Below are 43,100 nucleotides of genomic sequence, written 5' to 3' on the forward strand. Positions count from 1 at the left end.
ATCCGATGATTGATGTTAACCTGACGGCGGCCTTTGAACTAAGCTATGAAGCTGCAAAAATTATGATTCCGCAAAACAGCGGTAAAATTATTAATATCTGCTCTTTGTTCTCTTATCTTGGCGGTCAGTGGTCACCAGCCTATTCGGCTACCAAACATGCACTGGCTGGTTTTACCAAAGCATATTGCGATGAATTGGGGCAATATAATATTCAGGTTAACGGTATCGCACCGGGATATTATGCGACAGATATTACGCTGGCCACCCGCAGTAACCCGGAAACCAACCAGCGGGTATTGGATCATATCCCGGCGAATCGTTGGGGAGATACTCAGGATTTAATGGGGGCAGCGATATTCCTCGCCAGTCAGGCGTCTAATTATGTTAACGGTCATTTACTGGTTGTCGACGGCGGTTATTTAGTTCGTTAAATCTTGTCGATAGTTTCTGTTTTATTCATTATTCTGTTAATTATCAGGAAGGAATGACTATGTCTTTATCTCGCGAAGCGATCGTTGACCAGTTAAAAGAAATTGTTGGACCCGATCGCGTAATTACCGATGAAACGGTATTAAAGAAAAACAGTATTGACCGCTTTCGTAAATATGCTGATATCCATGGCGTCTTTACGCTGCCGTTACCGGCTGCGGTTGTTAAGTTAGGCTCGACCGACCAGGTTTCTAACGTGCTGGCCTTTATGAACCAGCATAAGATCAATGGCGTTCCGCGTACCGGTGCCTCTGCGACGGAAGGGGGGCTGGAAACTGTGGTTGAGAATTCCGTGGTGCTGGACGGCGCCGGAATGAACCAAATCCTGAATATTGATATCGAGAATATGCAGGCGACCGCACAATGTGGTGTACCGCTGGAAGTGCTGGAAAATGCGCTGCGGGCTAAGGGCTACACCACCGGACACTCGCCGCAGTCTAAACCTCTGGCGCAGATGGGCGGCCTGGTGGCAACCCGCAGCATTGGTCAATTTTCCACGCTCTACGGCGCAATTGAAGATATGGTTGTCGGCCTCGAGGCCGTACTGGCGGACGGCACCGTCACCCGCATCAAAAACGTCCCCCGCCGCGCAGCCGGCCCGGACATTCGCCACATCATTATCGGCAACGAAGGTGCACTGTGCTATATCACTGAAGTAACAGTGAAAATATTCAAGTTTACCCCGGAAAACAACCTCTACTACGGCTACGTTCTGGACGATATGAAGGTTGGCTTTGAGATTCTGCGTGAAGTGATGGTGGAAGGCTATCGTCCTTCAATTGCACGACTGTATGACGCCGAGGATGGCACCCAGCACTTCACCCATTTTGCTGATGGCAAATGCGTGCTGATTTTTATGGCTGAGGGCAACCCGCGGCTGGCGAAAGCCACCGGGGAAGGCATTGCGGAAGTTGTGGCACGCTATCCGCAGTGCCAGCGAGTGGACAGTAAGCTGATTGAAAACTGGTTTAATCACCTGAACTGGGGGCCGGAAAAAGTGGCTGCCGAACGTGTGCAGATCCTGAAAACCGGTAATATGGGCTTCACTACTGAGGTTTCAGGCTGCTGGAGCTGCATCTATGAGATCTATGAAAGCGTAATCAATCGTATTCGTACCGAGTTCCCGCATGCGGATGATATCACCATGCTGGGCGGTCATTCCTCCCACAGTTATATCAATGGTACCAACATGTACTTTGTGTATGACTACAACGTGGTGAACTGTAAGCCTGAAGAGGAAATTGATAAGTACCATAACCCGCTCAACAAGATTATCTGCGAGGAGACGATTCGCCTCGGCGGTTCTATGGTGCATCACCACGGCATTGGCAAGCATCGCGTTCACTGGAGCAAGCTGGAACATGGCAGCGCGTGGGCTTTGCTGGAAGGACTGAAGAAGCAGTTTGATCCGAACGGAATTATGAATACGGGCACGATCTACCCGATTGAGAAGTAGTTATTTATACGGCTTCTCAAATGAGGAGCCGTAATTTTACCGGACTATGAAGGGGTAGAAATGAACACTTCACCGGTGCGAATGGATGATTTACCGCTAAACGGCTTTCACTGCCGTATTGCCGCGCTGACTTTTGGCGCACATCTTGTTGATGGCTATGTCCTTGGTGTCATCGGTTACGCCATTATTCAGCTCACTCCCGCTATGCATCTGACGCCTTTTATGGCTGGTATGATCGGCGGCGCGGCGCTGTTAGGCCTTTTTATCGGCAGCCTGATTCTGGGATGGATTTCGGATCACTATGGTCGACAAAAAATTTTCAACTTCAGCTTTGTACTGATCACCGTCGCCTCATTTCTTCAGTTTTTTGCCACCACACCCGAGCAGTTGATTGGCTTGCGGATCCTGATAGGGATAGGGCTGGGCGGAGATTACTCTGTGGGGCACACGCTGCTGGCCGAGTTTTCACCGCGCCGACACCGTGGGATTCTGCTCGGTGCATTTAGCGTGGTATGGACAGTGGGTTACGTACTGGCAAGTATTGCTGGCCATCATTTTATTAGCGAAAACCCGGATGCCTGGCGTTGGCTGCTGGCATCGTCTGCTTTACCTGCGCTATTGATTACGCTGCTGCGCTGGGGAACGCCAGAGTCGCCGCGCTGGCTGATGCGTCAGGGGAGGTTCGCTGAAGCTCATGCCGTGGTGCACCGCTGTTTTGGTATGCACGTACAACTGGGCGATGAGGTAACGAAAGAGACGAATAAACATATCAGAACCCTGTTCTCATCACGCTACTGGCGGCGCACGGCTTTTAATAGCATCTTCTTTGTTTGCCTGGTTATCCCTTGGTTCGTTATCTACACCTGGCTACCGACGATTGCCGAAACCATTGGTCTTGAAGACGCGTTAACTGCCAGCCTGTTGCTGAATGCGCTGCTGATCGTGGGCGCGCTGCTGGGTCTTGTATTAACACATCTGCTGGCCCATCGCCATTTTCTGCTCGGCAGCTTTTTGCTGCTGGCGACGACATTAATCGTGATGGCCTGCTTACCGCCTGGCAGTCACTGGACGCTGCTGCTTTTTGTCTTATTCAGCACCACGATTTCGGCGGTCAGTAATCTGGTGGGGATTTTACCGGCGGAAAGCTTTCCCACCGACATTCGTTCGCTGGGGGTGGGATTCGCCACCGCTATGAGCCGACTCGGCGCAGCAATCAGCACCGGTTTGCTGCCATGGACTCTGGCGCAATGGGGGATGACGGTCACGCTACTGCTATTAGCTGGCGTATTGCTGATCGGCTTCGTGGTGACCTGGCTATGGGCACCGGAGACCAAAGCGTTGCCGCTGGTGGCAGCCGGAAGCGGCGACCAAAGACAAGGAGGTACAAATGAACATTCTGTTGGCGTTTAAGCCCGAGCCCGACGCCAGCATGCTGGCAGAAAAGGACTGGCAGGCCGCCACGCTGAGTACCTGCGGGCCGGATGTTTCGCTATTGCGCAACGCTATCGGTGCTGATGAACAGGCCGCTGCCGCGCAGCTATTGGCCCAGCGTGGTGCGGGCTGTGAGATGACCCTGACCGCATTAAGCATTGGTGATGAGAGGGCACTTCACTGGCTGCGTTATTTTGCCGCGTTAGGTTTTGAGCAGTCGGTGTTGCTGGAGACAGCGGCGGATCTGCGCTTTGCGCCAGAGTTCATTGCCCGGCAGATTGCCGACTGGCAGGGCAGACACGGTACTGAACTGATTGTCACCGGCTGTCAGAGCAGCGAGGGGCAGAATGGGCAAACACCATTTTTGCTGGCGGAAATGCTTAACTGGCCCTGTTTCATCCAGGTCGAACGCTTTACCCTTGAGCCACCTTTCATTGTCGTCGAACAGCGAACGATATCCGGTATCCGCCGTTGCCGGGTGCGGCTCCCGGCAGTGATTGCAGTCAGACAATGTGGTGAAGTGGCGCTTCCTGTACCGGGAATGCGTCAGCGTCTGGCCGCGGCAAAAGCGGAGATTGTGCGCCAGCCCGTGTCCTGCGATGAAATCCCCAACGTTCAGTGCCAGAAGCTGACGCGACCGACGCAGCGGCGCTGCGCCATGATAATCGACGGTGCGACGGCGCAGGAAAAAGCCCTGCTATTGTGGAACGACTATTTGCGCAAGAGGATGCTGCCATGAAGATCGCGCTGATTACGCAAAGTGGCGAATGTGCGGCAATCGCCAACTGGATTGCAGAAAACGGACTTTCTAACATGGAACTGGAGCGCTGGACCCTCGAGCCGCCGCCGGATGTTGCAGAGCAGGTGCTGGATGCGCTGGCGGCGCAGTGGTTGCTGACGCCGGCCGATATCCTTATCTTTCCTGCCGGGCCGCTGGGGGATGAGCTTGCGACGCGACTGGCCTGGCGACTGCATGGCGGCAGTCTTTGCCAGGTACAGACGCTGGAGGCGCAGCAGAGGTTGGTTAACAAATCTCATTGGGGAAATGCGCTGACGGCAACATTGCACGTTACCGCGCGTCCCTTATGTATTTCTCTGACGCGCGAGCCCGAATTGAGCGCGTCGGGAAAGGATCTGCCTGCGATGGCGGAATACCGGATTGTACCTACACTTGCTCCAGACTGGCTGGAGAGCGTGGAAAGCATTGAGCGCGTCACTGCTCATCCTTTGTTACAGGCCGGGCACGTGCTGGTGGTCGGGCAGGGAAGAAGTGACGTCAGTGCCGATAAAATTACCGCGCTGGGTCAGGCGCTTGGCGCTGAAGTGGGATACAGCCGTGCGCGGGTGATGAATGGTGGCTTTGACGCTGAGCGCGTGATTGGTATCTCGGGCCATCTGCTTGCGCCGGAAGTCTGCATTGTTGCTGGAGCCTCCGGTGCGGCGGCGTTAATGGCCGGAGTTCGTCAGAGCCGGTTTGTGGTGGCGATAAACAGCGATGCTGGCGCGCCTGTCTTTTCGCAGGCAGACGTCGGGATTGTGGATGACTGGCTGCCGGTACTGGAGACGCTGGCACAACTGCAATAATGTCTGGTAGTGCTGCGCTTTGTAGGCCGGATAAGGCGTTCACGCCGCCATCCGGCATCTCGGGCTAATTCAGCTTTTTGGCTAACGTCCAGACGTCGGTGTTGGTGGTAGAAAGTGCCGCCACACCGGCCTTCATCGCATTACGCGCATCCTCTTCATCGCAGACCAACCCGCCAGCTATCAGCGGCTGGCGTATTTTTTCTGTCACCCATCCCAGCACTTTCGGCATACAGCCTGGCAGGATCTCAATACAGTCCGGGTTCGACTGTGCAACCTGCTTATCAATGTTGTGAAAAGAGATCGAGTCGACGATAAACAGGCGATGGATACAGAAAAAGCCCTCCGCCCGCGCCGCTTTCAGCATCGATGCTTTGGTACTGATAATGCCATCCGCCTCGGTGACCAGCTTCAGAAACTGGATAACAACCTCTTTATTCGACGCCCCCTCCAGCAGATCCACGTGGATAAAGGCGTATTTACCGGCATTTTTAATTTTCTTCACGATATTGCTGATCGTGCAGATATTACCGTACAGAACAGAGATGAACTGGCATTCGGAATCGATGGCTAATTGCAGGCTGGCGTTGTCTTTCACGGCGGCAATCACCGGATTCTGGCGAAGCAGGTGTAACAGGGGCATAGAATATCCTTGAAAATTAGCCAAATCGGTAAGTGATGCCAAACCCGGATGCGGGATAGCGCCACTGTTGCAGCGTGGTTTCATCGCACAGCAGTCGACAGGTACCACACTCCAGGCAGCCGCGAAAGTCGATTTTAAGTTCGCCTTCCGCCGCGAGGGAAAAGAGCCCGGCAGGGCAGGAGGCGATCAGCCGTTGTGCCGTTTCGTTATCGACTCTGGTCGCCGGTACAATATGTGAAATGTCGGCGGGACGCCAGGCGTTGCGGGTTACAGACATCGTAAGCTCCTGATAATATCGCCTGCCAGATGGCGCAGGCCGTGACGACGAAACTGACGCCAGACTATCTGGCGCAGCGGCGCTACCGGGCGGTAGCCCTGATGCCAGAGCTCTCGGGAGACAGACTCCATCAGTTCCGGCCACTGGCGATACCATCCGGGGCGTTCCAGCAATGCAGGAACATCCCTGTAGCGTTGCAAAACTGCCCACAGCAGGCTGTGCTGGACGTCCTGATGGTAGGCCGGAAACAGGTTTTGCGGCCCATGCTTCTGGCAGGCATTAATCAATGTTTGCGCGGCTGCCTGAGCGCCGATCAGCGCCATATCCATGCCGCGTACGGAGAAACCGGTATTCACACAACTGCGTAGTGCATCACCGACGAGCAGCCAGCCTTCTCCAGCGAATTGTACTGGCAGGCTGTGTAAGCCGCCTTCCGGAACCAGATGTGCGCCATACTCCAGCGGTTCGCAGCCTCTGAGCAGCGGATGCAACGCAGGATGTATCTTGAGTCGCTCCAGTAGTTCAGACGCAAGGGTAGTGCTTTGCGCCACCGAGGAAAGCGGGCAAACTACACCGAAAGAGAGCGTCTCTTGATTGGTATAGAGAAATGCACCGCCGGGCAGTTCACCGCAAATATCGCCGCTGAACAGCATTGCCGCGCCTTCGTCTTTGGACAGGCGGAAACGTTCTTCAAGTAACGATTTATCCAGCGCCAGCGTCTCTTTAATCCCTAACGCCATCGAGGTGGTTGAGGGGCGCGGCAGGAAGCCATAGCGTTCCGCCAGCACGCTGTTCGCTCCTTCAGCCAGCACCACATAGCGGGCGCGCAACGTCTCATTATCGGCAATTACGCCGCACACTCTGCCATCTTCAAGATGCAGCGCATCAACCGTCACACCGGTAATCAACTGCACGCCTTCGGCTTCAGCCTGCGCGACGAACCACGGGTCGAAGCGGGCGCGCAGCAGACTCCATGAGTCACCGTCGGGTTGCAAACTGGAATACGTTGTTGCGCCATCACGCGTTAATAGCGAGATATTTTCCTGGGTAATTCTACGTTCAAGCGGGGCCGAGTGTTGGAAGTGGGGGAGAAGTTCGCTGAGCGCATGAGTATACAGACGCCCACCGGAAAGGTTTTTACTGCCGGGAAGTTCGCCGCGTTCAAGAAGCAGAACTGAAAGCCCTGCGCGTGCGCAACGTAAAGCACAAGCGGTGCCTGCTATCCCTGCACCGATGATAATGATATCGAAATCGTCTGACATGTTGTGCTCCAGATATCCAGAGCACATAACCCTAACAGAGTGTCAGTTAAGGAAAATTGACCGTTGCCACAGACGTTACAATCACTCGCCGCGGTACACGCAGCCTGCTGTGCAGGTTTCTTTCACCATTACAGCACTTAGCAGAGGGACCACAGGTTTAATCTGATCCCAAATCCATTTGGCCAGCACTTCACTGGTTGGATTTTCTAAGCCAGGAATATCGTTCAAATAGTAGTGATCGAGTCTGTCGTAAGTCGGCTTAAACGCGGCTTTTAACTCAGCAAAATCCATGATCCAACCGGTATGCGGATCGACTTCACCGGTAATTTCAAGACGCACCATAAATGAGTGACCATGCAGGCGGCCACACTTATGCCCTTCCGGTACGTGCGGCAGGCGGTGAGCGGCTTCGAAGGTGAAATCTTTAAACAAGGTGGTGGACATTATTTACTCTCAAGAATGCGAAAAACCGCCGTAGGGTACCGTAAAGCACAATTTTTATCATTAGTTAAAAGGGCGCTAAGCATCAGAACGTCATATTTATGCTGTTAATGTTTAATAACTATTTATATATCATATAGTTATTAAATCGTTTTTGTCGTTAATGACTATAACTAAAACAGGTTAGTCCATTTGGTTATTTGTTATTTCTATCCCTTCTTTAATTGTTACTATCCCCGCCGTTAACCTTATCTTCAGTTTGGGTTTTATTGCTGAAATCCGCTTTGCTTACTGGAACATGACAACGCATGACGACACAGGCCCCACCTTCCGCTCTGCTACCGCTAAACCCGGAGCAACTGGCACGCCTTCAGGCAGCCACGACCGATTTCACTCCCGCACAGCTTGCGTGGGTTTCTGGCTATTTTTGGGGCGTGCTGAATCAGCAGCCTGGTAGCAATGCAGCGGCGCTTGCGCCTGTCGCTGAAATACCAGGCATTACGCTTATCTCCGCCTCGCAAACCGGTAATGCGCGTCGTGTGGCGGAAGCCCTGCGCGATGATCTGATCGCTGCGAAGCTCAACGTCACTCTGATCAACGCTGGCGACTATAAATTCAAACAAATCGCCAATGAAAAACTGCTGATCGTGGTGGCGTCGACGCAAGGGGAAGGTGAACCGGCGGAAGAAGCCGTGGCGTTGCATAAATTCCTGTTCTCGAAAAAAGCGCCAAAGCTCGATAACACCGCTTTTGCCGTGTTTGGTCTTGGCGACACCTCCTATGAGTTTTTCTGTCAGTCAGGAAAAGACTTCGATGCGAAACTGGCTGAGCTGGGCGGTGAACGTCTGCTCGATCGTGTAGATGCCGACGTCGAATATCAGGCCGCCGCCGCGCAGTGGCGTGCCCGTTTGGTTGATGTCCTGAAAGCACGTGCGCCTGCGGTACCGTCTGTGCAAGTTGCCGCGAGCGGTGCGGTAAATGAAGTACACACCAGTCCGTACACCAAAGAAGCGCCGCTGACGGCGTCGCTTGCGGTGAATCAGAAAATTACCGGCCGTGACTCTGAAAAAGACGTACGCCATATTGAAATTGATTTAGGCGATTCCGGCCTGCGTTATCAGCCGGGCGATGCATTGGGCGTCTGGTATCAGAATGACCCGGATCTGGTTAAAGAACTGGTTGAACTGCTGTGGCTGAAAGGTGATGAGCCGGTGACGGTTGAAGGCAAAACCTTGTCGCTCGCTGAAGCGTTGCAGTGGCATTTCGAGCTGACGGTGAATACCGGCAATATCGTGGAGAACTATGCCACCTTAACCCGCAGCGAAACATTGCTGCCGTTAGTGGGTGACAAAGCACAGTTGCAGCATTATGCCGCCACCACGCCTATCGTCGATATGGTGCGCTTTTCCCCGGCGCAACTGGATGCTCAGGCGTTAGTTGATCTTCTGCGTCCGTTGACGCCGCGTTTGTACTCCATTGCCTCTTCTCAGGCGGAAGTGGAAAGCGAAGTGCACGTCACCGTGGGTGTGGTGCGTTATGAGATAGAAGGTCGCGCCCGTGCTGGTGGTGCTTCCAGTTTCCTCGCCGACCGCGTGGAAGAAGAAGGTGAAGTTCGCGTGTTCATTGAACACAACGACAATTTCCGCCTGCCGTCAAACCCGCAGACGCCGGTGATTATGATTGGCCCGGGTACGGGAATTGCACCGTTCCGTGCCTTTATGCAGCAGCGTGCGGCTGATGGAGCCGAAGGCAAAAACTGGCTGTTTTTCGGTAACCCGCACTTTACCGAAGATTTCCTGTATCAGGTGGAATGGCAGCGTTACGTCAAAGAGGGCGTACTGAGCCGTATCGATCTCGCCTGGTCCCGCGATCAAAAAGAAAAAGTCTACGTACAAGATAAACTGCGCCAACAGGGCGCGGAACTGTGGCGCTGGATTAACGACGGTGCCCACATTTATGTCTGCGGCGACGCCAATCGTATGGCGAAAGACGTTGAGCAGGCGTTGTTGGAAGTGATTGCCGAATTCGGTGGTATGGATATCGAAGCGGCGGATGAATTTTTAAGTGAGCTGCGCATTGAGCGCCGTTATCAGCGAGATGTCTACTAATGAGCGAAAAACATCCAGGACCATTGGTGGTCGAAGGCAAACTGTCCGACGCTGAGCGTATGAAGCTGGAAAGCAACTATCTGCGCGGTACCATTGCCGAAGATTTAAACGACGGCCTGACCGGCGGGTTTAAAGGCGACAACTTCCTGCTGATCCGTTTTCACGGTATGTACCAGCAGGACGACCGCGATATCCGCGCTGAACGTGCCGAGCAAAAGCTGGAGCCGCGTCACGCGATGCTGCTGCGCTGTCGTCTGCCGGGTGGAGTGATCACCACCAAACAGTGGCAGGCGATCGACAAGTTCGCCCATGACAACACTATTTACGGCAGCATTCGTCTGACCAACCGTCAGACCTTCCAGTTTCACGGCATTCTGAAGAAGAACGTTAAACCGGTACACCAGATGCTGCACTCCGTCGGCCTGGACGCACTGGCGACCGCCAACGATATGAACCGTAACGTGCTGTGTACCTCCAACCCGTATGAATCTGAGCTGCACGCCGAAGCCTACGAGTGGGCGAAAAAGATCTCCGAACATCTGCTGCCGCGCACCCGCGCCTATGCAGAGATCTGGCTTGATCAGGAAAAAGTTGCGACCACTGACGAGGAGCCGATCCTCGGTCAAACCTATCTGCCGCGTAAGTTTAAAACCACGGTGGTGATCCCACCGCAGAACGACATCGATCTGCATGCCAACGACATGAACTTCGTGGCGATTGCGGAAAACGGCAAGCTGGTGGGCTTTAACCTGCTGGTGGGCGGCGGTTTGTCCATTGAGCATGGCAATAAGAAAACTTACGCCCGGACGGCAAGCGAATTTGGTTATCTGCCGCTTGAGCATACACTGGCCGTGGCGGAAGCGGTGGTGACGACTCAGCGTGACTGGGGTAACCGTACCGATCGTAAAAACGCCAAAACCAAATACACGCTGGAACGCGTAGGCGTTGAGACCTTTAAAGCTGAAGTTGAGCGCCGCGCGGGGATCAAGTTTGAGCCTATCCGCCCGTACGAGTTCACCGGTCGCGGCGATCGTATCGGCTGGGTGAAAGGGATCGACAATAAATGGCATCTGACGCTGTTTATTGAAAACGGCCGTATCCTGGATTATCCGGGCCGTCCATTGAAAACCGGTCTGCTTGAGATCGCGAAGATCCACAAAGGTGAGTTCCGTATTACCGCGAACCAGAACCTGATCATTGCAGGTGTTCCTGAGAGTGAAAAGGCGAAGATCGAGAAGATTGCGCAGAAGAGTGGCTTAATGAATGCGGTCACTCCGCAGCGTGAAAACTCGATGGCCTGCGTGTCGTTCCCAACCTGTCCGCTGGCGATGGCGGAGGCCGAGCGCTTCCTGCCAGCGTTTATCGACAACATCGACACGCTGATGGCGAAGCACAGCCTGAGTGATGAAAATATTGTCATGCGTGTGACTGGCTGCCCGAACGGTTGCGGCCGCGCGATGCTGGCGGAAGTTGGTCTGGTGGGGAAAGCGCCCGGGCGTTACAACCTCCATTTAGGGGGCAACCGTATTGGAACTCGCATTCCCCGGATGTTTAAAGAGAACATCACCGAGCCGGAAATTCTGGCATCGCTGGATGAACTGATTGGGCGCTGGGCGAAAGAGCGCGAAGCGGGTGAAGGCTTCGGTGACTTTACGGTGCGTGCGGGCATTATTCGCCCGGTGCTCGATCCTGCCCGGGATTTCTGGGAATAATGTGAAATTGACTTATCGGGTCTGCTGAATCGGCAGACCTGATAAGCGCAGCGCCATCAGGCAAGGCAAACAGTGAGGAACTTATGTCCAAACTCGATCTCAACGCGTTGAACGAACTGCCGAAAGTTGAACGCGTTATGGCGTTGGCGCAAACCAACGACCAACTGGAAAAATTGAGCGCCGAGGATCGCGTGGCGTGGGCGCTGGAAAACCTGCCTGGCGAATATGTACTGTCATCAAGTTTTGGTATTCAGGCGGCAGTGAGCCTGCACCTGGTAAATCAGGTTCGCCCGGATATCCCGGTGATCCTCACCGATACCGGTTATCTGTTCCCGGAAACCTACCAGTTTATTGACGAGTTAACGGACAAGCTCAAGCTTAATCTGCAAGTCTACCGGGCGAAGGAAAGTGCGGCCTGGCAGGAAGCGCGCTATGGCAAACTGTGGGAGCAGGGCGTTGAGGGCATTGAAAAATACAATGACATCAACAAAGTCGAGCCGATGAACCGGGCGCTACAGGAGCTCGACGCGCAGACCTGGTTTGCCGGTCTGCGCCGTGAGCAATCGGGCAGTCGTGCGCATTTACCGGTGCTGGCTATTCAGCGTGGTGTGTTTAAAGTTCTGCCGATCATCGACTGGGACAACCGTACGGTTTACCAGTATCTGCAAAAGCATGGTCTGAAGTACCATCCACTGTGGGATCAGGGCTATCTGTCAGTCGGCGATACCCATACCACCCGCAAATGGGAGCCGGGAATGGCGGAAGAAGAGACGCGGTTTTTTGGGCTGAAAAGAGAGTGCGGGCTGCACGAAGGCTAACTGTTAAAAGCCCGGTAACGTTTACTTATTACCGGGCTTCTTCTTCAGGATTTACCTGCTTTCGCCAGTTCTTTTACCAGCGGCAGCATAATGCGTACTACGTCGCGGCTACGGCGCTCTATCCGGCCCGGTAAGGCTTTATCGATATGCTGCTGGTTATCCAGTCGCACATCATGCCAGCTGTTGCCAGACGGGAACGAGGCGCTTTTGGCGCGCTGTTGGTAGCCATCTTTCTTGCCCAGGTTCCAGTTGGTCGCTTCAACGGAGAGCACAGCAATACCCGCGTCGTCGAAGACCTCCGCATCGTTACAACATCCTGTTCCCTTCGGATAGTCTTTGTTCAGGCCTGGATTGGTGCTGGCTACAATGCCGCGACTATGCGCGATAGCCAGTGCCCGGTCGCGCGTCAGTTTTCGCACCGCTTCCGGGGTTTTCTTACCGCTGTTGAAATAGAGCTTATCACCGACAATCAGGTTATCGAGGTTGATAACCAGCAGCGTGTTTTTCTTCTCGGCGGCGCTCATTCGCTTCAGGATGTTCTCCGCGCCCAGTTTGCCTTCTTCCTCGCCGCTGGTGGCGATAAATCGGATGCCGTACTGCGTCGGCACGTCTTTGAGTTTTTCCGCCAGTTCCAGCATCACGCCAACACCTGCAGCGTTGTCGTCGATCCCTTGCAGGGTTAATCCACCCAGATTGGCATCTGAATCGGCATCGCTTTGTGCGGCGTAGGTGTCGAGGTGCGCCATAATAATAATCTGCTGCGGCGCTTTGCCTTCATGTGCTGCAATAACGGTGCTTCCCGTTACGTTATGCCAGTTTTTACGGTTATTTTTGGCGGTATAAACATAACGGCTATTAAACGTCCGAATATCACTGCTGTAGCCCATCTGCTGAAATTGCTGACGTATATAATCAGCGGATAACATTTCAGCCGGAGATCCCGTCACGCGGCCCGGGAAAAACGTTGCGATATATCGAGCCTGGGTATTTGCGATATCGCCAGGTTTGGAGGATGTTGCCTGTGCAGGAAGGATAAAACACGCGCCGAGCGCCATGGCAGCAATAAGGTGGCGCGTTGCGGAAAACATAATGAGTCCTTAAATACCAAGCAGAAATTTTCAGCCGCTAGTATGAAACTGTGATCGAGGTAAAACAATTTCATTTGCTCCTAAATGCCCGAAATCCGGTAGCTTAAGCACTTTTTGATATTTGCTTTTCCGGATCGTTATTCCTTTGAGGAACTACTCATTCCAATTCGTAATTTCATTCGCCCTCTTGCCCTCCCTATAGTCAGGTTATCTGAGCATCGTTAGCAAAATAACGGCATTACATAGGAACGGTTATGGATCAAAAACGACTTACCCACCTGCGGCAACTGGAAGCGGAAAGCATCCATATCATTCGTGAGGTGGCCGCCGAGTTTTCTAATCCGGTGATGATGTATTCCATCGGCAAAGATTCCAGCGTAATGCTGCATCTGGCGCGTAAAGCGTTTTATCCTGGCACGCTGCCGTTCCCATTACTGCACGTTGATACCGGTTGGAAATTCAGCGAAATGTACGAGTTTCGTGACCGTACGGCGAAAGCCTACGGCTGCGAACTGCTGGTGCATAAAAACCCGGAAGGGGTGGCGATGGGCATCAACCCGTTCGTCCACGGCAGCGCCAAGCATACCGACATTATGAAAACCGAAGGGCTGAAGCAGGCGCTCAATAAATACGGTTTTGATGCCGCGTTTGGCGGTGCTCGTCGTGACGAAGAGAAATCACGTGCCAAAGAGCGTATTTACTCTTTCCGCGATCGTTTTCATCGCTGGGATCCTAAAAATCAGCGCCCGGAGCTGTGGCACAACTACAACGGACAAATTAACAAAGGCGAAAGTATTCGCGTCTTCCCGCTCTCCAACTGGACCGAACAGGATATCTGGCAGTACATCTGGCTGGAAAATATCGACATCGTGCCACTGTACCTGGCGGCGGAGCGTCCGGTGCTTGAACGCGATGGCATGTTGATGATGATTGATGACGACAGAATCGATCTGCAACCCGGGGAAGTGATTAAAAAACGCATGGTACGTTTCCGTACGCTCGGTTGCTGGCCACTGACAGGCGCGGTGGAGTCGAATGCGCAGACGCTGCCGGAAATTATCGAAGAGATGCTGGTCTCAACCACCAGTGAACGTCAGGGCCGCGTGATTGACCGCGACCAGGCGGGCTCCATGGAGCTGAAGAAACGTCAGGGGTATTTCTAAGGAGCCGCCATGAATACGACACTTGCACAACAAATTGCTAATGAAGGCGGCGTTGAAGCCTGGATGGTTGCCCAGCAACACAAAAGTCTGCTGCGCTTTTTAACCTGCGGTAGCGTGGATGACGGGAAAAGCACCCTGATTGGTCGCCTGCTGCACGACACGCGTCAGATTTATGAAGACCAGCTTTCATCGCTGCACAATGACAGTAAACGTCACGGCACTCAGGGCGAAAAGCTTGATCTGGCGTTATTGGTTGACGGCTTGCAGGCCGAGCGCGAGCAGGGCATCACCATCGACGTGGCTTACCGTTATTTCTCTACCGAGAAGCGTAAATTTATTATTGCGGACACTCCCGGGCATGAACAGTACACCCGTAACATGGCGACCGGTGCGTCGACCTGCGACCTGGCGATCCTATTGATCGATGCGCGTAAAGGTGTGCTGGATCAGACTCGTCGTCACAGCTTTATCTCCACGTTGCTTGGGATCAAACACCTGGTGGTGGCGATCAACAAAATGGATCTGGTGGACTTTAGCGAAGAGACATTTAATCGCATTCGCGAAGACTATCTTACTTTTGCTGAACAACTTCCGGGTAACCTGGATATCCGGTTTGTGCCGCTCTCTGCGCTGGAAGGCGATAACGTGGCTTCGCAAAGCGCCAGTATGCCGTGGTACAGCGGTCCGACGCTGCTGGAAGTGCTGGAAACCGTTGAGATCCAGCGCAGTATTGATACTCAGCCGATGCGCTTCCCGGTGCAGTATGTGAACCGACCGAATCTGGATTTTCGTGGTTATGCCGGAACGCTGGCTTCCGGTAGCGTGAAGGTCGGGCAGCGCGTCAAAGTTCTGCCGTCCGGCGTTGAGTCGAGCGTAGCGCGGATCGTGACCTTTGATGGCGATTTACAGGAAGCGCATGCAGGTGAAGCGATCACCCTGGTGCTAAAAGATGAGATCGATATCAGCCGGGGCGACCTGTTACTTGATGCCGGTGAAACGCTGCCGACAGTACAAAGCGCTGCCATTGATGTGGTGTGGATGGCGGAACAACCGTTGTCGCCAGGGCAGAGCTACGACATAAAAATCGCAGGCAAGAAGACCCGCGCACGCGTTGATAGCGTGCAATATCAGGTCGATATAAACAACCTGACCCAACGTGACGTTGAAGCGCTACCGCTGAACGGCATCGGTCTGGTTAATCTGACTTTTGATGAACCGCTGGTGCTGGATACCTATCAGCAGAACCCGGTGACGGGCGGGCTGATAATTATTGACCGCCTGACCAACGTTACCGTTGGCGCGGGACTGGTGCGTGAGCCACTTGTTCAGGAGCACGCCGCGGCTTCCCAGTTCAGCGCGTTTGAGCTGGAGCTTAATGCACTGGTGCGTCGCCACTTCCCACACTGGGGTGCGCGCGATCTGCTGGGAGGAAAATAATGGCGCTGCATGACGAAAACGTCGTCTGGCATGCCCATCCTGTTACACCGCAACAGCGGGAACAACGCCACGGTCATCGTGGTGTTGTGCTGTGGTTTACCGGGCTGTCAGGCTCCGGTAAATCCACGGTAGCAGGGGCGCTTGAAGAAGCGTTGCATAAGCTGGGGGTGAGTACTTATCTCTTGGATGGCGATAACGTGCGTCACGGTCTGTGCAGCGATCTTGGATTTAGTGATGCCGATCGTAAGGAGAATATTCGCCGGGTTGGTGAAGTGGCTAACCTGATGGTGGATGCGGGGCTTGTGGTGTTGACCGCCTTTATCTCACCGCATCGCGCTGAGCGCAAAATGGTTCGTGAGCGGGTTGGCGAAGGGCGTTTTATTGAAGTTTTTGTCGATACGCCATTAGCAACGTGTGAAGCACGCGATCCAAAAGGGCTGTATAAAAAAGCGCGGGCGGGTGAGTTACGCAATTTCACCGGAATTGATTCGGTATACGAAGCGCCTGAATCGCCAGAGATTCATCTTGATGGTGAACAATTGGTAACAAATTTGGTACCCCAATTATTAGACCTGCTGAGGCAGGAAGATATTATCAGATCCTGAGACACCCGAGCTCACATGCCCGGTCAGTCACGGTCACAGGATTAGATATGCGTAACAGCCATAACATTACTATTACAGAGTCAGATACCTTCGCCGCCGACGACGAAACCACCTGGTCACTACCGGGGGCCGTGGTCGGTTTTATCGCGTGGTTGTTGGCGCTGGGATTCCCGTGTCTGATGTATGGCCCTAATACACTGTTTTTCTTCATTTATACCTGGCCCTTTTTCCTCGCGTTGCTGCCCGTGGCGATTGTCGCGGGTATTGCCTTACACTCGCTATTGAAGGGAAGGTTGCTGCTGAGCATTACCTGTACCCTGCTGGTGGTTGGGGCGATGTTTGGCGCCCTATTTTTATGGTTATTGGGTTAGGCAAACGCTTTTTTTTAACAATCGCCGACGTTGTTCACTCTCTGGTCATAATTCAAACCGTAACCAACAATGAGATTATGTTCTCCTTACACGGGGTATACGTAACAACGGGCAAATGTGGTACATTTGCCCGCGTTGTCGCGGCATTCCCGACCGTTGATGTAAAGTTGTCTGCGGAAGTTATGGGATATTAATGCCGTTTTTCAGGGGGCAGGATGGGTAAACTAACGCTGCTGTTGCTGGCTTTATTAGTTTGGCTGCAGTATTCGCTGTGGTTCGGTAAGAACGGCATACATGACTATAGTCGCGTCAACGATGATGTTGCTGCGCAGCAAGCTACAAACGCGAAACTTAAAGCGCGTAACGATCAGCTCTTTGCCGAAATTGACGATCTCAATGGCGGACAAGAGGCTATTGAGGAGCGTGCGCGCAACGAACTCAGTATGACTAAGCCGGGCGAAACTTTTTATCGTCTGGTGCCTGACGCGTCTAAACGCGCTCAGACTGCAGGGCAAAACAATCGATAAACCGTCCAGGGATTTAACATGGCAGCCACTTTATTGGACGTTTGCGCCGTGGTGCCGGCTGCCGGGTTTGGCCGCCGAATGCAAACAGAGTGTCCTAAGCAGTACCTCTCTATTGGCAATAAAACCATTCTTGAACACTCGGTTGATGCGCTGCTGGCTCATCCCCGGGTGACGCGAGTCGTCATCGCTATCAGCCCAGGCGACAGTCGCTTTGCCCAACTTCCACTTGCTGCGCACCCGCAAATTACGGTGGTGGATGGCGGCAACGAGCGTGCCGATTCTGTCCTTGCCGGTTTGCAAGCCGCAGGGGAGGCCCGTTGGGTGCTGGTGCATGACGCCGCGCGTCCGTGCCTGCACCAGGATGATTTGGCCCGTTTGCTGGCAATTAGCGAGTGCAGCCGTACCGGCGGGATCCTTGCCGCACCGGTACGTGACACAATGAAGCGCGCGGAGCCGGGGCGAACAGACATCGCCCATACGGTCGATCGTACCGATTTATGGCATGCGTTGACGCCGCAGTTTTTCCCGCGCGAGTTATTGCACGATTGCCTGACGCGTGCACTCAACGAAGGTGCAACTATTACAGACGAAGCTTCGGCGCTGGAATATTGCGGCTTTCATCCGCAGCTGGTCGAAGGGCGTGCTGACAACATCAAAGTCACCCGCCCGGAAGATCTGGCGCTGGCGGAATTTTATCTGACCCGAACTATCTAGATACATCATCCTTCAGGCTGCCTGGAGGACGCTGTGTATATCAGGAGAAGGCATAATGCGAATTGGACACGGTTTCGACGTACACGCTTTTGGAGGAGTTGGCCCAATTATCATTGGTGGTGTGCGCATCCCGTATGAAAAAGGATTGCTGGCGCATTCTGATGGTGACGTGGCGTTACACGCGTTAACCGATGCTCTGCTGGGCGCGGCTGCGCTGGGGGATATCGGTAAGCTATTCCCGGACACCGACCCAGCCTTTAAAGGTGCAGATAGTCGTGAATTATTGCGTGAAGCCTGGCGGCGTATTCAGGCCAAAGGCTATACGCTTGGTAATGTGGATGTGACAATTATTGCCCAGGCGCCGAAGATGCTGCCGCACATTCCACAAATGCGAGTGTTTATTGCCGAAGACCTCGGCTGCCATATGGATGATGTTAACGTGAAAGCGACCACCACGGAAAAACTCGGTTTTACCGGGCGTGGGGAAGGGATTGCCTGTGAAGCGGTGGCGTTACTCATTAAGGCAACGAAATGACTGCGTTTGAAGATCTGACGTATCTCCATGGCAAACCACAAGGCCATGGCGTTCTGAAAGCGAATCCGGAAGACTTTGTCGTCGTCGAAGATTTAGGCTTCGAACCCGATGGCGAAGGCGAGCACATTTTGGTGCGTATCCTGAAAAACGGTTGTAACACCCGTTTTGTGGCTGACGCGCTGGCGAAATTCCTGAAAATTCATGCCCGCGAAGTGAGCTTTGCTGGTCAGAAAGACAAGCATGCGGTCACGGAACAGTGGCTGTGTGCGCGTGTGCCGGGCAATGCGATGCCTGATTTAAGCAAATTTGAGCTTGAAGGCTGTAAAGTGCTGGAGTACGCACGCCACAAGCGTAAGCTGCGTTTAGGGGCGCTGAAAGGCAACGAATTTACGCTGGTGCTGCGTGAAGTGAGCGAGCGAAATGATGTTGAAGCGCGTTTGCAGGCAATTAACGAGCGCGGCGTTCCGAACTATTTTGGCGCTCAGCGTTTTGGTATCGGCGGCAGCAACCTGCAAGGGGCGCTGCGCTGGGCGCAAAGCGATGCGCCGGTGCGCGATCGCAATAAACGCAGTTTTTGGTTGTCGGCGGCCCGTAGCGCGTTGTTTAATCAGATAGTCAGTGAACGCCTGAAAAAAACAGACTTTAATCAAGTTGTTGACGGCGATGCGCTACAATTATCGGGGCGCGGAAGCTGGTTTGTCGCCGCACAGGAAGAACAAACTGAATTACAGCGTCGCGTCGATGAGAAAGAATTGATGATTACAGCGGCATTACCGGGCAGCGGTGAGTGGGGAACTCAACGCGACGCGCTGGCGTTTGAAGCAGCCGCTGTTGCTGATGAAACCGCGCTGCAGTCTCTGTTATTGCGCGAGAAAGTCGACGCGTCGCGTCGCGCTATGTTGCTGTATCCACAACAATTAAGCTGGAACTGGTGGGATGACGTAACCGTTGAGTTACGTTTCTGGCTACCGGCAGGTAGCTTCGCCACCAGTGTTGTAAGGGAACTTATTAACACAATGGGTGATTATGCGTATATTGCTGAGTAACGATGATGGGGTTCACGCACCCGGTATACAAACGCTGGCGAAAGCGCTGCGTGAGTTTGCTGACGTACAGGTGGTTGCCCCGGATCGTAACCGCAGTGGCGCGTCCAACTCGCTGACGCTGGAATCCTCACTTCGCACGTTCACCTATGATAACGGTGATATCGCCGTACAAATGGGTACACCTACCGATTGCGTCTATCTGGGCGTTAACGCATTAATGCGTCCGCGTCCGGACATTGTCGTGTCTGGTATTAACGCAGGTCCTAATCTCGGCGATGATGTTATCTATTCCGGTACCGTTGCGGCGGCGATGGAAGGTCGTCACCTGGGCTTCCCTGCGCTGGCTGTCTCACTTGATGGGCATAAACACTACGATACTGCTGCCGCAGTAACCTGCCGTATCTTACGGGCGCTGAGTCGTGAACCGCTGCGCACCGGGCGCATTTTGAATATCAACGTGCCGGATTTACCGCTGGATCAGATTAAAGGTATCCGCGTCACCCGCTGCGGTAGTCGCCATCCTGCGGATCAGGTGATACCACAGCAGGACCCGCGCGGTAATACGCTGTACTGGATCGGGCCACCGGGCGAAAAGTGCGACGCCGGACCGGATACTGATTTTGCCGCCGTCGATGAAGGCTATGTTTCCATCACGCCGCTGCATGTCGATTTAACCGCATACGGCGCGCATGAAGTTGTTTCTGACTGGTTAGACAGCGTGGGAGCCGACACGCAATGGTAAGCAGACGCGTACACACTCTTCTTGAACAATTACGTGCGCAGGGCATCAGAGATGAGCTTGTTCTCGATGCACTTGCCGCCGTGCCGCGTGAAAAATTCATTGATGAGGCGTTTGAACATAAGGCCTGGGACAATATTGCCCTGCCGATTGGTCAGGGGCAGACGATTTCGCAGCCCTATATGGTTGCACGGATGACCGAGCTGCTGGAGTTAACGCCACAGTCCCGGGTGCTGGAAATTGGTACCGGCTCTGGCTACCAAACGGCGATTCTGGCGCACCTTGTGCACCATGTGTGCTCTGTTGAGCGCATTAAAGGTTTGCAGTGGCAGGCGCGTCGTCGACTTAAACAGCTTGATTTACATAATGTTTCTACCCGTCATGGTGATGGATGGCAAGGCTGGCAAGCGCGAGCCCCGTTTGACGCTATCATTGTTACGGCAGCGCCGCCTGAGATCCCAACCGCATTGATGATGCAGTTGGATGAAGGCGGCATTCTCGTCTTACCCGTGGGTGACGAGCACCAGTTTCTGAAACGGGTGCGTCGTCGGGGAGGCGAATTTATTATCGATACCGTGGAGGCCGTACGCTTCGTTCCCTTAGTAAAAGGGGAGCTTGCGTAGATACAGGCTCTGAATACCTGGAGTTTTCCTGGATATTCTGGAATTAGTAAGCGTATCGTGGTCACGTTTCCAGTGCCCAGTCCGATGCCTTGCACGGTGATTACGTCACTGGTTTTAACCAAATTTTCCTGGGGGATAAATGAGCGCGGGAAGCCACAAATTTACCGTTCGCCGCATTGCGGCATTGTCACTGGTTTCATTATGGCTGGCAGGTTGTTCAAATACCTCGAATCCACCTGCACCGGTCAGTTCCGTTGATGGCGGTGCATCAACGAACACCAATTCCGGTATGCTGATTACGCCTCCACCAAAAATGGGCTCGACGTCGACAGTACAGCAAACGCCGCAGATCCAGCCGGTGCAGCGTCCGATCACACAGTCAACACAGATCCAGCCTGTTGCGGAACAACCTGTGCAGATGGAAAACGGTCGTATTGTGTACAACCGTAAGTATGGGAACATTCCGAAAGGTAGCTATACGGGCGGCAGTACCTATACTGTTAAGAAAGGCGATACCCTTTTCTATATTGCCTGGATTACCGGGAACGATTTCCGTGATCTCGCACAACGCAATAACGTTCCGGCCCCGTATGGCCTGAATGTCGGTCAAACTCTGCAAGTGGGCAATGCGTCTGGCGCACCGATTACCGGTGGAAATGCCATCACCCAGGCGGATGCAGCACAGCAAGGAGTTGTGACCAACCCTGCACAAAATTCCACCGTTGCTGTTGCTTCGAAACCAACAATTACGTATTCTGAGGATTCAGGTGAACAAAGTGCTAATAAAATGTTGCCGAACAACAAGCCTGCTGGGACTGTGGTCACAGCGCCTGTAACGGCTCCGGCAGTTAGCGCAACCGAATCAACTGCAAGCTCAACGTCAACCAGCTCGCCAATCTCTACCTGGCGCTGGCCGACCGAGGGCAAAGTGATCGAAAACTTTGCGGCTACCGAAGGTGGCAATAAAGGGATCGACATTGCAGGCAGCAAGGGACAGGCTATTGTCGCGACCGCAGATGGACGCGTCGTCTATGCCGGTAACGCGCTGCGTGGTTACGGTAATCTTATTATCATCAAACATAACGATGATTACCTGAGTGCCTACGCCCATAACGATACAATGCTGGTCCGGGAACAACAAGAAATCAAGGCGGGGCAGAAAATAGCTACCATGGGTAGTACCGGAACCAGTTCAACACGCTTGCATTTTGAAATTCGTTACAAGGGGAAATCCGTAAACCCGCTGCGTTATTTACCGCAGCGATAATTCGGCGGAACCAGGCTTTCACGTGCTAGTTCCGTTAGGGATCACGGGTAGGAGCCACCTTTATGAGTCAGAATACGCTGAAAGTTCATGATTTAAATGAAGATGCGGAATTTGATGAGAACGGAGTAGAGGCTTTTGATGAAAAAGCCTTGAGTGAAGAGGAACCCAGTGATAACGACCTGGCTGAAGAAGAGCTGTTATCGCAGGGGGCCACACAGCGTGTGTTGGACGCGACTCAGCTTTACCTTGGTGAGATTGGTTATTCACCACTGTTAACAGCCGAAGAAGAAGTTTATTTTGCGCGTCGCGCACTGCGTGGGGATGTCGCATCCCGCCGTCGCATGATTGAAAGTAACCTGCGTCTGGTGGTGAAAATTGCTCGTCGTTATGGCAATCGTGGTCTGGCATTGCTGGACCTGATTGAAGAGGGCAATCTGGGACTGATCCGTGCAGTCGAGAAGTTTGACCCGGAACGCGGGTTCCGCTTCTCAACATACGCAACCTGGTGGATCCGCCAGACGATCGAACGGGCGATTATGAACCAAACCCGTACGATCCGACTGCCAATTCACATTGTAAAAGAGCTGAACGTCTATCTGCGTACCGCGCGTGAGTTGTCGCATAAACTGGACCACGAACCGAGCGCAGAAGAGATTGCTGAACAACTGGACAAACCGGTTGATGACGTCAGCCGTATGCTCCGACTCAACGAGCGTATTACCTCGGTAGACACCCCGCTGGGTGGCGATTCCGAAAAAGCGTTGCTGGATATTCTGGCCGATGAAAAGGAAAACGGCCCGGAAGACACCACGCAAGACGATGATATGAAACAGAGCATCGTCAAATGGCTGTTCGAACTGAACGCCAAACAGCGTGAGGTACTGGCACGTCGCTTTGGTCTGCTGGGGTATGAAGCTGCGACACTGGAAGATGTGGGCCGCGAAATTGGCCTCACCCGTGAACGTGTTCGCCAGATTCAGGTTGAAGGTCTGCGTCGTCTGCGTGAAATCCTGCAGACTCAGGGACTGAATATCGAAGCGCTGTTCCGCGAGTAAGCACAAGTTCTATCAAGAAAGGCCAGTCTCATTGAGACTGGCCTTTTTCTATGTTTGTTGCCTGATGGCACTGCGTTTATCAGGCCTACGGGGAGCAGGACTTTGTAGGCCGGATAAGACATTTATGTCACCATCCGGCAGATTAGTTCATCATCTTACGCACCAGACGTATGAACTGCTCACGTTCTTCATCAGATAATCGCCCCAGAAACTCATCATCCACGCTATCGCCTAACGGGGTTGCGCTGGTCAGTAATGCTTCTCCTTGCGCGGTCAAATAAACAAACCGCCGACGCTTATCCGCCGGGTCGTGTTCACGTCTGACCAACTCCCGTTTTTCCATCCGGCTCAGCATTTCCGCAAGCGTTGCCTTGGTACAGACTGCGGCTTCGGTCAGGGCGACCTGCTCAATGCCGGGATGCTCGGCAATGGCGCGCATCACCGCATACTGCGGTTTGGTCAGATCCGGTAATTCATGTTGCCAGCGAGCCGTATGTTGCTGAAAAAGCTGACGTAAAAGGTGAAAGGCTGTGTTTCTTAACGGCATGAGAGCTCCGGAATATCTGTCAGTCTCTATCTTAACGGGTAACGCGTCATAGTTTAACCATTGCTGCTTTAGCAATCTGTGCGAGGTGCTCTTGTCCGGAATGCATCGAGGGAGTATTTTAATAAAATGTTCGTACACGAACAAAATTGAGGGCTAAATGAGACTGATTGTAGGAATGACCGGGGCGACCGGCGCACCGCTTGGTGTGTCGCTATTGCTGGCGCTGCGGGAAATGCCGGGGGTAGAAACCCATCTGGTGCTGTCAAAGTGGGCCAAAACCACCATTGAACTGGAGACGCCGTACAGCGTCCGTGATGTGTCGGCGTTGGCCGATTATTGCCACAACCCGGCGGACCAGTCGGCGACCATATCCTCAGGATCGTTTCGTACTGACGGCATGATCATTATCCCCTGCAGTATGAAAACGCTGGCCGGTATTCGAGCAGGCTACGCGGAAGGACTAGTGGGGCGCGCTGCTGATGTGGTGCTGAAAGAAGGGCGCAAGCTGGTTCTGGTTCCGCGTGAAATGCCGCTCAGCACTATTCATCTGGAAAACATGCTCGCACTTTCCCGCATGGGCGTGGCGATGGTCCCGCCGATGCCCGCGTTTTACAACCACCCGCAAACGGTCGATGACATCACTCAGCATATCGTTGCGCGTGTGCTCGATCAGTTTGGTCTGGAGCATCCAAACGCCCGTCGCTGGCAGGGTTTACGGCAGGCGCAAAATTTTTCACAGGAGAATGAATAATGGCATTTGATGATTTGCGCAGCTTTTTACAAGCGCTGGACGACCAGGGACAATTGCTGAAAATCAGTGAAGAAGTCAACGCTGAGCCGGATCTGGCTGCGGCGGCTAACGCGACCGGACGTATTGGTGATGGTGCGCCAGCGCTGTGGTTTGACAATATTCGTGGTTTTACCGACGCCCGCGTGGTGATGAATACCATCGGCTCATGGCAGAATCATGCCATTTCATTAGGCCTGCCGCCCAATACGCCGGTGAAAAAACAAATTGATGAGTTTATTCGCCGTTGGGATAAATTTCCGGTTACACCGGAGCGTCGTGCCAACCCGGCGTGGGCTGAAAACTGTGTTGATGGTGAGGAGATCAACCTGTTTGATATACTGCCGCTGTTTCGTCTGAACGATGGTGACGGCGGTTTCTATCTTGATAAAGCCTGCGTGGTGTCGCGCGATCCGTTGGATCCGGACAACTTCGGCAAACAGAACGTCGGCATTTATCGTATGGAAGTGAAGGGCAAACGCAAGCTTGGCCTGCAGCCCGTGCCGATGCATGATATCGCGCTGCATCTGCATAAAGCTGAAGAGCGCGGTGAAGATCTGCCGATTGCCATCACGCTGGGTAACGATCCGATTATTACCCTGATGGGGGCCACGCCGCTGAAGTACGATCAGTCGGAATACGAAATGGCGGGAGCGCTGCGTGAAAGCCCGTACCCGATCGCTACCGCACCGCTCACCGGCTTTGACGTGCCTTGGGGTTCGGAAGTGATCCTCGAAGGGGTCATTGAAAGCCGTAAGCGTGAAATCGAAGGGCCGTTTGGCGAGTTTACCGGGCACTATTCCGGTGGACGTAATATGACGGTCGTACGTATCGATAAAGTCTCTTATCGCACCAAACCGATTTTTGAATCGCTATATCTGGGGATGCCGTGGACGGAGATTGACTACCTGATGGGGCCGGCAACCTGCGTACCGCTGTATCAACAGCTGAAAGCCGAGTTCCCGGAAGTGCAGGCGGTGAATGCCATGTACACCCACGGTTTGCTGGCGATTATCTCCACCAAAAAACGCTACGGCGGCTTTGCCCGCGCGGTGGGGCTGCGCGCAATGACGACGCCGCATGGCCTGGGTTACGTGAAAATGGTGATTATGGTTGATGAGGATGTTGACCCGTTCAACCTGCCGCAGGTGATGTGGGCGTTGTCTTCGAAGGTCAATCCGGCGGGCGATCTGGTGCAACTGCCGAATATGTCGGTGCTGGAGCTTGATCCGGGTTCCAGTCCGGCGGGGATTACCGACAAGTTAATTATTGATGCCACCACGCCGGTCGCGCCGGATAACCGTGGGCACTACAGCCAGCCGGTATGTGATTTACCGGAAACGAAAGCCTGGGCAGAAAAACTGACCGCCATGCTGGCCAACCGTAAATAAGGAGTAGCAGATGATTTGTCCACGTTGTGCCGATGAACATATTGAAGTGATGGCAAACTCGCCGGTAAAAGATGTCTGGACGGTATATCAGTGCCAGCATTGTCTGTACACCTGGCGTAATACCGAACCGCTACGTCGTACCAGCCGCGAGCACTACCCGCAAGCGTTTCGGATGACGCAAAAAGATATCGATGATGCGCCAATGGTGCCGAGTATTCCACCGCTGCTGGCGGAAGGTAAGCGCTAATACTGAAGGCCCGGGATTCCGGGTCTTTTTTGCGAGCAGACTCGTAACGTATTGATAAATTGATTTGTTACAGCGGCATCGGGAATAGAATAGCTGCGGGTGCTTGAGGCTTTCTGGGCTTTGAGCATTGGCAAGGTCCCGGAAAGACAAAAGCCCCAGGAGATAGTTCTATCAACCTGAGGCTAGCGTACAAACCTGAACAATTTGGATGTTAGTCTCTTCTTTGCAGGGAGGCAAGACATGCTGACAAAATATGCCCTTGTGGCAATTGTAGTGCTGTGTTTCACGGCGCTGGGATTCACGTTAATGGTGCGAGATTCGTTGTGCGAGTTAAGTATTAAAGAACGTGGTATGGAGTTTAAAGCTGTTCTCGCTTACGAACCGAAGAAGTAGCAACAACGCGGGGGAAACCCCGCGTCCTGATGGTCCGGTTTCGTCCTCTTGCACCCATTCTCGCGTTGCCGTAGGCCCGATAAGCAAAGCGCCATCGGGCACTTTCATACTACACCAGACTCTTCAACCGGTAGATCCATTCCAGCGCCTGGCGAGGCGTTAGTGAATCCGGGTCGAGGTTTTCCAGCGCTTCAACGGCGGGCGAGGTTTCTTCAGGCACTGAAAGCAGCGACATCTGTGTACCATCGACCTGGGTCGCGGCAACGTTTGGCGCAATGCTTTCCAGTTCGCGCAGTTTTTGCCTCGCGCGTTTAATAACCTCTTTCGGCACGCCTGCCAGGGCAGCTACTGCCAGACCATAGCTCTTGCTCGCCGCACCATCCTGTACGCTGTGCATGAAGGCGATGGTATCGCCGTGCTCTAACGCATCCAGATGCACATTCGCGACGCCCTCCATTTTTTCCGGTAACTGAGTCAGTTCGAAGTAGTGGGTGGCAAACAACGTTAATGCTTTGATTTTATTGGCCAGATTTTCCGCGCACGCCCATGCCAGCGACAGGCCGTCGTAGGTGGAGGTGCCGCGTCCAATCTCATCCATCAGTACCAGGCTGTTCTCGGTGGCGTTATGCAGAATGTTGGCGGTTTCGGTCATTTCTACCATAAAGGTAGAACGACCGGATGCCAGATCATCCGCCGCGCCCACGCGGGTAAAGATCCGATCGATCGGGCCTATTTCCACTTTCTGCGCCGGAACGTAGCTGCCGATGTAGGCCAACAGCGCAATCAACGCGGTCTGGCGCATATAGGTACTTTTACCCCCCATATTCGGACCGGTGATGATCAGCATCCGTCGCTGAGGCGAGAGGTTAAGCGGGTTGGCGATAAACGGCTCGGTTAGCACCTGTTCAACCACCGGATGACGTCCCTCAGTAATACGAATGCCGGGTTTATCGGTGAAGTTCGGGCAGGTGTAATTCAGGGTATAAGCGCGTTCTGCAAGGTTGACCAGTACGTCCAGCTCTGCCAGCGCGCTGGCGCTCTGTTGCAAATCAGCCAGATGCGGCAACAGCATGTCGAACAGCTCATCGTACAGCTGTTTTTCCAGCGCCAGTGCTTTACCTTTTGACGTCAGAACTTTGTCTTCATACTCTTTCAGTTCCGGAATAATGTAGCGTTCGGCGTTTTTTAGCGTCTGGCGACGCACATAGTTAATCGGCGCCAGATGGCTCTGCCCGCGACTGATCTGAATGTAGTAGCCATGAACGGCGTTAAACCCAACCTTCAGCGTATCCAGACCGGTGCGCTCGCGCTCACGGATTTCCAGTCTGTCCAGATAGTCAGTTGCGCCATCGGCCAGCGCTCGCCACTCGTCCAGTTCTTCGTTATAGCCCGGGGCGATGACGCCACCGTCGCGAACCAGCACTGGCGGAGCTTCCACAACGGCGCGTTCCAGCAGTTCACGCAGCTCTGCAAACTCACCCATTTTCTCGCGCAGCATCTGCACGGGGGCACTGTCTACACTTTCCAGGTGCGCGCGCAGTTCCGGTAATTGCTGGAAGGCATGACGCATACGGGCCAGATCGCGCGGACGCGCAGTACGCAGGGCCAAACGCGCCAGGATACGTTCCAGATCGCCGACCTGACGCAGCACGGGTTGCAATTCGCTGGTGGCATCCTGCAGCGCGCCGATGGTTTGTTGGCGCTCGATGAGGACTTTGGTGTCACGGATCGGCATATGCAGCCAGCGCTTGAGCATACGGCTGCCCATCGGCGTCACGGTGCAGTCGAGTACTGAAGCCAGTGTGTTTTCAACGCCGCCCGCCAGGTTCTGGGTAATTTCCAGATTGCGGCGCGTGGCGGCATCCATAATGATGCTGTCCTGTTGACGTTCCATGGTGATGGAACGAATATGCGGCAGCGAGGTACGCTGGGTATCTTTTACGTATTGCAGCAGACAGCCAGCAGCACATAATCCGCGCGGGGCGTTTTCCACGCCAAAACCAATCAGATCCCGCGTGCCAAACTGCAAGTTTAGCTGCTGGCGAGCAGTATCGATTTCAAATTCCCATAGTGGACGACGACGTAATCCGCGACGCCCCTCAATCAGTGAGGTTTCAGCGAAATCTTCGGCATACAGCAGTTCAGCGGGATTGGTGCGCTGCAATTCTGCGGCCATGGTCTCGCGGTCGGCCGGTTCGCTGACGCGAAAACGCCCGGAGCTGATATCCAGCGTGGCGTAGCCGTAGCCTTTACTGTCTTGCCAGATGGCAGCCAGCAGGTTGTCCTGGCGTTCTTGCAACAGCGCTTCATCACTGATGGTGCCAGGCGTTACAATGCGTATCACTTTGCGCTCAACCGGACCTTTACTGGTTGCCGGATCGCCAATCTGCTCACAAATAGCGACAGATTCACCCTGATTAACCAGCTTGGCGAGGTAGTTCTCGACCGCATGGTGAGGAATGCCCGCCATCGGGATTGGCTCGCCAGCAGATGCACCGCGTTTCGTCAGGGAGATATCAAGTAGCTGAGATGCGCGTTTCGCATCGTCATAAAACAGTTCGTAAAAGTCGCCCATGCGGTAAAAAAGCAGTATTTCCGGATGCTGAGCCTTCAGCTTGAGATACTGCTGCATCATGGGGGTGTGCGAGTCTAAATTTTCTATTATACTCATCGGCTTGTGATGTCCATTCTCTTAATTTTTAATGAGTTAGTGGTTTTTATGGTTATCATTATGTTTCACGTTGTCTCATCGAATATCATGAAATCCTACATTTAAATGTAGGTTAAAGTGTAGCTTGCCAACCTATAGCTTGGTAAAATATGGGCACATACAGCACAACCTATATTTATGTTCATGACTGCATAAGGTGCATGATAACGGAGTCTTTATGGCAGGAAAACAAGAGGGAAAGCCACTTTCGTTTAAAGGGGTAGAAATGATGAAGCCAGGCGATAAAGATAAGGCTGATGTAGGCGAAAATCGTGGCTTACGTGTCTCCTGTGGTGCAACTGGTGTTAAGTCTTTTTTCTACCGTTACACAAGTCCTCTGACTGGCAAACTTGCTCAGGTTAAAATTGGTAACTTCCCGCAGACTTCTCTCGCCGCTGCACGTCTTAAACTTCATGAATTAAAGCTCCTCCGGCAGGAAGGTCGGTGCCCTGCGTCAGAGCTTAAGCAAGATAAGCTCCAGCGTGCGATTGAAGCTGAACAGGCTAAGATCCCTGAATTGACCGTACAGGGATTAGTTGAACTGTATCTTACTGAACGTATTGAGGATCGTAAAACGAAGGACGGGAAGGTCATTCCCGGTGCCAGAAAACCGAAAGGACAGGCTGAGGTTCGTCGTACTCTCTATGGTGACGCTGTTAAAAGTTTAGGAACCCGGAATGCTGCTGAGATAACGCGCCAGGATGTTATTAATTTAATCAATGGCATTGTAGCTCGGGGCGCAACCGTACAGGCAGGGAATGTACTGAGAGAACTTTCACTCGCATATGAATTTGCAATTGGACTTGGGCGCTTTGATGACAGTTTTGCGAATCCAGCGCTGTTAGCAAAATCTAGCTTACGACAGACCAGAATCAAGCTCACAAATGGACGTGGAACACGAGTACTGAGTGAGGACGAGCTTGCAAAATTCCTTAAATGGCTACCGGGTTCGGCTTACACGCCAACGATCAAAAACGTGTTACGTCTGACTCTCTGGACCGGGTGTCGTACCGGTGAAGTCTGCAATATGGCATGGAAGGATGTTGATCTTGAAAAAGGCACCATTCATCTTAGAGAAACCAAGACTGGAGTAGAGCGTTACGTTCAGTTATCGGATCAAGCGATCGACTTTCTCAAGGTTCTACGCCTTACCTCTGACAAATATCTATTCCCTTCACAAGCCACTAAAAAGCCAATCCAGCAGAAGTATCTAACTGAAAACTCATGGCGTTTACGTGAAAGCGGTCAAATGCTTGATATACCTCATTGGACGCCGCATGATCTGCGTCGTACAGTACGAACGGGCTTATCTCGTTTGCAGTGTCCAAATGAGGTGGCTGAGGCCGTATTGGGGCATACACGAGGCGGTGTTGAAGGGATTTATAATCTGTATAAGTATGATGCTGAGTGTAGGAAGTGGTTGCAGGTGTGGGCGGATTATTTAGATACTTTAACGTAATTTGCCAATTAGATGTCCAATCATTTTGTTACATCAAAGTTGTGCTTAATTTTTATTTTATAAGGATAATATGGATATTTTTTCTGGAGAATCAATTCTTTCCCAAGTCCCTGATGTCAATCATTGGTTAGCTTCTTACGGCTTGAATTCAACTACATCAAGATATAGCAGATATATCTCTTATATTGATGCTTTTTTTGAGTCGAAAGATCCCACCTCATCTGATGGAAGAGACAAATTTGATTTATTAACCAAGTCGTATGCAGAAATTATAGAAATAGTCAGCGTTAAAAAAGCGTTTGAACATGAAAGAAGCCCCGGATTTATTGAGCGTTTAAGTAAGGTTGTTTCTGGAGTTGATCATGTTGGTATTAAAGAACCCAGTGAGCCAAGGAATTTTCTCTACGAATTACTTATGGCTGCCCGGCTAAAAAATGCTGGCTTTATTATTGATTTTGACCAAGGAACTGATGTTGTCGCATATGGATTTGGTCGTGCTATTTTCGTTGAATGTAAACGCACAACATCAATAAGAGGGTTCGAATCTAATTTCATTAAAGGTGGAAAGCAATTAGAGAGAAAGTTTAAGAGTACGAAACTTCCCCATTTTATGATTCGGGGATTTATTGCTATCGATGTTTTACCATATGTATTGAAAGATATTCCTAAATTTGAAATAGATAATGAAATGGAAGCTCGCATTTGTGCCAGGATAGTGATGGAACGTTTTAAGCAAGATGCAAGTAGGCATATTAATAAGTATATATCACGTTATGAAAATGTTAGTGCAGGGGTGGTGATAATGGCGATGATACCTGTTTGGTTGCGTGATGTTATATTACTTCATGTTAATGAAATAGCTCATGTAATTCCTCCATCAACTAACACAGAAGATGTAGGTGAAGTCATATTTTTAGCCGAGAAGTTAAGCTATCCGCTACTTCCTGATTTTTAGTGTGAGTTAAAAGTTGATAGATCAAAAGTGTGTTTTTTTAGATTATATACTTGGATCCAAGCAGTGCTAAGGTTATTTCCTTAGCTCACTCATAACTAAATAGATATTTAGCTAGGGGGGACGATCAAACGTTAGCTCCTAGCTCATAACGGACGAACTGAGATATTTGTGCCCTGTAGAAGAGCACATCGACAGATAAAATTTCGACTGATACGGGGTTCGCTAACTGATGCCAGACAGGGCCACTCAGTTCTTTTTCCCGGCCAGCATATCAATCATCATGGGATAAATCTTTTCGCACTTCATGCCCGGATTCTGTACTGCGAAACTCCACCCCTCGTCCATCGCCGCAGCAACCTCTGTTGTTGAGGCTATGGGCCAATCGCTCACGGTGTCGTAGACTTTACTGATAGCCTTGTTCTTATCCATGCCGGTGTGTTGCTGCTGGCACATTCTGACCATTACTTCTGCGGCCTGAGCAGGCTGGCTTGCCGGGTAAGCAGCCAGCGCCGGGGCGGATGTCGTTGTGATGAGCAGTGCGGTAATAATATGCTTCTTTATTGTGTTACCCTTCATTGAACCTGAATGCCCTGAACCGGGCTATTGTCCCATGTCATCGGTCGGTCTTCCGGAATTGCCGGGGCACTGTTAGTGGCCGGTTTATCAACAACAGGTTTCGCGCTGGCGGGAAGGTCATCTGGTGAAATAACTCGGGTTATCACACCCATCTTCTCACCAACAGCGGAGTTCATCTGATCGCAGAGGGTTTTTATCTGGAGCCGGATACCGCTCTGGTTTATTCCTTCGCTTTTGAATTGCTGCTCAAGAATAAAGCGGTCCTGAAGGGAATGGTAATAGTTAATATTGTCCTTCGTTAATATCATGATGTTGCCGGTATTATCCTGATAGCGATTGCTGCGGATAAGTTTATCCAGTGCGGTTAAAGCCTCATCGCCAGTGTAACCATACTGGTGGCAGGTATTCAGGGTGGCATAAGCCTCATACAGCCCCTGCAAATTTTCTGCGGGGAGTGTTTTTGCCCCGGCACAACCTGAAAATGCCAGAAGCAACATAGCAGCGGTTTTCCTCATTTTAGGTAGTCTCCTTTCATTGACGTTTCATCATCCGTCATGCGCGTTACAGTTAACGGATGCGGATATTTCTGGTGATTTTTCCATGTGTCAACGGGCTGCGTTTTTCCACAAAGAAATACGCGACATTGAACGCGGATTTGCGATGGTTGCCCCGGCCCAGAGAAGGCCAGCTCCTGAAGGACTCAATTTGTTCTTCGGTATAGGGTGTGTCAGAAAAATCGAACAGTACAAGCAGGGCTTTGCCGTCATACTTCATCAGTTTCTTCACCTCCGTGCTGTTGACGGAGGCTGACAGCGCAGAACGGGCAGCTCCCGGCTTACGGACGGCGAACTCTACAGCCACATCGTCAATGACGAAATCAATGTAGCCATGTCCGGACAAACTGCCCGGTAGTTTTCCCCTAACCTCAGGTGAGAGGCTGTCAGCAAACCAGCCCAGTAGGTAGCAACGCACCAGCGGTAATAGCTCCCGCTCATTGCATTCGTTAAGGCGCAGGGTTTTGACAAATGCTTTCCGGTAAAGGGAACTAAAAAGGTACTCAAAGCATTCCGTTACTTCAGTAATAGTGGTCGCCACTCTATGCTCCCTTCAGCTTTCCTTTTTGACAGACCTGCCTGCGTAGCGCTCAGGCCAGATAGTTTCGGGCGTGGTATCCAGTGCCTCAGCAATAATCTTTTCTGCCCGTGGATAGTGGCGCTCAAAAGCGTTACTCAGTGTCCTTGAGGCCAGCCCGTGATGCCGGGAGAGAGCAGACAGGGAAAGTCCCCGCTTGTGCAGGGCGGCGACAATATCAGCCCGGTGCCAGTTAACAGCACTTCCCTTACTTCGCTTTTTTTGCGAATCTGTTGAGTTACTCAATGTATTCACTCCGGGTTGTTAGTACTGGAGATATTAAAAGCGAACAAAGGGAAGTTATCAAGTTCCTTTTGTGGTTATTTGCGCTCATTTAACTAACGCTTTGATAAGAGGTGAAATTTTTATGGGCAGTGAACAGATGACTGACCCCTGCGTTACCGGAATGACGGAGAGTGGGGAGTGGCTTACAGCAGAGCAGTTTGCCGGAATGGAAGGGATGCCGGGCACAGCGAAAGGGGCGCGACTACGTCTGGAAAAGCTCACTGCTCTGCACCCGGAAATCCGCCGCAAACGCACCAGTGGGAAGGGGTTTCTGTACCATATCAGCGCGGCAGGGATGGCACTGAAAAGTGAGCGGGATGCGACAGATACCTCAGCAGACGAGCAGCTCAACCTCTGGATACAGCTGTTTCGCACAATGAAACCGGCCTCCAGGGATAAACTTTTGCAGCAGGCTCTGGCTCAGGTTGCGAGGGACCTGACTAAAGGAGACGTTAACCAGTAACAAGTGATAGATACTCTGGTTGCGCTGGATAAGTGATAATAGGAATCATTTGCTTTAACAGTTTGATTTTGCTATAATTAATACAGTGGCAGTCATTGCGTACTCAGCCACTGTATTAACCCATCCTGGCTTGTTCACAGCCATCACTTTTCCTGGAATAGCAACAATGACACTTCCCCGAGACGTTCATGCGTCCCGTCAGGGCCAGCATGACTACTTATGTGGCATCTACAGCTTGATTAACACCCTCAGTTACCTTTATGACGGCAGAGTACGGCGAGAAAAATTAATGTACCGCCTGCTTAGCAGCTATAAGCGACGATGGGATTTATTTGATCTCCTGACGCTCGGTCTGGACGAGGAACAAATGGACCACCTGATTGGTGATGTTCTCCTGAAAGGGCATTACGCCCGGCATTATCCCCTGAATTTTCATACCCCCTTCCGTTACCGCTCCCTGCGCAGCCGACAGATACTCAGCGACATCAGCGACTGGCTGGCGTTGCCGGAGAACCAGGCGCAGCGCGTGGTGATTCTGGGCACATCCTGGCACTGGTCTGTGGTAGTCCGTACCGATGCTACCCGGCTGTTCCTGTTTGACAGCTTGGGAATACGCAGCCAGCGCAGGGATACGTTCTCCGTACAGCCGGAGCTGAAGCGCCACACGCTGCTGCCGGACGCCATCTATTTCGTCGAACGTGAGTTCTGACCCCTGCAGAAGGAGACTGACCATGACTTTTACCGCCTGCGACCAGAGCGGTTTTTACCGGACCACCGGGCCGGTGTCCCGCGAGGATATTATCCGCTTTGCCCATACGCTGCTCTCCCGCCGGTTTCGCAATCGCCGAAAAATTACGTCCTCTAATGATGTTCACCAGTGGCTGGTGCTGAAGCTGGCAGAGGACACCCGGGAGAGCTTCGGAATGATACTGCTCTCGCAGCAGCACCATCTTCTGGGCTACCACATCCTGTTCACCGGGACGCTGAACCAGACCATGGTTTACCCCCGCGAAATTGTCGCTCTGGCGCTGACGCATCATGCAGCCGCAGTGATACTGGTCCATAACCACCCAAGCGGTGAGCCTGAGCCGAGCCAGGCCGATAAACTCATTACCCAAAAAATTACCGATGCGCTTTCACTCCTTGATATCCGCGTCGTGGACCACCTTATTGTGGGTGGTGACGATGCTTACTCCTTTGCAGAACACGGCCTGCTCTGAGTGACCTGGTTTAATACACATTAACCACGGTAATCCACGTTCGCCTTATCCCTTCATTTTTAAACTGTAAATACTGAGGTTTTAACCATGAACATCAATGCCGTTATTCAGCCGGCAGGCTTTGTGCTGCCTGTCAGTCTGCAGCTGTTCGACATGCTGATGGTAGAAGCAGGCGAAAAAACCGCTAGTAAACATCGCATTACCGCCGTTACGCTCAATTTCCGGGACCCGAACTACAGCGCGGAGCGGGGCGGCTATCACCCGGTGGAAATTCGGCTGGTTCACCAGGGGGATGAATGGTGCCTGGACTACGCCACCGATTTTGGCTATGTCGGCAACGCTTACCCCGAGCTTGAGAAAATCATCGATATCAGTTGGTCGCAGGGCTACGTCTGGCACTGCCGTACAGGGGATTTGTCCCCGTCTGAGGCGCGGGCGCTCTACACCCTGTGGGAGCGCAACTTCCTGAGCTATCACGCCAGTGGGGTCTACATCACCCGAGTGCTGTGGGAAAGCTGAACTACTGACCTGAGCTGCCGGGCGCACCGGTAAACATCCGTTCTCCCTTCTGGCGGGCGGGTTTCCATAAGCGCGGCTCGGGTTGCCGTTCATGTTCGCGCCCTCTTTTCAATACCATTCACATTACCCACGAGAATACTGTCATGAAAAAACAACCTGTCTCACTGGCTCGGGAGACATCGTGCTGCCTGTCGCCTGCTGATGTCTGGCGTACCCTGCTGACTCACCTGCTGGCACAGCACTATGGGCTTGCCCTCAACGATACGCCGTTTGGTGAGGAAGGCACCATTCAGGCGCATATTGACGCTGGTGTTACCATGATGGAAGCCCTGAATACCGTCGTTGAGAAGTATGATCTGGTACGTACAGATCGGGACAGTGTGGGCCTTCACCCTGGCTCCTCATTGATTACTGCTATTGATGTTCTCCGGGCGCGAAAAGCCACCGGGCTCCTGAAGCGGGGAGCATATCAGTTCGTGAGCCACATCACGCAGGGGCGCAGGCCCGCCCCGGACAGTGCAGTAACCGCCGGGCCCTCCGCGCCGTTACCATTGCTACCATCGGACACATTCACCCGACAGGACGCGGTGTCCATTATGGCGGTGTATGACTGTGTGGCTATTGAGGATGACCAGCATACCCATTTCCGTCTGGCAATACGCGATGCTGAAGGTCAGCTTATCTGGCGGGCCTGGAACTTTGAGTCCGGAGCCGGGCAGGGGCTTAACCACTATCTGCAACGTTATGGTGTGAAAAAATGACCACACAGGGCTGAATGGCATCCCCAGATGAATTGACTGCTTCCCCGGTCTGCATGGCCGGGATACTCCATTTTTAAGTATTGAGGATGATGTTATGACCTCGAACCGCAAGGGCAGGCGTGCGGAAACTGTGCGCCAACAAAACGTCCCCACCATCAACCCGGCACAGCTTTGGCTGGCAGGTCTGACGCGCGCCGGGCGCAAGGGGATGCAAAGCCAGCTTCGGCGCTGTGCCGGTATCCTGCTTCCGGGCTCGGATACCGACAGCTACCCCTGGCAGATGCTGAACTACACGGGGATGATGCAGATCCGTGCGCACATGCTGGATGCTGGCTATGCTGTCGCGACTGTCAACATGGCACTGTCGGCGCTGAAATCGGTTGCCTTTAGCGCGTTCAGTATGGGTCTGATGGATGCTGACACGCTTGCGCGCATACGCAACGTCAGGCGGGTCAGTGGTGACGGTTGTAGGCTGGGGCGTGCGCTGGCCCGCCATGAAATCCGGTCAATGCTGGCGGCGGCAGCGACGTTCTCCACTGTGCGCTGTCAGCGCGAACGGGCCATTTTGTTGCTTCTGTGTGGTGCCGGGCTGCGAGCGGGTGAGCTGGTTGCCCTGAATGCGGAGGATATTGACGTTGCCGCAGGGATTGTCTGGGTCAGGGAGGGAAAAGGGCGCAAAAGTCGTGAAATTCACCTTGCCGCGAAGGTATGCACGCAGCTGCGCCGTTGGCTGAAGTGCCGTGGAGACCATGAAGGGCCGTTGTTCAGTCGTATCAGCCGGGCAGACCGGCCAGGGCCACACAGGCTTACCACGACTGGATTGACGGGGCTGTTGGCACAGCTACGCGAAGCCGCTGGCGTGGACTATTTCACCCCGCACGACCTCAGACGAACGTTCATCACACAGTTGCTGGAGCAGGGAACCGACCTCAACGTGGTACGCCAGCTTGCGGGGCATGCCGATATCGCCACAACCACCCGATATGACTACAGGGGCCGGGGTACGCAGGACAGAGCCTCCAGGGCTTTCTGTTGCTGGTAAATCTTCATGGGGTGGGGGATGGCCTTCGTCACCTGCTGATTAAATTCACCAGAGGGTCCCGGAGATATTTTTGATGCCCCAAAGGCACGTCCAGGGCGGGCTCAGTGCTATGGGGAGGCCGGGAAAGTACGACCAACTCACCACCCCTGCTGAATGACACTATCGTACTTCGCGGCGCGGAGAGTATAACTTGGTAGCTGAGTATTTCTCAGAGCGATTAAAGTAGTTGTCTGTATGCATGTAGCGTCGGGAAACCATGAAACTAAACTCTGAATTCATTTAGCTGAATTTGCAGGCAACTACGCCGAAGGACTGTCTGCCCGCTCTGTGCCATCCAGCTTTTCCATTGTTTGGATTACCCAGCGAAAATCATTTATTTTTTCAGTCGTTTCCTTGCTCCATGTTTTGCCCGTTACTGCTGTTTTTTTCTTCTCTATATCCACTGGCGATGGATATTTTTTACAAAATTTGAGCATGATATCCTTCAGTTCACACTTTTCCTTCAACTCATGAAATTTCAGATAGAGTTCTTTCAGCAGTTTCGCTTCTTTCGATACAGGTTCATATAAGTAGTCGATGTAGACCATGTTGATCATGTTATCCAGCGCCTGGCGATATACTTTTCCTCTTCCTTTCTTCAGCATTGAATAATCGTCGTCGTCAAGCCAGTTAGCGATCTCCAGTAAACGCTCCTGGCTGTCTTCATGCAGGTTGATTTCAAACCGCTTTCCATATTTCTCCTCCAGCCCTTTGCGGCTTTTCTGCTTAGGCGTCCTGGGCTCCGCCTTAGCCATATTTTCTTCGTTTTTTCCCATAACTCATACCTCATTTCGGATTGCCACTATCAGAGATCTTTTTGGACCGTCATAAATCAATGACGGTCATTCTACTCCAAAGAATGACCGTCCAAAAGTGGGCCGCGAACACTTTGACCGGCGATCGCCATGAATAATCGGCCGAAATCAACTTTGTAAAGGGAGGGCTGGCCGCCCACTGGGGGTGGATAGATGGAGTTAAAAATATGAATAACTGCAGGCTGCTCGATATCAAGACTGTGCTCGGGATGTACCCAGTATCACGCGCAACGTTATATCGCCAGATCAAGGCGGGGCTCTTTCCGGAGCCTGTACGCATCGGTGCCCGTCGGGTGGCATGGCGTATGGAGGATATCCACGCGCATATCAGTGGGCTGCCCAATGTTGAGCTGGCTGAAGCAGCTCGTCTGTAAGCCTCATATAGCCCCTCGTACAGGGGTTCATTCACCATAGTCAGTAGCACCTCTACGGATAGCTACTGACATGAATTGCCGTGAGGCTAAGGGAACTGGCGATGATTACAGTTAATCGTGAGCGTGTGGACAATCTCTCCGGGTCTGTATACCTGGGGCGAAATACTGACGGCAATAGGTGCTATGGGCGAATTGATAAACTCGCCTGGGTAATGGATTTGTCTGATGATAGCGAGAATGCAGTGCTGAGTGGGCGTCTGGCTGGGCTGAGAGCGGGAGGGAACTATATCGTGCGGTGCCGCCCTGCCGGTAAAGGGGAGTGTTCTGGCCTCTATCGATCCGTGGTGGAGATCCGTCTCAAGAGTAAATCCAGTCATCATCCGCTGATGCTGGTCATTTACTTTGCGCCGACGAATACGGTGCGGGGCTCAGTGCGTATGGAAATGAGTCCTCAGCACTATTCAGCAGAGCAGATCACAGGACTGTTCATCTGGCTTGGGCGTAAGGGACGTCTGGGGAAGTACCTGTACAGGGGCTTGCGCCAGGCATGGGTGACGTCCATTCACTACGCACTGGATGTAAAGGGAATGAAACTTCATGACTACCTGATTGGTCTGGCAAAGGTTCATGATGGTGAGTTTTACGATTTGCATGGTGAACAGGAAGGGTTGCGTCTGGGCTCTGCCACGCTGGTAGCCTCTGTCTACGCCAAGGTCCATTCTCCGTCGTTGAGCGTGGAGGAGCGCTATGCATCTCCAAAGATTACGCTGGAGGAGGCGCAATTCGAGCGTTTTTTACGTCTGGAACTCCGCCTGCAGCCGGGGCGCCAGCAATTGAAGCTAAGTCAGATGACGAGTATGACCTGTCTGGTCAGCAGGCTGATGTTCTGGCGTCGGGAGGTACTCCAGGATCGTCGGCTGGATCCGGATTTTGCGCAGCGGCTGGCGTTGATGTCAGTACCACGTGCACGGGCCACGTTTGAGCCCGCGAGGAGTCTGAATGGCCACAGAGTCAGTGCAACCCCAAAGGCTGCCAGGAAACGCGTGGACAAGGTCATGGCTAATTACCGGGCGGCATTGTTTGATTCTGCGGCTATCTGGGACCAGTTACCGGTCATTCTCGCAAAACTCGGGCTTCTCGCGCAGCCTCAGTACTGGATTTACCGTAATCGCGTGAAGTGGCGAGGGAGCCGCTGAAGATAAGCCAGAAGCATATTAGAGGGGGTGTGATGCCACCCTCGTCTGTGGCGACCAAAAAAATGGCTCCCCCTGATATGTTCTGTGAGGCACGCCTCATCACAGCTGAACAGGGGGTGTGGCTATAGTATGGTGTATACAGTACATACCAGTACCAGTCTGTTCCCCCTCTGGAACCCTCAATGAGATTGCGACAAGTCACAAGGCATTGTTTTGAGGAAAATTCAGATCCTGAGATAGCCCCCCAAAAAATGCAGCCAGCCTGAGTCACATCACTCTGCGCAACCGTAATTCACTGTGCAAATGTACAGCCTGTAAACAGGCAGCATGTTCATAAAACGGAGCACAGTGAAATGAAAGGTAAGCGTACAGCGTGAACCGTCTGGTCATAATCCGAAGCATCCGACAAAGTGGTGTCCACCAAATAAGTAGTGGGAACCAAAGTGTCAGATATGCAGAAAAATGTGACTCCCGGCAGGCGAAAAGGCTGCCCTAATTATTCTCCTGAGTTTAAGCAACAACTCGTTGCTGCCTCCTGCGAACCAGGAACATCCATCTCAAAACTGGCGCTTGAAAATGGCATTAACGCCAATCTGCTGTTCAAATGGCGCCAACAATGGCGCGAGGGAAAGCTGCTATTACCTTCTTCAGAGAACCCGCAGCTACTTCCTGTGACTCTCGATGCCGCTGACGTACAGCCAGAGCCGCCCACTGAGAGCCCGGAAGCCCTCAGTATCAGCTGTGAGATAACGTTCCGGCACGGGACGCTCCGCCTCAACGGCACTGTCAGCGAAAAGTTCCTGGCTCTGCTGATACAGGAGCTGAAGCGATGATCCCGTTACCAACAGGTACCAAAATCTGGCTGGTTGCCGGTACCACTGATATGAGAAATGGCTTCAACGGTCTTGCCGCAAAAGTACAGACGGCGCTGAAAGACGATCCGATGTCCGGCCACGTCTTCATCTTCCGGGGTCGCAGCGGCAACCAGGTCAAACTGCTGTGGTCCACCGGCGACGGGCTGTGCCTGCTGACCAAACGGCTGGAGCGTGGTCGCTTCGCCTGGCCCTCTGCCCGTGATGGCAAAGTGTTCCTGACCCCGGCCCAGCTGGCGATGCTGATGGAAGGCATCGACTGGCGACAACCTAAACGGTTGCTGACATCTCTGACCATGTTGTAGGCCTCTTTATCCTGGTTGTTGCTGAATAAGCCTGGTAAAATACGGGCTTATGAACGACACCTCTTCTGACGAAATCCTTCTGCTGAAACAGCGGCTTGCCGAACAGGAAGCGCTGAACCGCGCCCTGCTGGAAAAGCTGGCCGACCGTGAGCGCGAAATAGACCACCTGCAGGCGCAGCTGGATAAACTCCGCCGGATGAACTTCGGCAGCCGTTCCGAAAAAGTATCCCGTCGTATCGCACAGATGGAAGCTGACCTGAAGGTGCTTCAGAAAGAAAGCGATACGCTGACCGGTCGTGTGGATGACCCGGAAGTGCAGCGCTCGCTGCGTCAGACCCGCACCCGCAGACCGTTCCCCGAATCACTCCCGCGTGATGAAAAGCGTATGCTTCCGGCAGAATCCTGTTGCCCGGAGTGCGGTGGTTCGCTGAGTTACCTGGGTGAAGATGCCGCCGAACAGCTGGAGCTGATGCGCAGCGCCTTCCGGGTTATCCGGACAGTACGTGAAAAACATGCCTGTACTCAGTGCGATGCGATCGTGCAGGCAGCGGCGCCTTCACGGCCCATTGAGCGGGGTATCGCCGGCCCGGGGTTGCTGGCCCGCGTGCTGACCTCAAAGTATGCAGAGCACACACCACTGTACCGCCAGTCTGAAATATACGGCCGCCAGGGCGTGGAACTGAGTCGCTCACTGCTGTCGGGCTGGGTGGATGCATGCTGCCGGCTACTGTCGCCGCTGGAAGAGGCGCTTCAGGACTATGTCCTGATGGGTGGCAAACTCCACGCCGATGACACGCCCGTCCCGGTACTGTTACCAGGTAATAAAAAGACGAAGACCGGGCGGTTGTGGACGTACGTTCGCGACGACCGCAACGCCGGGTCAGCGCTGGCGCCGGCCGTGTGGTTCGCTTACAGCCCGGACAGAAAAGGCATCCATCCGCAGAGCCATCTTGCGGGCTTCAGCGGTGTTCTGCAGGCGGATGCGTACGCCGGGTTCAACGAGCTGTACCGCAATGGACAGATAACTGAAGCAGCCTGCTGGGCTCACGCCCGCCGCAAGATCCATGATGTGCACGTTCGTACTCCATCAGTGCTGACGGAGGAAGCCCTGAAACGGATAGGCGAACTGTATGCTATCGAGGCTGAAATACGGGGAATGCCGGCAGAGCAGCGTCTTGGTGAGCGTCAGCAGAAAGCTAAACCGCGACTGAAATCCCTGGAAAGCTGGCTGCGTGAAAAGATGAAAACGCTGTCGCGACACTCAGAGCTGGCGAAGGCGTTCGCGTACGCACTGAACCAGTGGCCAGCACTGACGTACTATGCAGACGATGGCTGGGCTGAAGCCGATAACAATATCGCTGAAAATGCGCTGCGGACGGTCAGCCTGGGCCGCAAAAACTTCTTGTTCTTCGGCTCTGACCACGGTGGTGAGCGCGGAGCACTGCTGTACAGCCTGATCGGGACGTGCAAACTGAACGGCGTGGAGCCAGAGAGGTATCTCTGTCATGTGCTCAACGTCATAGCTGACTGGCCGGTCAATCAGGTCAGCGAACTGTTACCCTGGCGAATAACCCTGCCAACTGAATAACCCGTTCCCGTCAATACGGTTCTCGCTGTACGCTTAC

General features: G+C 53.0%; 48 protein-coding genes and 2 pseudogenes (1 of these 50 running past the window's edge). 38 read left to right on the top strand and 12 right to left on the bottom strand.

The genetic code is table 11. The features are described 5' to 3' along the window. The 5 genes and pseudogenes from OGV85_RS20370 to OGV85_RS20390 all read left to right on the top strand — a co-directional run. Positions 1–431 carry the 3' portion of an SDR family oxidoreductase gene (locus OGV85_RS20370; protein WP_016154226.1) on the top strand. 355 nt of this gene lie to the left of the window's left edge, so only the last 431 of its 786 coding nucleotides appear in the window; its start codon lies beyond the left edge, outside the window; its stop codon occupies positions 429–431. Between the two features lie 59 nt (positions 432–490). Continuing rightward, the gene (locus OGV85_RS20375; protein WP_061547658.1) at positions 491–1,945 is read left to right on the top strand and encodes an FAD-binding oxidoreductase; all 1,455 of its coding nucleotides are present in this window, start codon (positions 491–493) and stop codon (positions 1,943–1,945) included. Continuing rightward, positions 1,935–3,355: pseudogene (locus tag OGV85_RS20380) on the top strand (MFS transporter). Before OGV85_RS20375 ends, OGV85_RS20380 begins: the two are co-directional and overlap by 11 nt. Continuing rightward, positions 3,333–4,115 (top strand): adenine nucleotide alpha hydrolase family protein, encoded by a 783-nt coding sequence (locus OGV85_RS20385; RefSeq protein ID WP_061547657.1) that lies wholly within the window; start codon positions 3,333–3,335, stop codon positions 4,113–4,115. The pseudogene OGV85_RS20380 and the gene OGV85_RS20385 overlap by 23 nt, the downstream one beginning before the upstream one ends. After that, entirely contained in the window at positions 4,112–4,960 is an 849-nt protein-coding gene (locus tag OGV85_RS20390) for an electron transfer flavoprotein subunit alpha/FixB family protein (RefSeq protein ID WP_061547656.1), read from the top strand. The genes OGV85_RS20385 and OGV85_RS20390 overlap by 4 nt, the downstream gene beginning before the upstream one ends. A 64-nt stretch (positions 4,961–5,024) precedes the next feature. On the opposite strand, the gene OGV85_RS20395 is transcribed toward OGV85_RS20390, so the two are convergent. The 4 genes from OGV85_RS20395 to queD form a co-directional block, all read right to left on the bottom strand. Beyond that, a complete protein-coding gene (locus OGV85_RS20395) occupies positions 5,025–5,600 on the bottom strand; it encodes a glycerol-3-phosphate responsive antiterminator (protein ID WP_061547655.1) in 576 nt (191 codons plus the stop codon). A gap of 16 nt (positions 5,601–5,616) precedes the next feature. Beyond that, positions 5,617–5,877, bottom strand: a complete 261-nt coding sequence (locus tag OGV85_RS20400) for a ferredoxin family protein (protein WP_061547654.1) — start codon at positions 5,875–5,877, stop codon at positions 5,617–5,619. After that, positions 5,868–7,139, bottom strand: coding sequence for an FAD-dependent oxidoreductase (locus OGV85_RS20405; RefSeq protein ID WP_061547653.1), 1,272 nt, complete (start codon positions 7,137–7,139; stop codon positions 5,868–5,870). Before OGV85_RS20405 ends, OGV85_RS20400 begins: the two co-directional genes overlap by 10 nt. An 81-nt stretch (positions 7,140–7,220) precedes the next feature. After that, positions 7,221–7,583 (bottom strand): 6-carboxytetrahydropterin synthase QueD, encoded by a 363-nt coding sequence (gene queD, locus OGV85_RS20410; RefSeq protein ID WP_003034142.1) that lies wholly within the window; start codon positions 7,581–7,583, stop codon positions 7,221–7,223. A 305-nt stretch (positions 7,584–7,888) separates the two neighbouring features. Between queD and cysJ the strand changes: the two genes are divergently transcribed. The 3 genes from cysJ (at position 7,889) to cysH (ending at position 12,218) form a co-directional block, all read left to right on the top strand. Then, entirely contained in the window at positions 7,889–9,688 is a 1,800-nt protein-coding gene (gene cysJ / locus OGV85_RS20415; RefSeq protein WP_061547652.1) for an NADPH-dependent assimilatory sulfite reductase flavoprotein subunit, read from the top strand. After that, entirely contained in the window at positions 9,688–11,400 is a 1,713-nt protein-coding gene (gene cysI, locus OGV85_RS20420) for an assimilatory sulfite reductase (NADPH) hemoprotein subunit (RefSeq protein ID WP_032949923.1), read from the top strand. The genes cysJ and cysI overlap by 1 nt, the downstream gene beginning before the upstream one ends. Positions 11,401–11,483: 83 nt before the next feature. Then, positions 11,484–12,218 carry a phosphoadenosine phosphosulfate reductase gene (gene cysH, locus OGV85_RS20425; RefSeq protein ID WP_003034149.1) on the top strand — a complete coding sequence of 245 codons (735 nt, stop codon included), beginning with the start codon at positions 11,484–11,486 and terminating at the stop codon, positions 12,216–12,218. Positions 12,219–12,262: 44 nt separating this feature from the next. On the opposite strand, the gene OGV85_RS20430 is transcribed toward cysH, so the two are convergent. Beyond that, the gene (locus OGV85_RS20430; RefSeq protein ID WP_003034151.1) at positions 12,263–13,306 is read right to left on the bottom strand and encodes an aminopeptidase; all 1,044 of its coding nucleotides are present in this window, start codon (positions 13,304–13,306) and stop codon (positions 12,263–12,265) included. 254 nt (positions 13,307–13,560) lie between these two features. Here OGV85_RS20430 and cysD point away from each other — a divergent pair, with 254 nt between their 5' ends. From cysD to rpoS, 12 genes are all read left to right on the top strand, one after another. Then, positions 13,561–14,469: a sulfate adenylyltransferase subunit CysD gene (gene cysD / locus OGV85_RS20435; protein ID WP_003034152.1), complete on the top strand. Its 909-nt coding sequence runs from the start codon at positions 13,561–13,563 to the stop codon at positions 14,467–14,469. Between the two features lie 9 nt (positions 14,470–14,478). Then, entirely contained in the window at positions 14,479–15,906 is a 1,428-nt protein-coding gene (gene cysN / locus OGV85_RS20440) for a sulfate adenylyltransferase subunit CysN (protein WP_061547651.1), read from the top strand. After that, positions 15,906–16,511 (top strand): adenylyl-sulfate kinase, encoded by a 606-nt coding sequence (gene cysC, locus OGV85_RS20445; RefSeq protein ID WP_003034157.1) that lies wholly within the window; start codon positions 15,906–15,908, stop codon positions 16,509–16,511. The genes cysN and cysC overlap by 1 nt, the downstream gene beginning before the upstream one ends. 47 nt (positions 16,512–16,558) lie before the next feature. Further along, positions 16,559–16,882 (top strand): DUF3561 family protein, encoded by a 324-nt coding sequence (locus OGV85_RS20450; RefSeq protein WP_003034160.1) that lies wholly within the window; start codon positions 16,559–16,561, stop codon positions 16,880–16,882. A gap of 215 nt (positions 16,883–17,097) precedes the next feature. Further along, complete coding sequence (gene ftsB, locus OGV85_RS20455; protein WP_003034163.1) at positions 17,098–17,409, top strand: cell division protein FtsB; 312 nt, start codon at positions 17,098–17,100, stop codon at positions 17,407–17,409. Between the two features lie 18 nt (positions 17,410–17,427). Then, positions 17,428–18,123 carry a 2-C-methyl-D-erythritol 4-phosphate cytidylyltransferase gene (gene ispD, locus OGV85_RS20460; protein ID WP_003034165.1) on the top strand — a complete coding sequence of 232 codons (696 nt, stop codon included), beginning with the start codon at positions 17,428–17,430 and terminating at the stop codon, positions 18,121–18,123. A 55-nt stretch (positions 18,124–18,178) separates the two neighbouring features. Further along, entirely contained in the window at positions 18,179–18,658 is a 480-nt protein-coding gene (ispF, locus tag OGV85_RS20465) for a 2-C-methyl-D-erythritol 2,4-cyclodiphosphate synthase (protein ID WP_003034167.1), read from the top strand. Next, complete coding sequence (gene truD / locus OGV85_RS20470) at positions 18,655–19,704, top strand: tRNA pseudouridine(13) synthase TruD (protein ID WP_061547650.1); 1,050 nt, start codon at positions 18,655–18,657, stop codon at positions 19,702–19,704. Before ispF ends, truD begins: the two co-directional genes overlap by 4 nt. Beyond that, the gene (surE, locus tag OGV85_RS20475; RefSeq protein WP_003825728.1) at positions 19,685–20,446 is read left to right on the top strand and encodes a 5'/3'-nucleotidase SurE; all 762 of its coding nucleotides are present in this window, start codon (positions 19,685–19,687) and stop codon (positions 20,444–20,446) included. The genes truD and surE overlap by 20 nt, the downstream gene beginning before the upstream one ends. Beyond that, positions 20,440–21,066: a protein-L-isoaspartate(D-aspartate) O-methyltransferase gene (locus OGV85_RS20480; protein WP_003034172.1), complete on the top strand. Its 627-nt coding sequence runs from the start codon at positions 20,440–20,442 to the stop codon at positions 21,064–21,066. The genes surE and OGV85_RS20480 overlap by 7 nt, the downstream gene beginning before the upstream one ends. 184 nt (positions 21,067–21,250) lie before the next feature. Further along, a complete protein-coding gene (gene nlpD, locus OGV85_RS20485; RefSeq protein WP_230328689.1) occupies positions 21,251–22,333 on the top strand; it encodes a murein hydrolase activator NlpD in 1,083 nt (360 codons plus the stop codon). 62 nt (positions 22,334–22,395) lie between these two features. After that, positions 22,396–23,388 (top strand): RNA polymerase sigma factor RpoS, encoded by a 993-nt coding sequence (gene rpoS / locus OGV85_RS20490; protein ID WP_000081498.1) that lies wholly within the window; start codon positions 22,396–22,398, stop codon positions 23,386–23,388. 142 nt (positions 23,389–23,530) lie between these two features. Here rpoS and OGV85_RS20495 read toward each other — a convergent pair whose 3' ends face one another. Then, positions 23,531–23,935 (bottom strand): MarR family winged helix-turn-helix transcriptional regulator, encoded by a 405-nt coding sequence (locus OGV85_RS20495; protein ID WP_003034194.1) that lies wholly within the window; start codon positions 23,933–23,935, stop codon positions 23,531–23,533. A gap of 157 nt (positions 23,936–24,092) precedes the next feature. Between OGV85_RS20495 and OGV85_RS20500 the strand changes: the two genes are divergently transcribed. From OGV85_RS20500 to OGV85_RS20515, 4 genes are all read left to right on the top strand, one after another. Next, a complete protein-coding gene (locus OGV85_RS20500) occupies positions 24,093–24,686 on the top strand; it encodes a non-oxidative hydroxyarylic acid decarboxylases subunit B (RefSeq protein WP_003034196.1) in 594 nt (197 codons plus the stop codon). Further along, positions 24,686–26,113, top strand: a complete 1,428-nt coding sequence (locus OGV85_RS20505; protein WP_049015124.1) for a non-oxidative hydroxyarylic acid decarboxylases subunit C — start codon at positions 24,686–24,688, stop codon at positions 26,111–26,113. The genes OGV85_RS20500 and OGV85_RS20505 overlap by 1 nt, the downstream gene beginning before the upstream one ends. Positions 26,114–26,123: 10 nt before the next feature. Beyond that, positions 26,124–26,360 carry a non-oxidative hydroxyarylic acid decarboxylases subunit D gene (locus tag OGV85_RS20510; RefSeq protein WP_061547648.1) on the top strand — a complete coding sequence of 79 codons (237 nt, stop codon included), beginning with the start codon at positions 26,124–26,126 and terminating at the stop codon, positions 26,358–26,360. A 240-nt stretch (positions 26,361–26,600) separates the two neighbouring features. Further along, the gene (locus tag OGV85_RS20515; RefSeq protein WP_003034202.1) at positions 26,601–26,753 is read left to right on the top strand and encodes a Hok/Gef family protein; all 153 of its coding nucleotides are present in this window, start codon (positions 26,601–26,603) and stop codon (positions 26,751–26,753) included. A 109-nt stretch (positions 26,754–26,862) separates the two neighbouring features. On the opposite strand, the gene mutS is transcribed toward OGV85_RS20515, so the two are convergent. Continuing rightward, positions 26,863–29,424 carry a DNA mismatch repair protein MutS gene (gene mutS, locus OGV85_RS20520; protein WP_286553914.1) on the bottom strand — a complete coding sequence of 854 codons (2,562 nt, stop codon included), beginning with the start codon at positions 29,422–29,424 and terminating at the stop codon, positions 26,863–26,865. A gap of 217 nt (positions 29,425–29,641) precedes the next feature. On the opposite strand from mutS, the gene OGV85_RS20525 reads away from it, so the two are divergent. Together OGV85_RS20525 and OGV85_RS20530 are read left to right on the top strand one after the other, a co-directional pair. Beyond that, on the top strand, positions 29,642–30,922 hold the full coding sequence (locus OGV85_RS20525) for a tyrosine-type recombinase/integrase (RefSeq protein WP_058690196.1): 1,281 nt from the start codon (positions 29,642–29,644) through the stop codon (positions 30,920–30,922). A gap of 70 nt (positions 30,923–30,992) precedes the next feature. After that, entirely contained in the window at positions 30,993–31,877 is an 885-nt protein-coding gene (locus tag OGV85_RS20530; protein WP_286553917.1) for a hypothetical protein, read from the top strand. A 246-nt stretch (positions 31,878–32,123) separates the two neighbouring features. On the opposite strand, the gene OGV85_RS20535 is transcribed toward OGV85_RS20530, so the two are convergent. The 4 genes from OGV85_RS20535 to OGV85_RS20550 are packed head-to-tail and all read right to left on the bottom strand — an operon-like array spanning position 32,124 to position 33,830. Then, positions 32,124–32,453 carry a hypothetical protein gene (locus tag OGV85_RS20535; RefSeq protein ID WP_215412817.1) on the bottom strand — a complete coding sequence of 110 codons (330 nt, stop codon included), beginning with the start codon at positions 32,451–32,453 and terminating at the stop codon, positions 32,124–32,126. Beyond that, positions 32,450–32,968, bottom strand: a complete 519-nt coding sequence (locus OGV85_RS20540) for a hypothetical protein (RefSeq protein ID WP_058691039.1) — start codon at positions 32,966–32,968, stop codon at positions 32,450–32,452. Before OGV85_RS20540 ends, OGV85_RS20535 begins: the two co-directional genes overlap by 4 nt. Before the next feature lie 52 nt (positions 32,969–33,020). After that, a complete protein-coding gene (locus OGV85_RS20545) occupies positions 33,021–33,548 on the bottom strand; it encodes a hypothetical protein (RefSeq protein ID WP_058691038.1) in 528 nt (175 codons plus the stop codon). A gap of 12 nt (positions 33,549–33,560) precedes the next feature. Continuing rightward, positions 33,561–33,830, bottom strand: coding sequence for a helix-turn-helix domain-containing protein (locus OGV85_RS20550; RefSeq protein WP_071886589.1), 270 nt, complete (start codon positions 33,828–33,830; stop codon positions 33,561–33,563). 121 nt (positions 33,831–33,951) lie between these two features. Here OGV85_RS20550 and OGV85_RS20555 point away from each other — a divergent pair, with 121 nt between their 5' ends. From OGV85_RS20555 to OGV85_RS20585, 7 genes and pseudogenes are all read left to right on the top strand, one after another. After that, positions 33,952–34,332 (top strand): hypothetical protein, encoded by a 381-nt coding sequence (locus OGV85_RS20555; protein WP_058691037.1) that lies wholly within the window; start codon positions 33,952–33,954, stop codon positions 34,330–34,332. Between the two features lie 166 nt (positions 34,333–34,498). Continuing rightward, positions 34,499–35,041, top strand: a complete 543-nt coding sequence (locus OGV85_RS20560) for a hypothetical protein (RefSeq protein WP_058691036.1) — start codon at positions 34,499–34,501, stop codon at positions 35,039–35,041. 22 nt (positions 35,042–35,063) lie between these two features. Next, the gene (locus tag OGV85_RS20565; RefSeq protein WP_058691035.1) at positions 35,064–35,552 is read left to right on the top strand and encodes a JAB domain-containing protein; all 489 of its coding nucleotides are present in this window, start codon (positions 35,064–35,066) and stop codon (positions 35,550–35,552) included. An 87-nt stretch (positions 35,553–35,639) separates the two neighbouring features. Continuing rightward, positions 35,640–36,071: a DUF2787 family protein gene (locus tag OGV85_RS20570; protein ID WP_058691034.1), complete on the top strand. Its 432-nt coding sequence runs from the start codon at positions 35,640–35,642 to the stop codon at positions 36,069–36,071. Between the two features lie 143 nt (positions 36,072–36,214). Next, positions 36,215–36,577 (top strand): annotated as a pseudogene (locus tag OGV85_RS20575) (TA system toxin CbtA family protein); the annotation flags it as partial. A gap of 45 nt (positions 36,578–36,622) precedes the next feature. Next, positions 36,623–36,832: a DUF905 family protein gene (locus OGV85_RS20580; protein ID WP_250104754.1), complete on the top strand. Its 210-nt coding sequence runs from the start codon at positions 36,623–36,625 to the stop codon at positions 36,830–36,832. A 94-nt stretch (positions 36,833–36,926) separates the two neighbouring features. Further along, positions 36,927–37,874 (top strand): tyrosine-type recombinase/integrase, encoded by a 948-nt coding sequence (locus tag OGV85_RS20585; RefSeq protein WP_080454204.1) that lies wholly within the window; start codon positions 36,927–36,929, stop codon positions 37,872–37,874. 299 nt (positions 37,875–38,173) lie between these two features. Here the strand turns inward: OGV85_RS20585 and OGV85_RS20590 are convergent, their stop codons facing one another. Beyond that, positions 38,174–38,689, bottom strand: coding sequence for a hypothetical protein (locus tag OGV85_RS20590; protein ID WP_058691032.1), 516 nt, complete (start codon positions 38,687–38,689; stop codon positions 38,174–38,176). Positions 38,690–38,895: 206 nt separating this feature from the next. Here OGV85_RS20590 and OGV85_RS20595 point away from each other — a divergent pair, with 206 nt between their 5' ends. The 5 genes from OGV85_RS20595 to tnpC all read left to right on the top strand — a co-directional run bounded on the left by OGV85_RS20595 (position 38,896) and on the right by tnpC (position 43,063). Beyond that, positions 38,896–39,102 (top strand): helix-turn-helix transcriptional regulator, encoded by a 207-nt coding sequence (locus OGV85_RS20595; protein WP_058691031.1) that lies wholly within the window; start codon positions 38,896–38,898, stop codon positions 39,100–39,102. Positions 39,103–39,203: 101 nt separating this feature from the next. Beyond that, the gene (locus tag OGV85_RS20600; RefSeq protein WP_058691030.1) at positions 39,204–40,298 is read left to right on the top strand and encodes a hypothetical protein; all 1,095 of its coding nucleotides are present in this window, start codon (positions 39,204–39,206) and stop codon (positions 40,296–40,298) included. Positions 40,299–40,750: 452 nt separating this feature from the next. Beyond that, entirely contained in the window at positions 40,751–41,131 is a 381-nt protein-coding gene (tnpA, locus tag OGV85_RS20605) for an IS66-like element accessory protein TnpA (protein ID WP_032939119.1), read from the top strand. Beyond that, positions 41,128–41,475 carry an IS66 family insertion sequence element accessory protein TnpB gene (gene tnpB / locus OGV85_RS20610; RefSeq protein WP_003843771.1) on the top strand — a complete coding sequence of 116 codons (348 nt, stop codon included), beginning with the start codon at positions 41,128–41,130 and terminating at the stop codon, positions 41,473–41,475. The genes tnpA and tnpB overlap by 4 nt, the downstream gene beginning before the upstream one ends. 49 nt (positions 41,476–41,524) lie before the next feature. Then, positions 41,525–43,063 (top strand): IS66 family transposase, encoded by a 1,539-nt coding sequence (tnpC, locus tag OGV85_RS20615; RefSeq protein ID WP_003843773.1) that lies wholly within the window; start codon positions 41,525–41,527, stop codon positions 43,061–43,063. Positions 43,064–43,100: the final 37 nt, after the last annotated feature.

This window comes from Citrobacter sp. Cf132, assembly GCF_030333885.1.
Classification (GTDB): domain Bacteria; phylum Pseudomonadota; class Gammaproteobacteria; order Enterobacterales; family Enterobacteriaceae; genus Citrobacter; species Citrobacter freundii.

Bases quoted from the DNA above. Each gene is read 5' to 3' on its own strand.
- OGV85_RS20430 (WP_003034151.1), bottom strand. From the start codon at position 13,306: ATGTTTTCCGCAACGCGCCACCTTATTGCTGCCATGGCGCTCGGCGCG.
- OGV85_RS20390 (WP_061547656.1), top strand. From the start codon at position 4,112: ATGAAGATCGCGCTGATTACGCAAAGTGGCGAATGTGCGGCAATCGCC.
- OGV85_RS20375 (WP_061547658.1), top strand. From the start codon at position 491: ATGTCTTTATCTCGCGAAGCGATCGTTGACCAGTTAAAAGAAATTGTT.
- truD (WP_061547650.1), top strand. From the start codon at position 18,655: ATGACTGCGTTTGAAGATCTGACGTATCTCCATGGCAAACCACAAGGC.
- OGV85_RS20555 (WP_058691037.1), top strand. From the start codon at position 33,952: ATGGGCAGTGAACAGATGACTGACCCCTGCGTTACCGGAATGACGGAG.
- ftsB (WP_003034163.1), top strand. From the start codon at position 17,098: ATGGGTAAACTAACGCTGCTGTTGCTGGCTTTATTAGTTTGGCTGCAG.
- OGV85_RS20450 (WP_003034160.1), top strand. From the start codon at position 16,559: ATGCGTAACAGCCATAACATTACTATTACAGAGTCAGATACCTTCGCC.
- ispF (WP_003034167.1), top strand. From the start codon at position 18,179: ATGCGAATTGGACACGGTTTCGACGTACACGCTTTTGGAGGAGTTGGC.
- mutS (WP_286553914.1), bottom strand. From the start codon at position 29,424: ATGAGTATAATAGAAAATTTAGACTCGCACACCCCCATGATGCAGCAG.
- OGV85_RS20510 (WP_061547648.1), top strand. From the start codon at position 26,124: ATGATTTGTCCACGTTGTGCCGATGAACATATTGAAGTGATGGCAAAC.
- OGV85_RS20395 (WP_061547655.1), bottom strand. From the start codon at position 5,600: ATGCCCCTGTTACACCTGCTTCGCCAGAATCCGGTGATTGCCGCCGTG.
- cysN (WP_061547651.1), top strand. From the start codon at position 14,479: ATGAATACGACACTTGCACAACAAATTGCTAATGAAGGCGGCGTTGAA.
- OGV85_RS20530 (WP_286553917.1), top strand. From the start codon at position 30,993: ATGGATATTTTTTCTGGAGAATCAATTCTTTCCCAAGTCCCTGATGTC.
- OGV85_RS20600 (WP_058691030.1), top strand. From the start codon at position 39,204: ATGATTACAGTTAATCGTGAGCGTGTGGACAATCTCTCCGGGTCTGTA.
- OGV85_RS20565 (WP_058691035.1), top strand. From the start codon at position 35,064: ATGACTTTTACCGCCTGCGACCAGAGCGGTTTTTACCGGACCACCGGG.
- tnpA (WP_032939119.1), top strand. From the start codon at position 40,751: ATGCAGAAAAATGTGACTCCCGGCAGGCGAAAAGGCTGCCCTAATTAT.
- cysJ (WP_061547652.1), top strand. From the start codon at position 7,889: ATGACGACACAGGCCCCACCTTCCGCTCTGCTACCGCTAAACCCGGAG.
- OGV85_RS20590 (WP_058691032.1), bottom strand. From the start codon at position 38,689: ATGGGAAAAAACGAAGAAAATATGGCTAAGGCGGAGCCCAGGACGCCT.
- queD (WP_003034142.1), bottom strand. From the start codon at position 7,583: ATGTCCACCACCTTGTTTAAAGATTTCACCTTCGAAGCCGCTCACCGC.
- OGV85_RS20515 (WP_003034202.1), top strand. From the start codon at position 26,601: ATGCTGACAAAATATGCCCTTGTGGCAATTGTAGTGCTGTGTTTCACG.
- OGV85_RS20525 (WP_058690196.1), top strand. From the start codon at position 29,642: ATGGCAGGAAAACAAGAGGGAAAGCCACTTTCGTTTAAAGGGGTAGAA.
- OGV85_RS20385 (WP_061547657.1), top strand. From the start codon at position 3,333: ATGAACATTCTGTTGGCGTTTAAGCCCGAGCCCGACGCCAGCATGCTG.
- OGV85_RS20585 (WP_080454204.1), top strand. From the start codon at position 36,927: ATGACCTCGAACCGCAAGGGCAGGCGTGCGGAAACTGTGCGCCAACAA.
- OGV85_RS20540 (WP_058691039.1), bottom strand. From the start codon at position 32,968: ATGAGGAAAACCGCTGCTATGTTGCTTCTGGCATTTTCAGGTTGTGCC.
- ispD (WP_003034165.1), top strand. From the start codon at position 17,428: ATGGCAGCCACTTTATTGGACGTTTGCGCCGTGGTGCCGGCTGCCGGG.
- OGV85_RS20480 (WP_003034172.1), top strand. From the start codon at position 20,440: ATGGTAAGCAGACGCGTACACACTCTTCTTGAACAATTACGTGCGCAG.
- OGV85_RS20505 (WP_049015124.1), top strand. From the start codon at position 24,686: ATGGCATTTGATGATTTGCGCAGCTTTTTACAAGCGCTGGACGACCAG.
- OGV85_RS20560 (WP_058691036.1), top strand. From the start codon at position 34,499: ATGACACTTCCCCGAGACGTTCATGCGTCCCGTCAGGGCCAGCATGAC.
- OGV85_RS20570 (WP_058691034.1), top strand. From the start codon at position 35,640: ATGAACATCAATGCCGTTATTCAGCCGGCAGGCTTTGTGCTGCCTGTC.
- OGV85_RS20535 (WP_215412817.1), bottom strand. From the start codon at position 32,453: ATGAAGGGTAACACAATAAAGAAGCATATTATTACCGCACTGCTCATC.
- OGV85_RS20595 (WP_058691031.1), top strand. From the start codon at position 38,896: ATGAATAACTGCAGGCTGCTCGATATCAAGACTGTGCTCGGGATGTAC.
- OGV85_RS20405 (WP_061547653.1), bottom strand. From the start codon at position 7,139: ATGTCAGACGATTTCGATATCATTATCATCGGTGCAGGGATAGCAGGC.
- OGV85_RS20500 (WP_003034196.1), top strand. From the start codon at position 24,093: ATGAGACTGATTGTAGGAATGACCGGGGCGACCGGCGCACCGCTTGGT.
- rpoS (WP_000081498.1), top strand. From the start codon at position 22,396: ATGAGTCAGAATACGCTGAAAGTTCATGATTTAAATGAAGATGCGGAA.
- tnpC (WP_003843773.1), top strand. From the start codon at position 41,525: ATGAACGACACCTCTTCTGACGAAATCCTTCTGCTGAAACAGCGGCTT.
- cysI (WP_032949923.1), top strand. From the start codon at position 9,688: ATGAGCGAAAAACATCCAGGACCATTGGTGGTCGAAGGCAAACTGTCC.
- surE (WP_003825728.1), top strand. From the start codon at position 19,685: ATGCGTATATTGCTGAGTAACGATGATGGGGTTCACGCACCCGGTATA.
- tnpB (WP_003843771.1), top strand. From the start codon at position 41,128: ATGATCCCGTTACCAACAGGTACCAAAATCTGGCTGGTTGCCGGTACC.
- cysD (WP_003034152.1), top strand. From the start codon at position 13,561: ATGGATCAAAAACGACTTACCCACCTGCGGCAACTGGAAGCGGAAAGC.
- OGV85_RS20400 (WP_061547654.1), bottom strand. From the start codon at position 5,877: ATGTCTGTAACCCGCAACGCCTGGCGTCCCGCCGACATTTCACATATT.
- OGV85_RS20495 (WP_003034194.1), bottom strand. From the start codon at position 23,935: ATGCCGTTAAGAAACACAGCCTTTCACCTTTTACGTCAGCTTTTTCAG.
- cysC (WP_003034157.1), top strand. From the start codon at position 15,906: ATGGCGCTGCATGACGAAAACGTCGTCTGGCATGCCCATCCTGTTACA.
- cysH (WP_003034149.1), top strand. From the start codon at position 11,484: ATGTCCAAACTCGATCTCAACGCGTTGAACGAACTGCCGAAAGTTGAA.